The following is a 57,671-nucleotide window of genomic DNA, read 5'->3' as shown; positions in this document are numbered from 1 at the left end:
ACGCCCGGACACCGCTTCATTCCATGCTTTATACAATTCGTCCTCATGCAGGACAAGCCACGCGGCCACCAGTTTGTATTGCTTGGCGGGAAGGGAGCCGGCCAACAGCTCGCCATCGATGCCGATAGAGGCTTTGAAGTCACCGTAGTACACATGGACGTGAGGCTTGTGATGTTCGCTTTCATCTTGGTACATCATGCGAACGATGATTCCGAAGAATCTGCTCAGCTCCGGCATGCCCGCCTCCATTCCGACTTGAGAAAACCCTATTTCGAGTATATATTCCCGCGGCAGAATTACCATCGTAAGCAATCGGCAAGCATACAGTCATGGTCGCGCGATAGATTCAAGTCAACAGCAGCCTTCCACGCCTCCTTACAGTGCGCAACCCGGAAGGCTCTTCTCATATTTCCGGAGCAAATGCCACAGCGCAACCTCTCGCGCCGACAATTGTTTGCAACATAAACAAGGGCCTTGGAATCACTGGAATCCAAGGCCCTCAGCTCTACCCGACAATCACTACTTCGACACGTTGAACTTGAACTCGACGATGTCGCCATCCTGCATCACGTAGTCGCGGCCCTCCTGACGGAGCTTGCCTTCCTCCTTGATCTTGACCATCGAGCCTTCGGCGGCCACGAAGTCGTCGTAGGAGACGATGTCGGCCTTGATGAAGCCCTTCTCGAAGTCGGTGTGGATCACGCCGGCGGCCTGCGGTGCGGTCCAGCCCTTGTGAATCTGCCAGGCGCGCACTTCCTTCTCGCCCGCAGTCAGGAAGGTCTGCAGGCCGAGGATGTCGAAGCCCACGCGGGCCAGCTGGTCTAGACCGGACTCCTTGAGTCCCGCGTCGGCGAGCATCTCGCGGGCATCGGCCTCATCGAGCTCGGTGAGGTCGGCCTCGAACTGGGCGTTGAGGAACACGGCCGGCGCCGGGGCCACGGACGCGGCGAGCTTGGACTGCAGCTCCTTGTTCTGCAGCTCGTTGTCGTCCACGTTGAACACGTAGATGAACGGCTTGGCGGTCATCAGGTGCAGGTCGTAGACGGAGTCCTTGTCGAAACGGCCCTCGCGCGCGGCCTTGTCCAGCGTTTCGCCGGCCTCGAGGATCTCCTTGGCCTTCTTGACCGCGTCCAGATACGCCGGCTCGATCTTCTTGCCGCGAAGATCCTTCTCGAGCTTCGGCAGCGCGTTCTCGATGGTCTGCAAATCGGCCAGAATCAGCTCAGTGTTGATGGTGTCGATGTCGTCGGCCGGATCGACCTTGCCGTTGACGTGCACGATGTCGTCGTCCACGAAGGCGCGCACGACCTCGCAGATCGCGTCGGCCTCACGGATGTTGGCCAGGAACTTGTTGCCCAGACCCTCGCCCTCGGAGGCGCCCTTGACGATGCCGGCGATATCCACGAAGGTCACCGTGGCGGGCACAATCTTCTCCGTGTGCACCAGCTCGGCGAGCACGGGCAGACGCTTGTCCGGCAGCGGCACGATGCCGGTGTTCGGCTCGATGGTGGCGAACGGGTAGTTCTCGGCGAGCACGTTGTTGCGGGTCAGTGCGTTGAACATGGTGGACTTGCCGACGTTCGGCAGTCCGACGATTCCAATAGTAAGAGACATGGCTTCCAGTCTAAGGGGCAAAGCGACAAGCGCCCTCCCGCGCGAAACACCCGCGCGCCTCGCGGAAAACTCCCGCACGGAACACCCCGCGAGAAACGTCCGGCCGCGCACAATCGCATAATATGGACATCCGCCTCTTCGGAGTATCTGATAGCCGGGTATAAGCGCCACTCATATCACGCCATGACACCACGGCATCGCCCCGCCCACCGTCGGCATCGCCTGGCCGCGCGCAATCCATTGCAACCATTGGGATTCAACGCCCGGCAACGGGCCTCGGGCGCTACGCCGCGGCCGCCGACCGGCTCATGGAACCGCTCGAACAGGCTCCCGCCGACGAGCCGTCGTCGGCTTCTTCGTACAAAGGACCGGCCCCACACCCGTTATCCTTAAGCGTTAGTTAGCAAACCGAGGCCGCCCTGCACGGCCTGCGACGGGCCGGCGAGACCCATCGCGGACCCATGGTCCGTCACGCCCCACCCGGACCGCCTAGTCTGGGCGGCACCGCGCGGGCGGAACGCACGGCACGCACAGAACGCACGGCACGCATGGGTTCGCATGCGCACATGCAGACATGAGAGAGACATGAACCAAGTACTACAACCAAAGCAATCACGAGAGGAGGGCAGACCGTGAGCTGGCAGATCATGCAGTCCGCGCTCCCGCTGTTCGAGCGCGCGTTCGTGCTCACGCTCAAGCTGTCCGCCATCAGCGTGGTGCTGGCCACCGCGCTGGGACTGGTGCTGGCCTTGCTGCGCGAGTACCGCACGCCCGTGCTCGCGCAGATCAGCACCGTGTTCCAAGAGCTGTTCCGCAACACCCCGCTGCTCATCCAGCTGTTCTTCCTGTACTACGGCCTGCCCTCCGTGGGCATCATGTGGAGCGCCCAGACCTGCGCGATCGTGGGCATGTCCATCTTCGGCGCGGCCTACATGTCCGGCGCGTTCGAGGGCGGCTTCAGCGGCATCCCGCGCGTGCAGAAGGAATCGGCGCGCGCGCTGGGTCTCGCCCCGCTGCAGATGATCCGGCACGTCACGTTGCCGCAGGGACTGACGCGCAGCGTGCCGGCGGTGGCCGCGAACATCATCTTCATGGTCAAGGAAACCTCGGTGTTCACCGTGATTGCCGTGCCCGAGCTCACCAACACCGCGCGCGACCTGATCGGCATGTACTACCGCAGCGACGAATACCTGTTCATGCTGGTGGTGGCGTACGCAATCATCCTCATCCCGTTGTCCATCATCCTGACGCTGCTGGAAAGGAGGGTCCGTCGTGGTACTTTCGGCGATAACTGACGTGGCGCTCTCCCCCGCGTATCCCGCGTCCACCACGCTGGCTTCCGGCGCGAGCGTGCTGTTCACCGGCGACAACTTCACCCGTCTCCTGTCCGGCCTCGGCACTTCGGTGACGGTGGCCGGGCTGGCTCTGCTGGTCGGCATCCCGCTGGGCGTGGTGCTCGGCGCCCTGCGCATCCTGAAGAACCCTGTGCTGCGCGCCGCGCTGCGCCTCTACCTCGAGTTCTTCCGCATCGTGCCCACGCTGGTGCTGCTGTTCCTGTCCTACTACATCCTGCCGCGCGAACTCGGCGTGCAGGTGGACGGCGTCACGGTGGCCGTGGTGGCGTTCGGCCTGTGGGTGTCGGCCGAGATCAGCGACATCGTGCGCGGCGCCCTGATCTCCGTGTCCGATCATCAGGTGGACGCCGGTAAGGCCCTCGGCATGAACGGGCTGCAGTTGCTGTGGTACGTGCGCATCCCGCAGTCCATCAACCTCATGATTCCGGCCACCATCAACCTGGCCGCCCGCGTGATCATGACCACCTCCCTGCTGCTGCTCATCAGCGTGATCGACGTGATCACGGTGGGCCAGCAGATCATGGAGGCCAACCGCATGACCCATCCGGACGCCGCGTTCTGGGTGTACGGATTCATCTTCTTCCTGTATTTCATCATCTGCTGGCCGCTGGCGATGATCGCCAAGGCCCTCGAAAAGCGAGCCAAGGAGCGCAACAATGGCTGATTCCGCAGTCCTCAACCCGTCGGCCGCGCCGAATCCGGCGACAACCTCGGCGACGACGGCCGGCCACGGTTCCGGTGATTCCGCCATCTCCCCCGATGACGCGCCGCTGCTGTCCGTCCGTCATCTCAAGAAGTCCTACGGCACCCACGAGGTGCTCAAGGATGTGAGCTTCGATGTCAAGCGCGGTCAGGTGCTCGTGCTGCTCGGACCCTCCGGCTCCGGCAAGTCCACGCTCATCCGCTGCCTCAACGGCCTCGAGACCATCCAGGGCGGCGAGATCGTGTTCAAGGGGCGGACGGTGCCGGCCAACAACGAGCGCGCATGGCGCAAGCTGCGCACCGAGATCGGCATGGTGTTCCAGAGCTACGACCTGTTCCCGAACCTTACCGTGGCGAAGAACATCGAGCTCGGCCCCACCAAGGTGCAGAAGCGTCCGAAGGCCGAGGTGGACGAGCAGATGGACCGTCTGCTGGCCGACGTGCAGCTGAGCGAGTACAAGAACGCCTATCCGCGTGAGCTGTCGGGCGGCCAGAAGCAGCGCATCGCCATCGTGCGCGCGCTGGCGATGAACCCGGAGCTCATGCTGTTCGACGAGGTGACCGCCTCGCTCGACCCCGAGATGGTGCGCGAGGTGCTCGAGCTTATGCTGCGCCTGGCCAAGCGACACATGACCATGATCGTGGTGACGCACGAGATGGAGTTCGCACGCCGCGTGGCAGACACGGTGATGTTCCTGGAGAACGGCGTGATTCTCGAACGCCAGTCCGGCAACGAGTTCTTCACCCATCCCCAGACCGATCGTGCCCGGAACTTCCTGGAGAGCATGGCACCGGTGGGTGCCGAGCCGCAGGACTGATTGCACACTTTTCCTGAAACCAACCAACAACCATAACCACATAACCAAGAGGAGAGGAACTATCATGTTCAAGAATGCCAAGAGGATTGCGGCGGGTCTGCTCGCCGCGGCCACGCTGATCTCCGTGGCCGCCTGCGGCAACGGCCCGGACCCGGCGGCCGCCGGCGCATCCGGTTCGTCCAGCTCGTCCGGCTCGTCCCAGGAGGGCAAGACCGTCGATCAGATCAAGAAGGACGGCACCATCCGCATCGCCACCTTCGGCGACCTGCCGCCCTACGGCTACGTGAAGAACGACGGCACCCGCGCCGGCTACGACGTGGCCCTCGGCAACCAGATCGGCAAGGACCTCGGCGTCAAGGTCGAGTGGGTGCAGGTCAACGCCGACGGCCGTGTGGACTCCCTGAAGAGCGACAAGGTGGACCTCGTGCTCGCCAACTTCACCGTGACCGACGAGCGCAAGCAGGTCGTCGACTTCGCCGAGCCGTACATGAAGGTGTCCATCGGCGTGGTCTCCCCCGACAGCGCCAAGATTACCAGCGCCGACCAGCTCAAGGGCAAGCAGCTGGCCGTGACCAAGGGCACCACCGCCGAGACCTACTTCACCGAGAACTACCCCGACGTCGAGCTGCAGAAGTTCGATTCCAAGACCCAGCAGTTCCAGGCCTTCAAGGATGGCCGTGTGGCCGCCCTCGCCGACGACAACACCTACCTGTACGCCTGGGCCAAGGACAACCCGGGCTACACCGTGGGCGTCAAGACCCTCGGTGAGGAATCCACCATCGCCCCGGCCGTGAAGAAGGGTAACAAGGATCTGCTCGACTGGACCAACAAGGAGATCAAGCAGCTCAGCGCCGACGGCTTCTTCAAGAACGCCTACGAGACCGAGCTCGCCCCGAGCTTCACCTCCGACATCAAGCCCGAGGACGTGATCATCGAGTAGTCCTCGGCGGCCGGCACGCTTGATGCCAGTTGGCCGTGAACCGGAAGATGGTGTGTTCCCGTTGTGGGGACACACCCTTTTCGTGTACCTGCACTCCTTGTACCGTCCGGTTTGTGTCAGGAGTGAAGGCTTACTGACCATAATCGGACGCAAATCGGTCTGTTAGCGTCCGTTTATGGTCAGGACCAGCGGCTTCCTGACAGAATCCGGACGCTGAGTGGCCTATTTGCGTCCGGATTCTGTCAGAAGAAAGAGGATTCTGGTAGAAAACGGACGCAAAACCGCTCGTCAGCGGTCGGTTTCTACCAGAAGAGCACGACTCCTAGTAGAAAACGGCCGCTGAGACCCTGATTTGCGGCCGTTTTCTACTGGGAGCCGGTGGGTTCTGGTAGAAAACGGCCGCCACGGCCGCTGCCGCAGCAACGCGGAGGCGGGCAGCAATGACGGACTGCGGGCAGCGATGCGAAGGAAGGCAGGCAGCGGTGCAGGAGCACCGAGCACACAGCCGTGCGGAATGCGAACACAACCAACCGCGGTTGCGCCCATCCCCACTCACCATCACTTCGTGATGTCGTACAGCACCGGATTGCTCTGGAAGTCGAAGGCGACGTTCTTCAGATTCGGCGTCGAGACCGCGACAGTGTTCGTGTACCACAGCGGAATCGATGGCAGGTCCTCAAGCAGATACTCCTCACCCTCCTGATAGTGCTTGTTCGCCTCCTCGACGGACGACGAGGCGGCGGCCGCGTCCATCGCAGCGTCGAAGTCGGGGTTCTTGTAGTCGCTGGAGTTGCCGCCCTTGCCGTCGGCGGCCGCGGACGAATACAGCTGCACAAGGTAGTTCTCCGCGGACGGGTAGTCCGGCGCCCAGCCGCCGCGGTACATACCGCCGAGCTTGCGCTCATCCATAGCGGTGTAATAATCCTTGCTGGTCGGGAAGGCGTTGATCTTCACCTCGATGCCCAGCGTGTTCTTCAGCCCGTTGGCGATGGCCTGAATCCATTCCTTCACCGGCGCATCGGACGGATAGTCGATCTCCAGCTCGCCGCTCCACGGGCTGATCTCGTCGGCCTTGGCCCACAGGGCCTTCGCCTCGGCCGCGTCGTATTCGATGTTCGACTTGTTCTTCAGCGTGCTGCTGTATCCCGAAATCGGCGGGGCGATGAAGTCGGTCGCGGGCGTGGCGGTGCCGTGCAGGATCTTCTCGACGATGGTCTCGCGGTCGATGGCCTTGGAGATGGCCTGACGGCGCAGGCGGCCTTCCTCGTCATACGTGATGTGGTTGCTCTTGGCCGGGAACATCATGGCCACGAAGCTCGAGCCGGGCTCGTTGTACGCCTTGACCAGCTTGTTGTTCTGGAAGGAGCCGAGCGCCGTGGAGGGCAGCGTGGTCAGGATGTCAAGATTGCCGCTTTGCACATCCGCGTAGGCGCCGTTGGTATCGGTGTACATCTTGAAGGTAATGCCGTCGTTCTTGGCCTTGCGGGGACCCTCATAGTCGGGATTCTTGACGACTTTGAGACTCGTGCCGTGGGTCCACGACTCGAACTTGTATGGCCCGTTGCCGACGGGGTGCTCAGCGTAGGACTTCGGGTCCTTGTAGAAGGAATCAGGCAGCGGGAAGAACGCGTAGTACCCGAGTTTGAGCGGAAACACCGAATCCGGGCGGGACATGTGCACGATCAGCGTGGAATCGTCCTTGACCTCGAGGCCGGAAAGTTGCGCGTCACCGTCCACGCCGTCCTTCTGCAGGTCGTCATAGCCTTCGATGGTGGAGAAGAAAGAGGCGCCCAGCTGGCCGTTGGTCACGTTCGCCACGTAGCTCCACGCACGGGCGAAGGACTTCGCCGTCACGGCCGTGCCATCGGTGAACTTCCATCCGTCGTTCAGGGTGATGGTGAATTCGGTGGAATCGTCGTTGGCCTTAATCTCCTTGGCGACTTCGTTGCGGGTGCTGCCATCGGCGTTGTAGCTGACCAGTCCCGCATACAGCGTGTTGATGATCTGACCGGCGTTGCCGTCGAGTGTCTGCCCGGGAGTGAGAGGATTGGTGGGTTCCTTGCTGCCGACCGTGATGATCTGGCCCTGCTCGGATGATGTGCCGTTCTGCTTCGCGCCGCAACCGGCCAATCCCATGGCCAGTGCGCACACCGCCGCGATGGCCGCCGCGGCCCTCTTCATTGCATGCATATCAGATACCTCCTGCATTGTCGTCAAGTAGGGGAATCGCGAACGATTCCGTGGGGAGAAAACGGCGCGGAACCGTCATTGGGTCCGCATGGTAGGACCAGTGTATTACGGGTGACTGGTTTGTCTGATTATTGGGATGAAAGGAAAAAGTGGCTCCCCTCAAAGAGGGGAGCCTTCGCGGCACAGCCGCTCACCTCACCTACGGACAGTCCACCGGACTGTCCGCCTCACGGTTCGGCCCTCAAAGAGGGGAGCCTTCGCGGCACAGCCGCTCACCTCACCTACAGACAGTCCACCGGACTGCCCGCCTCACGGTTCGGCCCTCAAAGAGGTCACTCGGCACAGGCGGCCTCGTGATCGAGGAAGCTCTGGAGGTAGTCCTCGGGGCCGTGGGCGGCGAGCCACGCCTCGATCTCGTCAGGCGTGCGGGCGAACGTGGTCATGAGCACGGTACGGCCGTTCTCGTCGACCCGCAGGTCGTCCTCGATGCGTGCGCCGATGCCGCGGTATTCCTCGGGCACCAGCTCGTCGGCGGCGTCGAAGTACAGTCCCGGCTCGAGCGTGAACACCATGCCGGGCTTGAGCGGCGCGTCCGGATAGAACTCGTTGCGCGAACGGTAGGCGTCGTGGCAGTCGAGGCCGAGGTGGTGACCGGTGCCGTGGTACAGCCAGCGCTGGTACTGATGGCCGTCGGGCTTCAGGGCTTCCTCGGCGCTGACCGGCAGGATGCCGAGCTTCTCGAGCGAGTGCGCGATGGAGACCATCACCGCATCCATCATGTCGTGGTAGACGGCGCCCGGTTTGTTGGCGGCCTCGATGGCCGCGTCGGCCGAGTCGAGCACAGCCTGGTAGATCTCACGCTGGGCCTTGGAGAACTTGCCGTTCACCGGGAACGTGCGCGTGATGTCGGCGCTGTACAGCGAATCGAGTTCGATGCCCGCGTCGAGCAGGAACAGCTCACCGTCCTTGAGCGCGTGGTCGTTGGCGTGGTAGTCGAGGATGGTGGCGCGCGGGCCGGAGGCGGCGTTCGTCTCGAAGGAGATGTAGTTGCCCTCGTATCGGCAGGAGTGGGTGAACGTGGCCTCAAGCAGACGCTCGCCGCGCTTGACCTGACGGGCGATGGGCAGGATGTCCGCCACTCGGTCGAAACCGCGCTGCGTGGCCTCGACGGCCTTCTGGATCTCGGCCACCTCACGCGGCGTCTTGATGATGCGGCATTCGTCCTCGCTCTGCTCGAGCACGGCGTCCACACCTCGGTTGGCCGCGGCGTCGCCCAATCCGGACTCCTCGCGCACCTTGTCCACCAAGGCGTCGATGCTCGGGTCGTAGCCGCGCAGCACGCGGATGTGGATGCCGTCCGGGCCGGCTCCGGCGCGCAGGGCGTCTTCAAGCTCGGTGCGATCCTTGATGTCGAGGCCGGTCATGATGTGGAAGTCCTCGGGCATCGGGCGCGGGCCCACCCAGAACTCGCCATGCTTGGAGTCGGAGAAGAAGCGCGGGTTGGAGCGGTCGATGGCCGGCTCCAGATAGATCGTGGCATGGTATCCGGCGGTGCCGTCCTCGTTGAGCACGGGGTCGATGACCAGCGCGGAGTCCGCCTCGAGGTCGCGGCCGAGACCGGTCAGATGTGCGTACGCGGTGCCGGTGCGGAACAGGAAGTCGATGTCCCAGGTGCGATGGCGTACGGTGCCGGCCGGGATGACGAGGCGTTCGCCGGGCAGCTTGGAGACGAGTTCGGCGCGGTGCGTGGCGGCGTCATCGGCGAAGGGGCTGCGCGTGAAGACCTTCTTGTTCGGGTTCGCCCCCCAGTGCTTGAAGATGATGTCCTCGAAGCCCTTGCCCTTCAGCGGCAGGCCTCCCCCTCGGCGTCCGGCTTGCGGCTTGAGGTCGTTGTCGGCGGCCAAGGCGTTGAGGCGCGCAAGCGTTTCGGCGTCGTATTGCGGTTCGTTGCCCATGGATTATGTCCTTTCGGCGGTATCGTCCCCCGCGCTTCCGGTGCACTGGCGCATACGTGATGTGTGCGGCCGGTGCACCGGCACTTCCGGCAGGGGACCACTGCGATTCCGTTGTTCCTTTGATTCAGTTATGTTGCACGGTTTGTTGCCGCATGGATTGCGGGGAAGACTCTCCTCAGTCAGCTTCGCTGACAGCTCCCCTCAAAGAGAGGAGCCTTTCCATGGCTCGACCTCCAAAGAAGGAAGCCTTCGCGGCACAGCCCAGTATCAGTTGGCCAGGGATGGGTCGTAGCCGGTCAGGTCGGCGATGTAGCGGTCCGGGCTGTGCATGGCCATCCATGCCTCGATGCCTTCGGTGCTGCGCGGCACACCGTCGCTCAGGATCACAACCTCGCCGCTGTCGGTGACGAGCAGGTCGTCCTCAAGGCGCACGCCGATACCGCGGTACTCCTCGGGCACGAGCAGGTCGTTGTCGTGGAAGTACAGTCCGGGTTCCATCGTGAAGACCATGCCGGGCTTGAGTTCGGCGTCCGGATAGTATTCGTCGCGCGCATGCTGGGCGTCGTGGCAGTCGAGGCCGAGGTGGTGGCCTGTGCCGTGGTACAGCCAACGGCAGTGCTGCTGGCCGTCTGGCTTCAGGGATTCCTCGGCGCTGACCGGCAGGATGCCCATATCCTCCAACGAATGGGCCACGGATGCCATGGCCGCCGCCATGAGGTCGCGGTAGCGGGCACCCGGCTTGTTGGCGGCGGCGATGGCCGCGTTGGAGGCGTCAAGCACGGCCTGCGCCACGCGGCGCTGGGCCGGCGAATAGTGCCCGTTCACCGGCAGGGTGCGGGTCACGTCGGCCGCGTACAGGTACTGCGATTCGGCACCGGCGTCGAGCACCACCACGTCGCCGTCGGACACCGGATGATTGTTGATCATGTAGTGCAGGAACGTGGAGCGACGGCCGGAACCGACCACGGTCTCGAAGGAAACGTCGTTGCCCTCCATGCGGCAAGAGCCCGTGAACACACCTTCGATGAGTCGTTCACCACGTTTGACCTTGGGCGCGAGCGAGATGATGTCGGCGACGCGCTCGAAACCGCGTTCGGTGGCGCGGATGGCCTGACGAATCTGCTCGATTTCCGCCGGCGTCTTGATGATGCGCAGCTCGTCCTCGCGCTCCTCGAGCACCAGATCGAGCGGCAGGTTCGCGGTCTTACCGCCAAGTCCGGATTCCTCGCGCACCGCATCGACCAGCGCCTCGACCGCCGGATCAGCACCGCGGAACACGCGCACGCGCAGACCGTCGGCACCAGCGTTGCGGGCGACCGCCTCCTTGAGCTCCGCGATGTCACGGGTTTCGATGCCCGTCATCGTCTCGAAGTCGGCCAACGTGGGCGCGGGGCCCACCCAGAACTCGCCGTGCATGGCGTCCGCGTAGAAGCGCCTGTCGTCGTGTCCAATCGGCGGGGCGACGTACAGCGTGTCGCGGTGGCCCACGGCGCCGTCCTCGCGCACGACCGGGTCGATGACGAGCACCGGACCCGGCTCGATGTCGCCGCCGAGACCGGTCAGGTGCGCGAACGGCGTGCTGGCGCGGAAATTATAGGTCACGTCGTTGGTACGGAAGCGGATGGCGCCGGCCGGAATCACCAGCCGCTCCCCCGGCAGGCTCGCGGCGAAGTCGTCGCGATGCTTGGCGGCGTCATCGGCCAGCGGACTGCGACGCACCTCCTCACGGGGGCTTTCGCCCCAATGCTCGCCGATCTCGCTCTCGAAGCCCGCGCCCTTGATGCGCAGGCCGCCGGCCCGCTTCCCCCGTTCGGGTTCGGTCGCGTTACCTGCCGCGGCGGCCCGTAAAACCGACAACGTCTCGGCGCTGCTTTCCTGACTTGTCATATGGTGTCCCTTCTGCTTGTGATCAGGTCGGCCAAAGATTCGACCGACACGCTCTGTTACGTCCTAGACGCGGAATCGCGCGCACGACATGCCTTGATCTACTTGCCGGCGCCGCCCTTCGGCGTGCCGTCGATGTCGAACCGGTCGAGCCCGTGCGCCCACGGTTCGGGGAAATGGGTCTCGGGGTAGATTTCGGCCATGAACTCGTAGGCTTCCGGGTCATACCGCTTCAGCTCCTCGCGGGTGTTCACCGGGCCACGCACCTCCCAGGAGCCGTCCGGGCTCTCCTCCATCACGTCGAACCAGATGGTGGTGAGCGTGGCGAAGAACTCCTCGTGGTTGCTGATGGCGTAGGTGCCCGGCCACAGTCCGGCCTCCTTGCTTCGGCGATAGAGCTCGCCGAAGCGGCGGTACCGCTCTCCCCCGTGCGCGAACTTCAGGCCGATGAGGTGGATGCCGTGCGCGAACTCGTGGGCGAGGATTGATTCGTGGCGGTATTTGGTCGTGATCGGCCCGTCAAGCACGCGCAGCACGTTCGTCTCGGCGATGGATGCCGCGGGATTGCCCTCGCATGCGCCGTACCCGGCGACCGCGTAGGGCGCGACCTTGTATCCCATGCGGTGTTCGGGCACGTCGAAAGCGTCCTCGTGGGGTCCGTAGACGCTCAGGGTGACGCCGAAGTTGGTCATCACCTTGGCCTCCTCGGGCAGCTTGACCAGCAGGATATCGACCATCTCGCCCGCCTTGTCGCGGGCCTCCTGCGAGGCGTCGTTGCCGGATTTGATGAGGATGCCGGATGCGGTGCGCTGGAAATGCGTGTAGTACGGGTGGTACTGGGCACGGTAGGTCCTGCCGGTCACCGGCCTTCCGTCGGCGGCGGCCAGAGGCGCGCTGAAACCGATGGTGATGTCGTCGAAGTCCTTGACTCGCATCGGGCGGATGGGGCTCACGGTGGTGCGGCGAATCTCCTTCTGGTACAACGTGCCGCTCTGCCATTCCATGCTGTCGTCCCAGACGAACAGCGGCATCGGCGCCCCGCGGAAGTTGAGGTGGTAGACATCGATGCGGTCCGCGTTGACCATATCGGCAGGCCAGAGCACCTCAAGATGGTTCTCGTCGATCAGGGTGACGGAAATCGGTTCGATCTCATGGCCATCGTTCACAGGGCCATCGGATTCGTTACTGTCGGACACCGTTGTCCGCGCTGCTGTTGTGGTGTTCATGACGACTCCTTCGTACGTCAACCAGCCGTTGGCGGCTTCAAGGATGATGCTGAAAATAATAGGGCGGCCGGATGCGGGCCAAGGTGGAGAAGTTGACGTTCAGGTATAGACCTGTACGTACCTTGGCCGGCAACCGGCCGCCATGGGAACTACCGGCAAGCCGGTCGGCGGGTCTGTCTCAGGACCCGGCTCACTCGGCCCAGATGGCCGCCTGAATCTTGTTGCGGAACAGGAAGATCAACACGGAGACGGCGATCTCGAGGAGTGCGATGATCCAGAACATCGGCAGCTGCATATCGAGCGTCTGAAGCTTGCCGAAGATGATCAGCGAGATGGCGGTGCCGATGGCGGCGGACAGCGTGAAGCCCGTCTGCATCTGCGTCTCGTAGGACTTCGGAGCCGCGGCGGCGACCATCGATGCTGCGGCGACGCCATACGGGAAGCCACCGAGATTACTGACGACGTAGTAGATCAGCATGAAGATGACCGAGTACTTCGCGGTGCCCGGGAAGAGCACCACGGTCGGCACGATGAGCAGCAGGTTCGCAATGCCGGAGAAGACAAAACCGAACCACAGGCGGTCGATGGACTTCCACTTGGCACCAATCTTGGTGGCCCACAGCCAGCTGTAGAAGATGCCGGCAAGCAGACCAACGATGGCCACGAACGTGTTGAACGAACCAGGGGCGATCTCAATGCCGAAGAAGTTGCGGTCGATACGCTGGTCGAGGAACATGAGCAGCGTGGTGCCCTGCAGCTGGTAGTCCACGCCAATCACAATCTGCATCAGAATGATCGGAGTGACTGCGCCGAGACGACGACGCTCAGTGCCCTTGATACGCTTGGAACGCCAGATGACCACGAAGAAACCGATGGCGACCAGGAAGGTGAAGGAGCTGACGGTGCTGGCGAACGTGCCGATGGTGGCCTTGCCGGTACCGACCGCGATGCCGATCGCAGCAGCAAGAATCGCAACGACGGCGAGAGCGATCAGGCTGAACTTCTTCTTCTCGGCGTCGGACAGCGGGCGGGACGGCTTGGAACCGAGGGAGCCGAAGAACGCCTTGCCGGGCAGACCGATGGCGGCCGCATACAGGAAGGCGGCGATGGCACCGATGAGGAAGCCCCAGTGATAGTTGATGAGGCCCAGCTGCGCGGCAATCACCGGGGTGATGAAACCGGCGATGCTGTTCGCGATGGTGTGCATGGCGTAGGCACCATCACGACGGCTGTCCTTGCGATGGAACAGCAGGCCCGTCAGCGAGTAGTTCGACGCGCCCATGATCGGCAGGTTGATGAGAATCATGCCGACGATGGCGAACACACGGCCCTGGCTCAGCGAGAACGCCGGAAGGGCGAGAATCGCGCAGGACAGGCCCTTGACGATGTTGCCGATGACCAGCGCCTTGCGGGCACCGAACACACGGTCGGCAAGCCAAGAGCCGACGATGCCGAACATCGAATTGATGGCACCGGTCGCGGCGATCAGCTGGGCAGCCTCGCCCTGCGTGAAGCCCAGACCCTTGGTCCATGGCGTGTACAAATAGTAGATGAGGACCGCGAAGAACGCGCCCCAGCAGATCGAGTTGAAGAAGTTGCCGGCGGCCAGCGACGCGATGCCCTTCGGGTATCCGAAGAACGAGCGGTCGGCGCGTAGGTCGTTGAGTTCCTTCTCCTCGGCGGAAGTCACCTTCTCGCCGTCCTCGTCCACGATCAATGTCCCGTCGTCTTTGACGCTGTCAGTTGTTTTCTGATCGGACATTTCTTACCTCCTTGAAAGGATGGCTGTAAGCCTTGTCTTTTCACGCCGTTAAGAAAGCGTTAGCAATAACGTAAGGCAGAACGGGGGTACGGCACGGTGAACAAATATCGCATAAAGTGGATATTCCTTTGTCCGTCGGTGTTGCAATCCCGGCGTTACAGCGGTGATACACCCCGTTCCACGGCCGTTACGCAAGCATCCCAGTGATTCCCCCGTTTCATCCTTCGATAGCACCGACATCGGGGCCATGATAAACGAGTGACACCTATCGCAAATGTCCGTAAAACACAAAGGAAGCCCCTCCCGCATACGGCGGAAAGGGCTTCCTACAACAGGGAGACGAGAACGGGCTATGCCGCGATCAGTCGCCCATGATGGCGTCCTGGATCTTGTTGCGGAACAGGAAGACGCCTGCGGTGACCACCAGCTCAAAGATGGCGATGATCCAGAACAGCGGCAACTGCGCGTCCAGGGTCTTGAGCTGGCCGAAGATGATCAGCGAAATGGCGGTGCCGATGGCGGCGGACAGCGTGAAGCCCGTCTGCAGCTGTGCCTCGTAGGACTTCGGCGCGCCGGCGGCGACCAGAGACGTGGCCGCGACCCAGTATGGGAAGCCACCGAAGTTGCCGACCACGTAGTAGATGAGCAGCCAGATCACCGAGTACTTGGCGGTCTGCGGGAAGAGCACCACGGTCGGCACGATGAGCAGCAGGTTGGCCACGCCGGAGAAGCCGAAGCCGAAGCACATGCGGTCCACGGACTTCCATTCGCTGCCGAACTTGGTGGCCATGAGCCATGTGTAGAAGATGCCGGCGAGCAAGGCGAAGATGGACACGATGGTGTTGAACGAACCGGGGGCGATCTCGATGCCGAAGAAGTTGCGGTTGATGCGCTGGTCAAGGAACATCAGCAACGTCGTGCCCTGCAGCTGGTAGTCCACGCCGATGACGATCTGCATGATGATGATCGGGGACAACGCGCCCAGACGGCGGCGCTCCACGCCCTTAATACGCTTCGAACGCCAGATCACCGCGAAGAACACGATGGCGATCACGAAGGTGAACGAGCTGATGGTGGTGGCCAGCGTGCCGATGGAGGCCTTGCCGGCGCCCACGGCGATGGCGATGGCCGCCGCAATCACCGCGACGACGATGAGCGCGCCGAAGCCGTACTTCTTCTTTTCTGCCTCGCTCAGCGGGCGGGACGGCTTGGAACCGATCGAACCGAACACGCGCTTGCCCGGCAGACCGATGCAGGCGGCGATGATGAACGCGGCGATCGAACCGATGAGGAAGCCCCAGTGATAGTTGATAAGGCCCAGCTGCGCGGCGATGACCGGGGTGATGAAGCCGGCGATGTTGTTGGCGATGGTGAACATCGAGAACGCGCCGTCACGACGGCTGTCCTTGCGGTGGAACAGCAGGCCGGTCAACGCGGCGCTCGAGGCGCCCATGATCGGCAGGTTCATGAGGACCATGCCGACGATGGCGAACACACGGCCCTGGCTCAGGGAGAACGCCGGCAGGGCAAGCAGGCCACAGGAGATGCCCTTCATGATGTTGCCGATCACGATGGCCTTGCGCGCGCCGAACACACGATCGCCCAGCCACGAACCGACGATCGAGAACACCGAGTTGATGGCGGCCACGGAGGCGATGAGCTGGGCGGCCTCGCCCTGGGTGAAGCCCAGACCCTCCGTCCACGGCTTGTACAGGTAGAACAGCAGGACCGCGTTGTACGAGGCCCAGCAGATCGAGTTGAAAAAGTTGCTGGCGGTCAGCGGGGCGATGCCCTTCGGATAGCCGAGGAAGGAGTGGTCGTTGCGAATGTTCTCTAATTCCTGCTCTTCGGCCGTCGTCACCTTCTGTCCGTCTTCGTCGAGGACGATGCCTTCGGCGGCATCATCGGATTGTTTCGTTTCAGCCATTGCGTACCTCCTTGTATGAGGAGCCGGATATGCGGAATACATGCGTATTCGATTAATGGATGTGTAATTGCGCGAACCTCTGCGCTGGCTTCAACGGTAAACTGATGCTTTCCTAATACCGGGTACACTTTTCACGAAAAAAGTGGATATTCATGCGTACCGGGATGAACGAAACATTGCCGTTACATGAGGATTCGTCAACCCAGGTTCCGCGACGACCGCGACGATCGTCACACACCTCCCATTGCGCTTGTTCCGCACCGCGACACCGCGACACCGCCCGGCAGAGCCTTCCTCGGACCCCCGAAGATTTCTCCACCTAATCGCAGGAGTGGCGAGTGCGGGTGCGAATCGTTTCCCCATACACTGAGGGCAACGATTTGGCATGGATGCCACGGTTTCGCCCATACACCACCCCATGGCATCACAGCCCTTCACTCCAATCAAGGAGGGACCAAATGACCATCCAGTTCAACGAGCAGGCCAGGCAATTCCACCTGCGCAACGACTCCATCAGCTATGTGATGCGGGTGTTGCCGGGTGGCGAGCTCAGCCATGTGTACTTCGGCCCCAGGCTCACCGATGATGGCGACCTGGCGGATCTCAAGACCCCGCCGAGCCAAGGCCTGCTCACCCGCGACGCCGCGGACGCCTATTCCATCGAGGACGAGCATCTGGAGTATCCGGCCGCCGGCTCGGGCGACCTCAACCCGACCGCGCTGGCCATCACCGACACGCGTGGCTCTCATGTGATTCGTCCGCTCTACACCGGCTACACGATCACGGAGGGCAAGCCGGAGCTCGAGGGCCTGTCCTCCACCTACACCGAGGACGACGGCGAGGCGCAGACCCTCGCGATCACGCTTGAAGACGCCCGCCTCGGCATCGAGGTGACGCTGCTGTACACGCTGTTCGCCGACTTCCCGGCCATCGCCCGCAGCGTGAAGGTCACCAACACCGGCAAGGGGTACGGCAAGCCGGTCGATGTGGACGCCGCTTACAGCGCCGACCTCGACCTCACGGACAGCGATTGGGATCTCATCACCCTGACCGGCGAATGGGGACGCGAAGGCACGCCGACCCGCGCGCACCTGCGTCCCGGCCATCAGGGCGTGGCCAGTCTCAACGGCCACACCAGCCATCGCGCCAACCCGTTCCTCGTGCTCGCCCGTCCGGACGCGACCGAAACCCACGGCGCGGCGATCGGCGCCTCGCTGGTCTACAGCGGCAACTTCGATGCCGACGTGCATGTGGACAGCTACCTGCGCACACGCCTGCGCATCGGCATTAATCCGGAGCTGTTCCGCTGGCGTCTGGAGCCCGGCGAATCCCTGCAGCTGCCGGAGACCGTGCTCGCCTACTCCACCGACGGCCTTGGCGCCCTGAGCCGCACCTACCACAGGCTGTATCGCACGCGCATGGCCCGCGGCCCGTGGCGCGACCGTCGCCGCCCGATCGTGGTGAACACCTGGGAGGCCATCTACATGAAGATGGACGAGGACAAGCTCGTGGAACTGGCCGAAAGCGCCAAGGACCTCGGCATCGAGATGCTGGTGATCGACGACGGCTGGTTCGGCCACCGCAACTACGACGACACCTCGCTGGGCGACTGGTTCGCCAACCCGGCGAAGTTCCCGAACGGGCTCAAGCCGGTGAGCGAGCGCGTGCATGCGCTGGGCCTGAAGCTCGGCCTGTGGTTCGAGCCGGAGATGATCAGCCGCGACAGCGTGCTCTTCGAGACGCACCCCGACTGGGTGCTCGGCGACCCGGACGTGGAGCTGAGCGTGGGCCGTCACCAGTATCTGCTCGACCTGACCCGCCCGGAGGTCATCGACTATCTCGAGGACATCATGTCGAAGACCATCCGCGAGGGCGGCATCGACTACATCAAGTGGGACATGAACCGTCAGCTCTCCGAGGTGTACTCCCCCACGCTGCCGGCCGAACGCCAAGGCGAGGTGTACCACCGCTTCGTGCTCGGCTACTACGAGCTACTGCGTCGGCTCAACCGCGACTTCCCCGAAATGCTCATCGAATCGTGCTGCTCGGGCGGCGGCCGCATCGACCCGGGCGTGCTCGCCTACGCCCCGCAGGCGTGGACCTCCGACGACACGGACGCGATGGAACGCGTGAAGATCCAGTATGGCACCTCCTACGTCTATCCGCTGAGCATGATGAGCAACCACGTCTCCGCCGTGCCGAACGCACAGACCGGCCGCATCTCGCCGCTCAAGACCCGCGCGGACGTGGCCTACTTCGGCACGTTCGGCTACGAGCTCGACCCGCGCACGGTGACCGACGAGGCCGAGCGCGAGGCCATCCGCGAGCAGATCGCATTGGATAAGAAGTACGCCTCGCTGGTGGCCACCGGCGACTTCTACCGCCTCATCAGCCCGTTCGCGCTCGAGCCGGCGTTCGGCATGACGCACGCCGCATGGATGGTGGTCTCCCCCGACCGTCGCGAGGCGCTGGTGGGCTACTACCGCACACATGTTGGCGTGAACCTCATGCCGTTCCACTTGAAGCTCGCCGGGCTCGACCGCACCGCCAAGTACCAGGTCGAGGAGATCGGCTTCGACACGAATCCGTGACGTCCGCGCTATGGCGACGAGCTCGAGGAGGTGGGCCTGACGTTCATCGACGGCTCGTCCGGCGAATGGCGTTCGAAGATCCCCGGCGGCGACAACCTCTCCCGGCTCTTCCACCTCACCGCCCTGTAATCCCCTCTGAGGGGAGCTGTCCCGGTTCACCGTCCGCAACGCGAACCCGGTCGGTTGGCTCCCTTCTCTGAGGGGAGCTGTCGTCGCAGGCGACTGAGGGGAGCCAAGCCACCAACCACCAACACCCGTAACCATCCCATCAATCCAACCGAAAGGAACATCATGAGCGACACCGCACTCACCGACCAGCAGATCGTCGACACCGACGCGCAGCTGCTGTACATCGGCAACACCGGCACCGTCGAATTCGACCTGACCCTGCCCACCGAGGGCAAGAACGGCTCCACGGTCACCTGGGCCACCAGCGACGAGCGCTGGATCCAGACCGATGGCACCGTGCACATGCCCGAATACGGCCGTGGCGACCGCGACGTGACGCTGACCTCGACGCTCACCCACGGGGACGCGACCGCGACCCGCGAGTTCACCGTCAAGGTGCTCGAGCAGGCCAACAAGATCAAGGTCAAGGAGTTCTTCCCCATCGAACTCGACGTCAAGGCCGGCTCCACGTTCGAGCTGCCGATGTTCGCCGCCGTGCGCACCGACGACGACCGCCTGCTCTCCCAGCGCATCAACTGGGACGACGGCGTGGAGCACACCGCGGGCGAGCCCGGCGAGGAGTCGTTCCACGGCCTGATCGACGGCAGCACCATCGACGCGCACGCCACCGTGCATGTGCACACCGAGGACCCACAGGCCCCGGTGGACGCCACCGCCAAGGTCAACCCGGTGTCCATCAGCCACGTCCGTCTGACCGGCGACGGCTTCCTCGCCCGCAACCAGGCCCGCCGTCTGGAGTTCCTGCGTACCGTGGACGATGACCAGATGCTCGTCGAATTCCGTCGTGCCGCCGGCCTCGACACCAAGGGCGCACCGGACATGATCGGCTGGGACGCGCCGGACTCCCTGCTGCGCGGCCACACCACCGGACACTACCTCTCCGCGCTGGCCCTGGCCTATGCGGCCAGCGGCGACGAGACCATCAAGTCGAAGCTCGACTACGTGGTCGCCTCGCTTGCCGAAGTGCAGGACGCCTTCGAGGGCAAGGAGGGCATCCACCCCGGCTTCCTGTCCGCCTACTCCGAATTCCAGTTCGACAAGCTGCAGGAGTACGCTCCCTACCCGACCATCTGGGCGCCGTACTACACGCTGCACAAGATCCTCGCCGGCCTGATCGACGCCTACAACTACGCGGGCAACCAGACCGCACTCGACGTAGCCTCCAAGGTGGGCGACTGGACCTACGACCGCCTGTCCAAGCTGCCGCACGAGCAGCTGCAGAACATGTGGAGCATGTACATCGCCGGCGAGTTCGGCGGCATGAACGAATCGCTCGCCAACCTGTACGCCCTGACCCACGAGCCGAAGCATCTGGCCGCGGCCCGCCTGTTCGACAACGACCGCCTCATGGTGCCGATGCGCCAACATGTGGACTCGCTGGGCGGCATGCACGCCAACCAGCACATCCCACAGGTGATCGGCTCGGTCAAGCTGTTCGAGGCCACCGGCGTGCCGTACTACCTCGACCAGGCGAAGTTCTTCTACGACTCGGTGCTCGGCCACCACATCTACGCGCTGGGCGGCACCGGTCAGGGCGAGATGTTCCACCAGCCCGACGAGATCGGCAACCTGATCTTCGACAATACCGCGGAAAGCTGCGCCTCGTACAACATGCTCAAGCTCTCCGCCGAGCTGTACCGCTACTTCCCGGAGGACGCCAAGTTCGGCGACTACTACGAGCGCACCACGGTCAACCACATCGCGGCGTCCACCGACCAGGTGCCCGAGGGCGGCAGCCTGTACTTCTTCCAGACGCAGCCGGGTGGCCAGAAGAGCTTCGACGTGGAGAACAGCTGCTGCCACGGCACCGGTCTGGAATCGCACTTCTACTACGCGGAAGGCGCCTATTACACGGACGCCGACGCGCTGTACGTGCGCCTGTACCTCAACGGCACGCTGGACGACGAGGCCGCGAAGCTCACGGTGAGCGTGGAGGACGTCAAGCCCGAGCATGTGACCATCGACGTGGAGCATCTGGCCAAGAAGACGCTGCGCCTGCGCGTGCCGGGTTGGAGCGTGGACGGCAAGGTCGCGGTGAGCGTGAACGGCGAGGCCGTGGAGTCCATCGTGGTGGAGGCCGCCCGCACGGATTCCGGTGAGCTGGCGTTCGCCGCCGACGAGCTCGGCCTCGACACCTTCGACGGCGCGCGCATCGAGCTTGACTTCGAGCCGCACATGCATCTGTTCCCCACCCCGGACCGTCCGGAGCTGGCGGCCGTGGCCTGGGGCCCGTACGTGCTCGCCGCCCTGAGCGACGAGACCAAGTACCTGGACGTGCCGGTGGACGAGTCCGACCCGGACGCCGCGTTCGTGCGCGAACCCGGTACGCTCACCTTCACGCATCAGGCCACCGGCCTGAAGTTCGTGCCGCTTGAGCAGATCGAGTTCGAGCACTACCACGCCTACGTGCGCGTGAAGTGATTCGCCGCATCCGCCCTGCCGGTGTCTGCCCCTCTCAGGTGAGGGACAGACACCGAGCGAGTAATCCGGCGGATTGTCCGCAGGCGCATCGAACGGTTGTGCCACATCAGGCTCTCCTCTTCGGAGGAGAGCCGATTCCATATCGACGTCCGTAATCCGTCCGTAATCCGTAAAGGAGAACACCATGCAGATCATCAACGACGATGGCCGCTTCACGCTGACCGACCCCCATGGCACGGCCTGCCCGCTGACCCCGATCACTGTGGGAGCCGTGTGCGTCAAGGCGTCGGGCTCGCGCGTCACGACCGGAACCCTGACCGGCCAGCCCGATGCGCACGGCATTGGCGTGACGGTTGCCATCGACGGCGCGACGGACGATGTCTACGCCAGCCTCACGGTCACCGTGCGCAACGACGGTGATGCACCGGTCACGCTTGATGATCTGTATGTCGACTTCGGCGTCGCCCGTACGGCCTCGAACGCACACTTCCCCGTTGACCCCGCCTCCCGCAACTTAGTCGCCGGAGTCAACGCATCCGGTATTCACACGGCACACGACCCGTCATCCATCACCCATCTCGACGACCGGCCGACCCCGCTGGACTCCCCCGACGCCTTCCTGCTGCTGCCCTACGCCGGCCAGCGCGACTTCCGTCTGCTGGTCATGCCGTATGACACCACGCAGTTCGAGCTGGTGGAGCCGGTGAGCCCGTCCGCATACCGTTGCTATCTGCGTTCCGCAGGCCGGCGCGGCGCACCGGAATACTCGAATACACACTGGCATGAGCCGGCCCTTACGCTCACGCTCGCACCGGGCCGGGCCGAATCGTTCACCATACTGCTCACGTTTGCATCGAGCGAGAACGACATCGCGTCCTTCCTCGTGCGATTCGCGCAGACGCCGCGCGGTTTCGAGGACGGCGCGAACGGCATGGATTCGCTCTATCACTTCCTGCTGGACGACCCGAAATCCATCCACGCGAGCCACGACCTGACCAACGGCTACCAGTCGGCGGTCATCACGGACGGCCGCCTCGCCTCGCTGACCACGCCGGCCGGCGGTATCGAGGCCATCGATCCGGACATGGGCTTCGGCGATGTCACCATCACGTATGACAACGATCGCACGTTCTCGACGGCCGGCCTGAATGGCTATCTCGGCGCGGATGGCGACGCCGTGTTCCGCGACGGGCCGCTTCAGGCAACCTTGTCGTTCCGGCTGGACGGCCGCACGCTGCACGCGACGGTCTCGCTCGCCAACACGGGCGGCGAACCGCTGACCCTGACCGATGTGAGCATGGCCGTGCCGCTGAACAGCCGCATGGCGTGGGGCGTGGACGCCGCGCAGCGCATGATCCGCCACACACAGGTGGCCGGCGACAACTCGTTCATGCTGGCCACGCCCTCCGACGGCAAGCCGCCGTATCTGCTGGGCATCCCCGCGGACGGCGTGCGCTGGGAACTGTTCGATCTCGGCAAGCAGCAGACGCGCGACGACGAGACCCGTGAGGTGTACCGCATCCACATGCATGGCGACGCGGCGGCGGCCGAAGCCCGCACCCATGAGGGCGGGCGCTGGCGTCTGCCGACCAGCTCGCTGACCCTGGCGCCCGGCGAACGGCGTGCGTTCGGCCTCGACCTGCTCTGGGTGGGCGGATACGCCGAGGCGCGACGCGAACTGATCGCCCATGGCAAGCTTGATGTGCAGGTGGTGCCCGGCTATACGCTTCCGCGCGGCACCGAGGCGCTCATCAAGATCGACTCACGGTATGCGGACGTCACGCTCACCGCCGAGCATCCAGACGAGACCGCGATTCGGCTGGTCGAGGATTGCGCGATCGATGCGGGTTCGGGTGACGGGGCCGCAAGCCGTTACGCAGGCACAGGTGACCGTAACGGCACGGGCGACGACGGGAATCGCCACGGACGTCACGGCGTGTTCCGCCGCATCTACGGCGTGCGGCTCGACCGGCTCGGCGAGAACCTGCTGACGTTGCGTTACGGCGACGGCCGCGCTGGCTATCTGGAGCTGTTCGCCACGTTGCCGGTCGGCGAGCTCATCGATTCGCGTGCCGATTATCTGCGACGCTGCCAGGCCGACGCACCGGACAAGTGGTATGACGGCCTGCTGCAGGAGCGCAACACGAAGACCGGCGCGCTGCTCAACCCGGACAACTACGACGAGATCAAGGGCTGGCGCATCTACGAGGTCACCTGCGACGACCCGGGCCTTGCCAAGCCGGCGTTCCTCGCGGCGAAGAACGCCGAGCACCCGGTCGAGGACGAGGTGCGGGCGCTCGACCGGTATCTCGGCTCGTTCGTGTGGGGCGGGCTGCAACGCACCGATGAGGAGGAGTGGCCGTACGGCGTCTACGGCGTGCCGGACTGGAGGAACCTGCGCGACCATCGCGGGCTCAACGGCAACGAGCAGCTGCATATCGGACGTCTGTGGGACTACCCGCATGTGGCGCTCACCTGGTTCATGATGTACCGGATCGCCGTGCGCAAACCGGAATGGACCGCACTGCCGGCACGCGAATACCTCAAACGCGCGTGGGGCACGTTCACGGCGATGTACCGGTATCCGGACGAGGTCGGCTACGACTACGAGTCGAAACTGGACAATACGTCGCCGTACAAGACCGGCTACTACAACGAGCTGGTCATCGCCGACGTGATCGATGCGCTGCGCGCCGAGTGCGAGCCGGTACACGCCGCCCAGCTGGAGGCGTACTGGAACCACAAGGCCGACTTCCTCATCCGGCAGGCCAAGGACCTGTTCGGCTCCGAATACGCCTTCGATACCACCGGGTTCGAGACCACGCAGGCCGTGGTGGACTGGGGGCGCGGCCATGCGATGCGCGTGTGGAACACGGACGGACGGTCCGCGACCTCGTACCGCGCCGGCGACGTGGAGCGGTTCGACCGCTACCAGCGCGCCTGCAACATCGCCTGCCGAGGATGGCTGGAGAACGGCTATTACGTCACCGGTTCCGACATCCGCAACGACACGATGCAGTACACGTTGAGTTACATGTCGCAGATGGGCGGCTGGTCGCTGCTGCAGGACGCCTTGTACGCGGACGGTTCGCCGTTCGGGCTGCTGCGGCTCGCCTCGGCGTCGCTGCTGAGCTCGTGGGCACTAATCAACGCCGGCGATAAGGAGAGCGGGTACGGATACTGGTTCCCGGGCGCCGAGAACCAAGGCGCCTCCAGCGGCGGGTTCGAGCCGCTCCCCTACGCCACCACCTGGCTCGGCCAGCCCGCTGACCGTGGTTATTGGATCTACGGCTGCGAGACCGATCTCGGCTATTGCGGCTACTTGCGCGGCGCCGCAACGGTCGTGGCCGACGACCCGGATTTCGGGCGCGTGGTATACGGCGGCACGCAGTCGGATGATGATCAGGCCGGCATCAATGTGACGCGCGACGGCGACGGCACCCGAATCACAGGCACGGATGCCACCGGTATCCCGACCACTGCTTCCAGCGGTCTCATGACGCGCGGCGTCGTCGGCACCCGAATCACCCACATCACGCCCACCGACGGTGTGAACCGGCGGTTCCATCTCATCCGGTCCGCCGCCGACCGCATCCATGTGATGCTCGACGGCGCCCGGTACGCCAGTGCGACCATCGAGGAATGCGAATCCGGCCGGACCATCATCTCCCTCGACGTCACCGACGCGATTGACGGCCGCGCCACCCTGCGCGCCTTCACCCACAACGACGCCGTTCTGACCATCGGCCGTCACTGCGGGCGCGACCTCACCATCCCCGTGTCCGACGGACCGGTCTCCATCAGCCTCGGCTGAGACCGGCGGCCGAATATGAGAATTGTACTCTCTCTCCTATACTGAAAGGAGCAAATGCATAGCCACTTGACGAAGTGAGAATCAATGGACGGCGTTCCGGCATTGTTGTTTGTCATTGGCCTAGTTGCGGCAATTGCGATATCGGTCGTTTTGCTTCGGCTGTCAGGCAACCGGCTCGCAATCAATCTTGGTCTGTATGCGACAGCTCTGGCATTGCAGGCTGTAGCGTTACTGCTGGTCCCGTCGATGTCGTTCGTCTATCTGCGCGGCGCGATAGACATCGATGTGGCCGATTTCTATGCTTCTCCGATGGCCGCGCTTTTCCCTCTCGCAGCAATCGTCGCGTTCGCCGTGGCTGACGGAATCATGGTGGTCAAACGCTTCTGGAAGGCCTGATTGGTAGCGACGGTATGAAACGGCTGGCAGGACTGCGAATGGTCCTGCCAGCCGTTTCGTATTGCGACGCGATGCCCGTGTGCTACACACACCTGCCGTGCCGTCGAATCAGCGTCGTCACGCCTTGGTGATCTCGAAGAACGTGGGCACGCCCTTCCAGTTGGGCTCCACGTTCTTCACGTTCTTGCCGAAGACCGCATTCGCGTTCTGGTTGTACAACGGAATCTGCGGCAGATCGTTGAGCAGAATCTCCTCGGCCTGCTGGTACAGCGAGTTCGCCTTGTCCACGTCCGAGGCCTGCGCGGCCTGATCGAGCAGTGCATCGAACTCGGGGTTCTTGTAGTCACCGTCGTTCGAGCCCTTACCGTCCGCGGCACCGGACGAGAAGATCGGCGTCAGGTAGTTCTCGATGGACGGGTAGTCGGCCTGCCAGCCGGCGCGGAACGCGCCCTTGATCTTGCGGTCGGTCACGGCCTCGTGGAACTCGTTGCCGGTGGGCATCGGGGCGGTGGCGGCGTCGATGCCCAGCGTGTTCTTGATCTCGTTGATCACAGCATCGTAGATGGGCTTCATGTCGCCGTCGGTGCTGAACGCGATGGTGAACTTGCCGCTCCACGGGTTGATCTCATCGGCCTGCTTCCACAGCTCCTTGGCCTTGTCCGGGTTGTATTCGAGGTTCTCGTTGCCCTTGAGGCTGTCGGAGTAGCCGGAGATCGGCGGGGCGGAGAAGTCCTTGACCGGCGTGGCGGTGCCGGCGAGCAGCTTGTCGCACAGCATCTTGCGGTCGATAGACATCGAGATGGCCTGACGGCGCAGCACGCCCTCCTCGCCGGTGAAGTGCTCAAGCGTGGACGGAATCGTGAACGTGGCGATGCCGGAGCTCGGCTTGCTGTAGGCGTTGAGACGAGAATCCTTCTGGAAGGTCTTAACGGCCGAGGGCGGGATGGTGGCGGAGACGTCCAGGTTGCCGCCCTGCACATCGGCGTATGAGGAGCTGTTCGACGTGTAGATCTTGAAGGTCAGGCCGTTGTTCTTCGGCTTGAAGTTGCCCCGGTAGTCGGGGTTCTTCACCAGCTCGATGCTCTGGCCGTGCTCCCACGACTTGAACTTGTACGGGCCGTTGCCCACCGGGTTGTTGCCGAACTTCTCCGGGTCCTTGTAGAAGGATTCGGGCACCGGGTAGTAGCCGGAATAACCGAGGATCACCGGGAACACCGAGTTGGGGGCGTTGAGCTCCACGCTGAAGTGCGTGTCGTCGGTGACGTGCAGGCCGGACAGCTGCTCATCACCCTTGAGCTTGGAGGTGTCTTGCAAATCGTCGTAACCCTTGATCATTGAGAAGAAGCTGGCACACAGCTGGCCGTTCTTGGCGTTGGCCGTGTAGCTCCACGCCTTGGTGAAGCTTTCGGAGGTGACCGGCGTGCCGTCGGTGAACTTCCACCCCGACTTCAGCACGATGTCGAACTTGGTGTTGTCCGCATTCGGCGTGATGGACTCGGCCACCTCGTTGACCGCGGTGCCGTCCGGCTTGAAGCCGATCAGTCCGGAGAAGAGCATGTCGTTAACGTTGCCGCCGGCTGCCTCATAGGTGTTACCGGGGACGAGCGGCTTCTGCGGTTCGACCGTGGAGATGGTGATGATGTTGTCGCCCGCGCCGCCACTTGCGGACGCGCCGCCATTGGAGCCCGTGCCGCAGCCGGCGAGCAGCATGGTGACGGACAGCATGGCCGCCGAGACCATGGCTATGCGCTTATGCCTGATAATCATGGGAGTCTTCCTTCCTGTTCCTCGGCGGGGCGTCGCGGCCAGCTCTTCTCATCGGTCGCGCAGAGGTCTGACAACACCATGTGCGAGATCCCGAAAGCCGGACCGCGCTCCACCTTTGGTCAGGGAGTATAGGTTCGCGATTGTTACGCAATCGGCCCACTTTCATTGCCGATGGCCATTTCCAGCCGATTCCAGAAGAGAACTCCACTCCACCTCAGAAAAATCCACCAACCGTAGGTGTCTTCTCCCGTGAGTTCCCCGTGGGTTCTTCAGCGTCCGGATTCTGTCAGAAGTGAGGGACTCCTGACCATAATCGGACGCAAAACCGCCTCTTGGCGTCCGTTAATGGTCAGAACCAGCGGATTCCTGACAGAATCCGGACGCTAAGAAGCCTGATTGCGGCCGTTTTCCGTCAGAAGCGACGTGTTACTGACAGAAAACGGACGCTTACTCACTCCTCAGCGGCTGGTTTCTACCAGAAGAGATGCGCTTCCAGTAGAAAACGGACGCTTACTCGCTCTTCAGTGGCTGTTTTCTACTGAAAGAGCATGACTCTCGGTAGAAAACGGACGCTCACCGGCTCCTCAGCGGCCGGTTTCTACTGGAAACGGCTGCCTTCTGGTAGGAAACGGCCGCTGCGGAGATCGAATAGGCCTAGGCGACCGAGCAAATCGGAGACGGGGAAGAGACGGGATAAACGGCACCAACCAAATCAGCGAGGCACCGACCAGGTTGGCCGTCACCGTGCAAACAGACCGGTGCCGGCCAGCCCAACCTACGCAGCCACGAAAGGCACCGTGAGGCGGATGGAATCGAGGTCCACGGTGAAATCGGAGAGCGGCACGGCAGCGAGGCGCTTCGAGTTGTTGTAGATGGCGAGCGCGAGGCGGTGGCCGGCGCGCACGGTCCAGTCGGTGGGCAGCAGGTCGAAGCCAATCTCATACCATTCGTCCACGGCCGTGGGCGTGAACTCGCTGAACGAATCCTTGTGCGCGGTGGCGATCCAGCCGCGGGTGACCATGTTCTGCATCTCGTGGGACTTACGCGGCACGCACACCACGTACGACGCCTTGTCGTCATCGGTGTAGCCTCCCACCGGCGGACGCTTTTCGGTGAGCTCCACGAGGGCGTGGATGTCCTCGCTCACCTGCACGTAGTTGCCTTCGCCGTATTCGATGAGCGAGGCGCACAGGTTGGTGTCGGGCGCGGACGCCTTGACGCGCAGGCTGATGTGCGGGGTGCCGGAGATATGCCAGTCGCGCTCCAACGGCTCGCCGACGTACAGCAGGCGGTCGTCGTGTGCCTTGGCGGATTCGGCAAGGCGCGTGAGCTCCGGAATGCGCGCGCCCTTGATGACTGCGACGTGTGCGGGCTCGTCGGGATCCGCCGGCACCGACGCCGACGCCACGTCCGCCAAGACCTCATCAGCCGCCACGCCAGTCACGCCCGACGCCGCCACGCCAGTCAAAGCCGACGCAGCCGACGACGTAGCCTCGTCCCCGGCACCATCCAATGCGCCCAGCGCGTCCAACGTGTCCAGCGCACCCAGCCGCGCGTCCTCGCCGCCGGCCACGCCGAACGTGTGGTCGGTCGCACCCGGCACGGGCCAGCTCGGGTACTCGTGCCAGTTGCCGTCCGGGTCCTCGATGGAGGCCTCGGGCTCGTCCATGATGCCGTTGTCGATGCCCTTGAGCCAGTAGTCGAACCAACGCTCCAACGTCGTGAGCCATGCGTCGTGGCGCACGTCGAACGGGTCGTCATGTGCGTACTGATGCAGCCAGATCTTGCGGGGCACGCCGTACTCCCCCAGCGCCTTCCAGTAGGTGCCCACCTGGTTCATCATCACGTTGAGGTCGTTGACGCCGTGCACGATGAACACGCTCGCCTTGTACCGGTCCACATGCGAGCGATAGTCGCGCTCGGCCCAGAACTCGTTGTAGCTGCGGTGCTTCTTGTCCGAGCCGTCGTGCAGGCGCTGCCAGCCGCCCTTGGTGTTGAACCGCTGGAGACGGCCTTCGGCGGGCGATTGCAGGCTGGCGGCGAAGTTGTCCGGCTCCCACCAGCCGCCGTCCGCATCGTCGCCGTTGAGCAGCGTGCCCTGCGGATGGTACCAGTCGTACTGGCTGGAGATCGCGGAGATCGGCACGATGGTCCTAAGCCCGTCGATGCCGGTGGCGGCCATGCCGTTGGGCACCGAGCCGTCGTAGGACTTGCCGATCGCGCCGACCAGACCGGACGCCCAGTCGGCCTTCACCTCGTTGTCCGGCGTGCGGCGGTCGCGGGTCAGGTATCCCTTGGCACGTCCGTTGAGCCAGTCGACCACCGCGTTGGCGGAGGCCACGTCCTTCGGGCCGCCGATGTCGCAGAATCCCTCGGACAGCGACGTGCCGGACGTGCTCAGCAGGATGACCGCGTAGCCGCGAGGCACGAAGTAGTTGTCGAAGAAGAAGGTGAACTGCTTGAGCGGGCTGTTCCACTTGTCCTCCGGGTGCGCGTACTCGATCATCTCGCCGTGACGCGGGTAGAGCGAGTAGTACGGGCTCGGGTCCATGATGGCCGGGATCTTTTCGACGCCGTCCAGTTCGCGCGGGCGGATGATGTCCGCGCGCACCAGATCGTTGCGTCCATCAGCATCGCCGTCGAACGGCAGTTCGATGTAGACGAACTCGCGAATCGCGTTTTCGTAGGAGTACTGTTCATCGGTCATATTCGGTTCCCCTCTTACCTGATGTTTGCCTGATTCACGGGATTTCCCGTCAAAATACCCACGCGGGAATCGCGAATATGTGCAGGAACCCCTGTTTTAGGTGGAAGATTCTTCCCGATTCGGGTAATAGGGGTACGAGTGGGGTGATTACCGGGCTTTCCGCTCCCCTCAGTCGGCTATGCTGACGGCTCCCCTGAGAGAGGGGAGTCGAAGCGAGGGGAGCCGAAGTATAAGCCCTCAGCACTCGACCACGTTGACGGCGAGCCCGCCCTGGGAGGTCTCCTTGTACTTGGCCATCATGTCCTCGCCGGTGTCCTTCATGGTCTTGATGGCCTGGTCGAGGGTGACGATGTGCGAGCCGTCACCGAGCATGGCCATGCGCACCGCGTTGATGGCGGTGTTGGCTGCCATGGCGTTGCGTTCGATGCAGGGAATCTGCACGAGTCCGCTCACCGGGTCGCAGGTCAGGCCCAGATTGTGTTCGATGCCGATCTCGGCCGCGTTCTCCACCTGCGCCACAGTGCCACCCATCACCGCGCACAGGCCGGCGGCGGCCATCGAACAGGCCGAGCCAACCTCGCCCTGGCAGCCGACCTCGGCGCCGGAGATGGAGGCGTTGCGCTTGAACAGGTATCCGATGGCACCGGCGGTGAGCAGGAACGTCACGATGCCGTCCTCGTCGGCCGAATCCACGAAATGCCAGTAGTATTCCAGCACAGCCGGGATGATGCCGGCCGACCCGTTGGTCGGCGCGGTGACGATGCGGCCGCCGCCCGCGTTCTCCTCGGAGACGGCCAGCGCGAACAGGTCCACCCATGCGGCGTCCGAGGATTCGAGCACCGCATCCACCCGGCGGCGACGGTTGAGCAGGTCGCTGTTGGAGGCGAGCCGGGAGTACATCTTCGGCGCGCGGCGCGGCACGTCAAGACCGCCCGGCAACGTCTTCATCTCACTCGTACAGCCATTGGTCACACACTCGCGCATCACCTGCCACACGCGCAGAAGATCGGCGCGCACCTGCTCGGCCGGCCGCATCGCAATCTCGTTGGCCCACACCACGTCGGCGATGGGCATGTGCTCGCGCTTGCAGATCTCGAGCAGTTCGTCGCCCGAGGTGAAATCGTAGGGCACCTGCGGGCCGAAGTCGGTGGCGGACTCGTCCTCGTCGGCGAACGCGGTGCCCTCCGGCGGACGGTCGTGGATGCCGATCATGAGGTCGTCCGGGTGGCCTTTGCGGATGAAGCCACCGCCGATCGAATACCAGACCTGCTCGTCAACGAGGTTGCCGGCGGCGTCGAACGCCTGGAACCGCATGCCGTTGGGGTGCGCGGCCATGCGCTGCCACAGTTCGAACGCCACGTCGTGCTCGTAGTCGAAGTCGATCTCGTGCGTGCCGTCGAGCATGAGCTTTCCGGTGCGTTCGCACTCCTGCTTGATGGTGAGTACATGGTGGGTGTCCACGGTGGCGGGCAGGTTGCCCTCAAGACCTGCAACGGTGGCGCGGTCGGTGCCGTGGCCCATGCCGGTCAGCGCGAGCGAGCCGTACAGGGTGCTGCGCACGCGGGCCACGCGCTCGAGCAGGCCGCCGTCCTTCAGCGACTCCGCGAAGGCGTGGGCCGCGCACATCGGGCCCACCGTATGCGAGGAGCTTGGCCCCACGCCGATCTTGAACATGTCGAGAATGCTGAACATCAGTACTCCTTTCCCATCGGATTGCCTTGACTAGCTTTAATTCCTGAATCGCCGCACATCACAGCGGGCGCCGTACTCCAGACCGCGTCCGTACGCGGCGCACCGGGCCGGCGACCGACCGCCTCGTATGCACCCAGCCGCCCGCACACCTCGCCCGCGACCCACGCGTCCGCACCTCTCGCCCGCTACTCCTCGATGGCGTGCAGGTGGAAGATGCGCGAGAGGTTGTCGCCGAGCGGCACCCGCGGATGCAGCTGGCTGTTCGACCCGTCGGTCATCGCCAGTCCCACCCGCTGTAGCTCGTCGCCGTAGCGCGGCCGGCGCTCCACGTCGAAGCCGATCTCATCGACCGCGTACCGCACGCTCTCATCAAGCCCGGTGAGCCGCAGATACCGCACCGGCACGTTGACGCCCACACGGTTGCGGTAGTACCCGGCCAGCGCCTCGCGCCGGTTGCGCGAGACCACGATCCACGCCACATCCGTCGGCGAGGAGGCCGTGCGGGAGCGGAACGGGTCGAGCAGCCGGTAGAAGTCGCCGCAGCGTATAAGTTCCGCATATTCCTTGGCCAGCGCGATCTGCCCGCGGATTGTACGCCGCTCCTCCTCGGTGCAGGCGCGCGGGTCGAGCTCGTAGCCGAACACGCCGAACAGGGCCACGTCGCCCCGGGTCTTGAGCGACGCCGACCGGCCGGTCTGCGCGTTGGGCACCGGGGTGATGTGGTTCGACATCACCCCGAGCGGGTAGGCGAGCGATGTGCCGTACTGGATTTTGACGCGTTCCATGGCGTCGGTGCAGTCGGAGATCCAGTACTGCGGGCAGTATGCGAGCACGGCCGGGTCGAGACGTCCGCCGCCGCCCGCGCTGGCCTCGATGAGCAGTTCGGGGAACCGTTCGAGCAGTCGGGACAGCAGGTCGTAGTAGCCGAGCACGTACCGGTGGTAGATCTCGCCCTGCCGGTCGGCGGGCCACGCGGCGGAGAACACCTCGGAGAGTGAACGGTTCATGTTCCATTTGATGTAGTCCACGTCGTTGTCCGCGATCACCGCCGACATTGTGTCGAGGATGTGGTCGCGCACCTCGTCGCGCGTCAGGTCGAGCACGTACTGGTGACGTCCGATGCTCAGCTCGCGCGTGGCGTCGCCGAGCGCCCAGTCAGGGTGGGCCCGGTACAGGTCGGAATCGGGGTTGACCATCTCCGGCTCGAACCACAGGCCGAACTTGAGGCCGAGCCCGTGGATGTGGTCGGCCACGGGCTTGAGCCCGCGCGGGAACTTGTCCGTGTCCGGCGTCCAGTCGCCGATGGACGAATCGTCCCAGTCGCGGTGGCCGAACCAGCCGTCGTCCACCACGACCAGTTCCATGCCGAGATCCGCGGCTTGGTCGGCGAGCTCCATCACGCTTCGCTCGTCCACATGCATGTACAGCGCCTCGTAGGTGTTGAGCGCCACGGGGCTGCGCCGGTCGCGCCACGGGCCGCGCGCCATGCGGGTGCGCAGCAGCGTGTGGAAGGTCTGGCTCAGCGCGCTCAGTCCGTGGTCGGAATACGCGACGATCGCCTCCGGGGTCTGGAAGGACTCCCCCGGCCCTAGCCGCCAGCGGAACAGCTCGTGGTTGATGCCGGCGCGCAGGCGCACGCCGTTGAACGAACTGACGGTCGCCTCGATGTTGAAGTTGCCGCTGTAGGCCAGACTCATGCCGATCGCCTCGCCGTGCAGCTCGTCGGTGCTGGGACGGGCGAGCATCACGAACGGGTTGGCGTGCTGGCTGCTGCGTCCGTCGAGGCTGGAAACGCGCTGTCCGCCGACGCGCAGCGGCACGCGGGTCGCTTCGCATTCGCGCGACCACGCGTTGGTGAGCGTGAGCATGTCCCACTCCGCGTCCGGCAGGTCCAGCGAGCAGCTGTATGCCGATTCGATGGCAAGCCGATGGGCTCCCACGTTCTCCAGACGCACACTGCGGGTAATCACCGGCAGGTCCTCGTAGATCGAGTACCGGAGCACGACCTGCAATCCCAGCGCATCGTCGCGCAGGATGATCTCCAGCGTCTGCGCCTCGCCCGTATCCTCGACGTAGGTGGATGGCATCCCTTGGATGGCCGGCTTGCCGTTGACGATCGTGTGTCCGGCATAGGTGAGCCGGGCGACGTGCGAGCCGCGCTCGTCGCACACGGTCAGCGCGCACGGGCGCAGGTCGCCCGACCCGGTCACCGGGTATTCCTGTCTGATCTGTTCGAGCGACAGCAGTCCGCGGTCATCGCTGACGGCGAGCATGTCACGGAACAGAATCTCCTGCAGGTCGGTCAGCGGACCGTCGTCCCTGAGTCGCGCGCCGAAGTACAGATGATTGAGCTCGCCGCCCTCCAGCACGCGCAATACGTAGCTGACGTATCGGTTGCGCAGATGGAACTGTCGCGAGGGTTCCAGAAAGGCAATCGTCATGGCCTGCCGCCTTTCGCTGGTCTGATGATCGGTCGTGTGGATGACTCCACGGATGATGTTGCACTCAGCATATTGCGTACGATGGCATCGCGCGCCGGGCAACCGTTCGATTCGGTGGAGAAAACTGCGGCATGATCCGCGCCGCCGCAGCCTTCTCCGGCCGAACCTGACGACCGTCCCGTCTCAGGCGTCCGATCGCAGTCGCCCACCCGCCTACGTAGCCGTACCACCATACTCATATACGCACATATACGCCGTCGATGTGAACGACCGTATGCAGGCGCGTAAACCGGGTGAACGAAGAAAAACACACCTTATTCGAAGAAAAGGAGAGTCCACGCCTCTGCCGGCATCCACTACGATATTGATGGGATATTGGGCCCGAGGCCCGCCGGACGAACGAACAGGGGGTGCAGCCATGCCGACGATCATCGCCGATCTGCCGGCGGCCGAGGTCTCGTTCGAATCGACCGGCCAGTTCATCGGCACGCCGGGATGGATCCACGAGCGCCGCACCCTGGACAGCTTCGAGCTGATCTTCGTCAAGCGCGGCATCCTGCCGTTGCGCGTGGGAGGCGAGGACCTGCGCGTGGGCGGCAAGGACATCCTCATCATCCCCCCCGCAGACCCCGCATGAGGGCAACGGATACCTCACCGATACGCTTGAGTTCTTCTGGGTGCATTTCCGTATCCGCCACTGGCGTCGGTCGAACGCGACGGGCGGCATGGGCACGTCCTCCGCCTACAACGACCATTCGCTGGTGCTGCCGTTGTCCAGCTCGCAGATGGACACCGACCGGCTGACGATCATGTTCAACCAGTTGCTCGACATCTATCAGATGAGCTATCCGGAGCCGAGCTCGTACTGCGACTACTTCACCACATGCCTGCTCTACGAGGTGGCCTCGCTCACCGGGCGGGCGGCCGCGGCGAACAGCGAACAGCGTGAACGCCATGCGCTGCAGAAGGTGCATGAGTGGATTCGCATCAACGCCTTCGAGGACATTTCGGTCAATCAGATCGCCGATCAGTTCAACTACTCCCCCAGCTACCTGTCAACCATCTACAAGCAGCATTTCGGCGTGAGCATCACCACGCAGATCTCGAAGATCCGCATCGAACGCGCCGAGGAGCTGCTGCTGTCCACCTCGATGAGCGTGCAACAGGTGGCGGAGGCCAGCGGCTACAACGACGCGAAGTATTTCATGCGCGTCTTCAAGCAGCACACCGGGCTCACCCCCACCCGCTACCGCACGAGCTTCACGATGCGCCATTACAACAACGCGTGAATCGGCCGGCGCTGTGGAGCCATGAATCCCCCATGACGAATCATGGCCATGGCGTTCCATGACGATTCATGTCTCCACAGCGCCGGCCGATTCCCGACCAATCGCACTATGATTGTGGCTCCCCGGCCAAGCCGAGGAGCCACGGAACAGCCGGGCGAGTCGCGAGGATCAAGCCGGCACTTCCCGCCCGGCGGCGTCACATCACGCGCATCACGCGTTCCGGTCGGTGTCGACCTGGGCGGTGATGACCTTGCCGAGCTTCTTGGTGAAGAGCAGCACGATCAGGCCCACGAGAATCGTGATGCCGCCGATGGCCGCGAAGTACACAGCCTCGGAGCCCTCGTGGTAGAAGTTCACGGAGATCGCGTTGAGCGCGGCGCCGGTGGACTGGGAGATCGACCACACGGTCATCATCTGCGTGGAGAAGGCCAGCGGGGCCACCAGCGAGGCGGCGGAGTAGCCGGACGGCGAGGTGATGGCCTCACCGAGCATGATGAACACGTAGAAGACGAGCAGCCACATCGGGCTCACCTTCACGCCGGCCGGGTAGAGCACGAACGGGATGGCCATGAACAGCGGGCCGGCGCCCCACAGCATCGTACCGAAGCCCATCTTGGTGACGACGGTGGGCTGGTGGTCGCCGAGGCGGGTCCACAGCGCGGTGACGATGATGCCGAACGCGACGGCGAGGATGGCGGACCAGGTCTGGAAGGCGGCCGGGGTGATGGTCATGCCGAACAGGTTGCGATCCACGGTGGTGTCGGCGTAGGTGGCCAGGATCGAGGTGGACTGGGTCCACACCCACATCGCGAACACGTTGCACACGTACAGCGGGATGATGGCGCTGAGTCTCTTGGCCTCCGGACGGGTGGTCTTCTTGCTCATGAGGATGTAGGCGAGGTAGACGATCGGGATGAAGATCGCGCAGGTGCTGATCGTGGTGGCGAAGGAGCCGATGCTCACGATCTTGGCGCCGAGCAGGATGCCGATGAGGGCCACGACCACGACGATGCCGGCGATCATCTTGACGGTGAAGCTGGTGCGCTTGGCCGGGGCGACCGGGTCGTCCGGCTGGTCGCCGATGGGCCCGAAGAACTTCTTCTCGGTGAGCAGGTAGAACGCGGCGCCGAGCACAGCGAAGACGGCGCACAGCGCGAAGGCCGGGTAGTAGCCGGTGGCGAGGGCGATGGTACCGGTGATGAGCGGGGCCACGCCGCCGACGTTGTTGATGATGTAGAGCATGGAGAACGCACCGTCACGACGCTTGTCCTGCTTGTCGTACATCTTGCCGGCAAGCGTCTCGACGCTGCGTCCGGTGATCATGGCGGAGACGCACAGGAGGATCTGGTTGGCCGCGTAGCCGACCACGCCGAGGAACGGCAGAGCGAGCACCACATACGCCAAGCAGGTGGTGATTCGGCCGAACCTCAGGGCGCGGCGCGGGCCGAGCACGCGGTCGGCCATGTAGGAGCCGACCAGGCCGCACAGGAGGGCCGCGGTGGAGTACAGCGAGATGAGCTGCGAGGCCTCGGCCTGCGTGAAGCCCAGGCCTTCGGGGGCCGGCTTGTACAGGAAGTAGATGAGCACCGCGTTCATGCCGCCGTAGGCGAAGCCGTTGCACAGGTTCATGAAGCTCAGGGTGCCCACTGCACTCGGATATCCGAGGAACTGGGTGCCGTGGCGCAGCTTTTCGGCCAGATCGTGGCCCTTGTTCGATGCAGTCTCCTGAGACTGCGGTGTCGGTTGGTTCATTGTTTCCCTTTCTTCAGGGCCGCCCGGCCGAAGTGGGCGGGCGGCGTTTTGCGGTCTCCCCCACGCCACTATGCGCGGGAGAGATGTTCATTGACGGATGGACGGATTGATACGGATAAGGCGGATGGACGGATGGACGGATGGCCCGTCTTGGGTCGGGCCGCCTGTCGAGGCTCCCACCTGCCGCGACTCATCGTGCGGTGATCTCGAACAGGCGCGACTGGTAGTCGCCCTGATAGATCCATGTGGTCCACGGGCCGAAGCCGGAGTCGGACACGTCGAAGCCGTGGTGCATGAGCTCGTCGCCGTAGAACGTCTCGCCATCCACCTGCGGCATGCGGTAGGCGGTGTCGCGCACCTCGTACTCGCGCTCCGGGTCGAGTCCGGCGAGGCGGAGCGAACGGTAGCCCTCGTTGACCGGCTGGTGGGCGCGGTAGTAGCCCACCAGCGCACGGGAGCGGTTCGGGGAGACCACCATCCACGCGGTCTCGGCCCCCTCCTGCAGGCCGACCGGGTTCGTGCCGAACGGGCTGATGAGGCGATAGAACGTGCCGTGCGCGATGAGGTCGTAATGGTCCTTGAAGAACCGGATCTGCGCGCGGATCTCCTCCTGCTCCTCCGGAGGAATCTTGTTGACGTCAAGCTCGTAGCCGAACGTGCCGAAGTAGGCCACGTCCGCGCGGGTCTTGAGCGGCGTCCTGCGGAACACCTGATGGTTCGGCACGGCGGAGACGTGGCTGCCCATGCTGGAGATCGGGTAGCCGAACGAGGTGCCGTACTGGATCTTCAGACGCTCGATCGCGTCGGAGTCGTCGGAGATCCAGCCCTGCGGCGCGTAGTAGAGCATGCCGGCGTCGAAACGGCCGCCGCCCGAGGCGCAGGATTCGAACAGCACCTCCGGGAACTTGGAGGTCAGCCGCTCATAGAGCGCGTATACGCCGAGGATCTGGCGGTGGTAGACCTCGCCTTGGAACTCGGCCGGACGACCCTGCGAGAACACGTCGGTCATCGAACGGTTCATATCCCACTTGACGTAGCTGACGAGTCCGGTGCCGAGGATCTTCTCCATCTGCTCGGCGATGTAGTCCACCACCTCGGGCTTGGTGAAGTCGAGCTCGAACTGGTTGCGGCCGTGCAGCGGCTCGCGGTCCGGCACGCGGATCATCCAGTCGGGGTGGGACTCGTAGAGCCTGGAGTCCTTGCTGATCATCTCGGGCTCGAACCACAGGCCGAACTTCATGCCGAGCGCGGTGATGCGACGAGCCAGCCCCTCCACGCCGTTCGGCAGCTTCTTCGGGTCGGCGAACCAGTCGCCCAGCGAGCTTTCGTCGTTGTCGCGGTGGCCGAACCAGCCGTCGTCGAGCACGAACAGGTCCACGCCGAGCTCGTGCGCCTTGGCGGCGATGCCGTACACCTTGTCCTCATCGAAGCGCATGTACGTGCTTTCCCAGCTGTTGATGAGCACCGGGCGCGGGCGGTCGCGCCAGTAGCCGCGGGCCAACCGGGTGCGGTACAGCTCGTGGTAGGCCTGGCTCATGTGGTTGAGGCCGTCGGCGCTGTATACGATGACCGCCTCGGGCGTCTGGAACGTCGCACCCGGTTCAAGCCGCCATGCGAAGCCCTCGGGGTGGATGCCCATCATCACGCGGGTGACGTGGTAGTTATCCACTTCGACCTGACCGAGGAAGTTGCCGCTGTAGACCAGGCTCACGCCGAAGCACTCGCCGGCGGTTTCGGTGGTCTCCGGGCGCTTGAAGATGAGGAACGGGTTGAACTGGTGCGAGCTGTGGCCGCGCAGGCTGTAGATGGACTGCACGCCGGTTTTGAGCGGGCGTTCGTCCAGATGGCGTTCGCGTCCCCATGCGCCGGTGAAGTCGAGCATGTTCCAACGCGCGTCCGGCAGGTCGATGTTGGCGCTCATCGCCGCGTCAAGCACAAGCTCCCGCTCGCCGTGGTTCACAAAGCGCGCGTTGCGGGCCAGCACCGGACGGTCGGCGTACAGCGTGTAGGACAGCTCCAGCTCGGCCTTGGTGACCTCGTCGGCGAGCGTGATGGTCAGCGTCTCGGCCTCGGCGTCGTCCTCGACGTAGGTGGCGGGCAGCCCCTCGAGCTTCGGCTTGCCCGGCGTGACGACGTGCGAGACGTACTTGAAGTCGGCGTAGCGGCTGCCGTCCGGGTTGACCACCGTGGCGGCCATATTGCGCAGGTCGCCGTTGCCGGTGACCGGGTATTCCTGCTTGGTGTCCTCCAGCGAGAAGCTCTGGTCGCCCTCGTAGACGCACGGGTCCATGTCGCGGCGCTCGTTGACCTGCATATGGGTGAAGTTCTCGCGGTCCTTCAGCGGCGCACCGAAGTACAGTTGCCCGATCTGACCGTTGCGCAGCACGTCGATGATGTAGGAGAAGTACCGGTTGTGGATGTGGAAGACCTTGGTGTTCTCGTGATACACGATGGGCATGAGCGCGACCCTCCTGTTCAGACTCTTCGCTTTCCGACGGTGCCTCGACGCATCGCCGCTGGCTTCCAACGATACGGCCGGCATGCGGCCCAATTGATGGACGAATCCGGTGGTCGGGTGGATTCTCATTCGCTGTTTACCCGCCGGTATACGGAACTTCACCGAGGTGGACAAAACCATCGAGTTCCCCGATTCCCCGCCGATATGCCGCCATTGGTAACGTGGCGCGCGACGCCGGGCCGGTAGCATGGGGCGCATGGCCGCTCCGTCGCGGTCTCCACCAAGCAAGGGGGAACATATGCCGGGAACCAATCTGACCCAGGACGAAGCGAAAGAGCGCAGGCACGCCATCGTCGGCACGCCGGACTACCGCGTATCACTGGACGTGACCCGCGGACCGGACACGTTCGCGTCCGTCACGACGATCGACTTCGACGCAATCGCCGGAGCGTCCACGTTTCTGGACCTGACCGCCGAACAGGTCGAATCGATCACGCTGAACGACGAAGCTCTGCCGGTAGAGCACGTCTACGCGGACTCGCGTATCACGCTGTCCGGCCTGGCGGCGCACAACACCGTGGAGGTCAGGGCGCTGGGCCGGTATTCGAAGACCGGCGAGGGCCTGCAACGCAGCGTGGACCCCGCGGACGGCAACGTGTACCTGTACACGCAGTTCGAGGTGCCGGACGCGCGCCGCGTCTACGCCGTGTTCGACCAGCCGGACATCAAGGCCACATTCACCTTCGACCTCAAGGCGCCCGCATCGTGGATCGCCCTGTCGAACACGCCCGTCGTCGCCAACGAGGACGTGCCCGACACGCTCACCGGACCCGGCACGCTGAGCGACAGGCCGGCCGAGCCGGTCCGGCACTGGCGGTTCAAGACCACGCCGGTCATGTCCTCGTACCTGACCGCGCTGGCCATCGGTCCATACGCCGAATGGCATACGGACTACGAGAACCCCGACGGCCGGACCATCGCACTGGGCCTGTACTGCCGGCAGACGCTCGCCGACGCGCTGGCCAAGGACACGGATTACCTGTTCGACATCACCAAGGCCGGCATGACGTTCTACGCCGAGCAGTGGGGCGTGCCGTACCCATATGAGAAGTACGACCAGGCGCTGGTGCCCGAATACAATTCCGGCGCGATGGAGAACATCGGACTGGTCATCATGCACGACCAGTATGCCTTCACCTCCAAGGTGGCGGGCAATGTGGCCGAACGCCGCGTGCTCAACGTGCTGCACGAGCTCGCCCATATGTGGTTCGGCGACTACGTGACCATGAAGTGGTGGAACGACCTGTGGCTCAACGAATCCTTCGCCACGTTCATGGGGTATCTGGCATGCGTGGAGCGCACCGAATGGAAGGACGCCTGGGCCACGTTCTGCTCGTGCGAGAAGTACGGCGCGCTGGACATCGACCAGCGGCCCACCACGCATCCGGTGGTCGCGCCGATCAACGATCTCAACGACACGTACGTCAACTTCGACAGCATCACCTACGCCAAGGGCGCGTCCGTGCTGAAGCAGATGGTGTACTACGTGGGCCGCGAGGCGTTCTTCAGGGGCATCCACGAGTACCTGACCGACCGCGCCTACGGCAACGCCACGCTGAACGACCTGCTCGATGCGCTGGAGAAGGCCAGCGGCCGGCCGATGCGCGTCTGGGCGGAGCGATGGCTGGAGCATCCGGGGATGAACACGATCGCGGCGTCCGTGACCGCCACCGGGGATTCCAATGATTCCAGTGATTCCCAGGATTCCGGGGCGCACGGCAAGATCGCCGAACTGACGCTGACGCAGACCGCACTCGAGCAATACCCGGTACTGCGCCCGCACCGTCTCGCGGTGGGCTTCTACAATCTGGACGAGGCCACCGGCGAGGTGCGCCGCACCGAACGCTTCGAGCTGGACGTGGACGGCGAGGCCACCACGGTCGCCGAAGCCGCGGGCCGTCCGCTGCCCGACGTCATCCTCATCAACGACGACGACCTGACCTATACCAAGGTGAGGCTGGACCCGCGTTCGGCGAGCTTCGCCGCCGACAACCTGTACCGGTTCGCCGACCCGTTGGCCCGCGCCGTGCTCTGGCAGACGTTCTGGTCGATGACCCGAGACGGCGACTTCCCCGCCGAACGGTTCATCGACCTGTCGCTCAAGGCGCTGGCCACCGAACACCAGCCCGCCACCTTCACCTACAGCATGCGCGAGATGCAGATCACCGCGCAGCATTACGTGCCGCTGGAACGTCGTGCGGCCGTGCTCGCACACATCTCCGAGGAACTGTGGAAGCTCATCGGCGCCGCCAAGCCCGGTTCGGACCAGCAGTTCCAGCTGGTCACCGCGTATCTGACCAAGTATGCGGCGGATGACGCGTTCGAGGCGCACGCGCGAGGCCTGCTGGACGGCTCGGTGACGTTCGAGGGCCTTGCCATCGACAACGGCATGCGGTGGACGATCCTGCGCGCGCTCGCCTCGCGCGGATTCCTCACCGAGGACGACATCGACCACGAGCTGGCCGCGAACGACACCTCGGGCAACCGCGAGCAGGCGTTGGCCGCGAAATGCTCGATTCCCGACCCCGACGTCAAGCGCCGGTACTGGGACCTCATGTTGCACGACGAGTCGCTGTCACACACGCAGTTGTGGGAGATGGCACCCGCGTTCAACACGAATGTGGGCCGTGCCGACCTCTACGAGCCGTATGCCGCCGCGTACTTCGAGCAGGCGGAGTGGATTTGGACGAATCGATCCTTCCATGTGGCGGACGTGCTGCTGCGTTTCCTCTATCCGGAGCACGCGCCCGCCGAGACGCTGGTGGCTTTGGGAGACGCCTGGCTCGCCGCGCATCCGGCAGGCAAAGTCGATGACGCCCTGCGCCGTCTGGTGATCGACGCCGTGGACGGCTCCCGCCGCGCCGCCAAGGTCGAGGCCGCCAACCGGTAGCTGCTTGGCGTGACAGGGTGTTGATGGGCACCGACGCCATTATCAGTGTCCATCATCACCCTGTCACGCCGCTGTGGTCACCGTGTCATTGTTCGATGGCGTCCACGGCGTTGATCACTGTGCCGCGGAAGCCGTCCTTCTCGAGCTGGGCGACGCCGCGGATCGTGGTGCCGCCGGGCGAGCAGACGGCGTCCTTCATTGCGCCGGGGTGCGTGCCGGTGGCCATGTACAGCGCGCCCACGCCTTCGACCATCTTCGCGGCGAGGCGGTAGGCGGCCGCGCGCTGCAGGCCGTACTTGACGCCGGCGTCGCCCAGCGCCTCGATATACATGTCGGTGAACGCGGGCGCGCATCCGGCGATACACATCGCGATGTTCATGTGCGCGGTGTCCACGCGTTCGATGAGGCTGATCGGCGCGAACAGTTCCTCGAAGGCCGCGGTCTGCTCGCGGGTGAGCGTGTTCGTGGCCTCGGTCACCAGCACGCCCTTGCCGACCGCCATCGGGGTGTTCGGAATCGTGCACTGGATGTGGATGGCGGGCGCGTCGCCAGCGGCGGCCTTACCGGTCTCCCCTGCATCGCCTGCGCCCTCGCCACCGAACAACTCCTGGTACTTCGCCAGATCCCAGCCGGCGGCGATGGACACCACGAACTTGTCCGGCTTGGCGAGCTCGCGGACCAGCGGCCCAACCACGCTCTCGATCTGGTACGGCTTGATGGCCACGATGACCACGTCGGCCGCCACGGCCACCTCCACCGGATTGTGCAACGGCCGTACGCCGAGCGTGGCGGCGTTCTTCTCGAGCTTGTCGTAATGGGCCGCGCAGGCCACGATCTGGTGGCCGCGCACCACGCCGGCATCCACAAGCCCTTGCGCGATGGCCTGTGCCATGTTGCCGTATCCGATGAAACCGATGGTGAGATTGCTGGACATATGCTTCCTTCCCGGGCCCCGATACCGCCCTGCAACGCAGTTGAATCGCAGATCCGCATCATCCAACGAACCGGAAACGAATCGAAACCGAACCGGAACCCGCCTCTCCCGGCTCCCATAGGGAAACCGTCGGCCGGTTCCGGCTCGATGCGGACCGCGCGACTATCAACTATCAGCTTTACATGCCGAGTGTAAACGCAAATGCTCCGTCTCATCGGCGGGGTTCCACATCGGCCCCTGCCGTCGGGACGGAGACGGAGCAGCGCGCCCGGCGCCTACAGCCGGATCACACGCAGACCGTACGGCTCGATGTCGAACAGGCCGGCGATGCGGCTGCCGTCGAACACCGACGTACCGGACAGACGCTCGGGCAGGTTGACGGTCTGCGTCTCAGGGCCGTTGTTGAGCACGAACACGAGTCGGCGGCCGTCATCGTAGTCACGCACGCGCACCTCCACATCATGCGGTGTCTCTATCGTCTCCAGCGCGGCATCGCGTACAAGCACGTCCGCGAACCAGTCCATTCCGTTCTCGTCCAGATGGGTGCCCACGTAGTAGGCCTTGCCGGAGCCCACCGTGTTGACGGTGACCGCGGCAGTACCGGCGTAGAAGTCGGTGGTGTATGTGGCGAGCACGTTCGAGGTGACGGGATGGATGAGCTCGGCCACGATGCTGCCGGTCACGTCGCCGCCATTCTCGAGATGCACTCCCACCGGGCGCTCGGGCGGCAGCGCGTCGAGCTCCTCGCCCCACGACCCAACGAGCTCGCGGAAGGCGCCGGGATAGCCTCCGAGAATCACCTGATCGTTCTCGTCGGCGATGCCGGACATCGTGGTGGCCACGAACCGTCCTCCGCTGCGCACATAGGATTCGATTGCATCAGGCACGCCGGGCTTGACCATGAGCAGAGCCGGGGCGAGCACTACCCGGTACTTCGCGAGCTGATCGGACGGTGTGGTGCTGGGGATGATGTCAACCTGGATGTTGCGACGGTAGAGAGCCGCGTAATAGTGATGGATCTGATCGACGTACTTGAGCAGGACCGACGGGCCGGACGAGTAGTACATCGCCCAGTAGCTCTCCCAGTCGAACATGATGGCCGCCTGCGATTCGACGTGGCCACCCATGTATTCCTTGCCATATTCCTTGAGTTCCGCGCCGAGCTGGCTCACCTCGCGGAAGACGCGCGTGTTCTCGGTGTCGGCGTGGCTGATCACCGCGCCGTGGAACCGCTCGGTGCCGCCGATCGAACGACGCAGCTGGAAGAACTGCACGGTGTCGGCGCCGTGGGCGACGGCCTGATAGCTCATCACGCGCATCTGGCCAGGACGCTTAAGCGAGTTGTACGGCTGCCAGTTCTGCTGGCTCGGCGTCTGCTCCATGAGCATGAACGGCTTGCCGCCGCCCACGCCGCGCATGAGGTCGTGGCGCATGGCCACTGCGGAAGCCGGGAAATCGTAGCGCGGGTAGCTGTCCCAGCTGACCACATCCAGTTCCTTGCCCAGCTGGAAGTAGTCGATATCCATGAACACGCTCATCAAGTTGGTGGTGATTGGCGTGGTCTTGTCGAACTCGCGGATCGCCGCCCGCTCGTCGGTGAAGCAGCGGGTGATGGAGGTGCTCATGAACCGACGGTAGTCGATGGCCGCGCAGGACAGTGTGGCGCAACCGGGCTCCCATTCGTCGCTCAGCGCGTTGGGGACCACGATATCGTCCCAGTCATAGATCGTGTGGCCCCAGAAGTGCGTGTACCACGCCTTGTTCAGCGCTTCGATGGTGCCGTACTTGGACTTGAGCCATTCAATCCACGCGTCGCGGCAGTTGTCGCAGTAGCAGTACGCGCCATACTCGTTGGACACATGCCATGCCACCAAACCGGGCGTGTCCGCATATCGTTCGGCAAGCTTGCCAGCCAGACGCGGCGCGTACGTCTTGAACGTCGGCGAGTTCGGGCAGGGGTTGTGCCGGTCGCCGAACTTGTGGCGACGGCCTTCGAAGTCGGTGTACATCACGTCCGGGTGACGTCTGGCCATCCACGCGGGAATCGCGGCAGTGGAGGTTGCCAGGACGATACCGAAGTGATGGTCCACCAGCAGCTTCACAATCCTGTCGAGCGTGGAGAAGTCGTACTCGTCCTCGCTGGGCTGCAGCTGCGCCCACGAGAACACGTTGATCGTGGCCTCGTTGATGCCGGCGTCCTCCAGCATCCTGATGTCCTTGATCCATACGGATTCGTCCCACTGCTCGGGGTTCCAGTCGCCGCCGTAGTAGAAGCGGTCGAACATCGGCTGTGCCATCATTGGCTCCTTTTCGTGGTCGGTTACGACAATCCGCTCTATTTTTCGCGGATCTACAGCAAATACGAGGGCGTCTCCCCCTCCCGCCAGCGCGAGATGGGCGGGCAACCGTTCGCCGTCACCACTATGCCCAATCCGTGACGTCAGGGCTGCTGGCTGACTGACGGCGTCAGCCTGTGGCACTCCCCATCCCCACAAGGGACGAGGGAAGCCACAGGCTGAACCGACCCAAAGCCACAAATCAGCTACAAGTCAGTCTCAGAACAGCGCCTCGAGGTCGCCGCGGTTGAGGGCCTCCTCGAAGAGACGCTGGAAGACGTGGCCGCTGTGCACGCCGTCATGCTCGTACTCGTTGGTCACCCAAGCGTGCGAGTTGCCGAGGTTCTTGAGCGTCTTGAGCTGCAGCGTGGAGTCCACGTACATGTCGTCGTAGTAGACGGCGGCCTGCAGCGGCACCTCGTTACGTGCCAGCTGGTCGAGATCGTAGATCTTGTCCCAGTGACCGTCCTCCATGAGGATGTCCATGGCGTTGCGGAACGGGATGAGCGCGCCGCCCTCCTCGAACATCCACGGGAACGACGCCTCGCCGGTGAACAGCAGCGGACGGTGCGAGGGGTCGAACTCGGGGTGCTTGTCACGCTCGCGCTGGGCCGCCCAGCGAATCGGTTCGCATTCGCCGTTCGCGTAGATGAACTCCTGAAGCGTCCAGTACAGAGGCTTGTTGTAAGTCTGCGTGGAGGTGAGCACGCCCATCAGGAAGCCGTCCGTGAGATAGGAGCTGCGACTTGCGGAACCGTCGCCGTTCACGAACGCGGTGTCCAGCAGCCAATGCAGTCGTTCGAAGCTGGGCTTCATGCCGAAGTCGCTGCCCAGCAGCTGCAGGCGGTGGATGGACAGCGGATCGCCGTTGGGCAGGTGCACGTCGGACGCCGTGAGGATGTCGGCGATGGCGGCCACGCGCTCCACGTCCTGCGGGTAACGCTCGTAGAACTGGCGGTTCTTCTCGATCATGCGCGGGAAGGTGTGCGAGTACACCGCGTCGGCGTCGGCCGCCACGTACGGGATGCCGCCCGTGGTGAACGAGGCCAGCAGGCCCTGCGGGTAGAGCGACAGGTACGCGAGCGTGAGGAACCCGCCGTAGCTCTGGCCCAGCGACACCCACTTCCTGCCGTGGAATTCGGTCAGTCGCAGGTGTTCGAAGTCGCGCACGATCGAGCCGGCGAGGAAGCGCTTGAGGTAGGCAGCCTGGTCGTGCGGATCGGAGAACCGCGCCATCGTGTGCGAATCGACGGGCGTGGACCGGCCGGTGCCGCGCTGGTCGGGCAGCACGATGCGGAACTGCTTGACCGCATCCTTGACCCAGATTTCGCTCTGCAGGCTCGTCAGGCGCGGGCCGGCGCCGCCGGGGCCGCCCTGCAGGAAGACGAGCAGCGGCAGGTCGTCATGCACATGCTCGGGCGCCGTGACCACGCGGTAGAAGAGTTTGAGGGTTTCGCCGTCGAATCCCTGACCCGGCTCGTGGCCGGACCAGTCAAGCGGCACGTCGATGGAGTGGTCCTCGATGGCGAGGCCCGGGACATAGTATTTGCTCAGCAACGTCATACAGGCAACTGTAACCCGTCCGGTCGTCCGAAAATCCAGCTGCGAGAATGCCCGCGCGTTCGGCACGCGCGGCGTCAGTACGGCTGATTCGGGAGCCGACGCGGCATGGAGAATCCGCGGCCGCCGCCGACCCCCGGAGGAATCTCGTAGGCCGCCCGGAAACCGCCGTCGCCGAAGCGTCCGGGCGGCAAATATCAGGCCCATCACCAAGTCCTAGTCCTTCCCTTCAAGCCTTCCACCAGCCCGCCGCAGCCCCCAACGCAAACCCAACCGGCCCACGGAATCAGCCCTACGGCCGATGCCGTACGGCCCGCGCGCGAGTTAGCCTAAAGGGTATGGATACTGCGGATTGGACCGGTCGACTTCGGCGGCGTCTCGCCCGCGCCCGCACATGGCTGAGGGGCGAGCGGGGCCGGATGTTCACGTTCGACGCGGTGCTGGCACTGATCTTCGTCGGACTGTCTATCGCGTCGACCGTCGGCTCCAGGGATTCCTACAATCCCGGACTGCTGTTCCAATACCCAAACGCGGTGATGGTGGCGTGGGGGCTGCCGGCCGTTGTGCCGCTGGCGCTGCGCCGCATCCGGCCGGAGCCGGCGGCATGGTGGTATGTGGGTCTGACCGCGTCCCACCTGCTGTTCGGTCCGGGCACAATCGACAGCGATCCCCTGTCGCTGCTCATGCTGTATTCCGTGTTGGTGTACGGCACGGCCGGCCATGCATGGCGGTTCGTGACGGCGGCGATGGTGATGGCCTTGCTGACCGCTGGCGTCTGGGCGGTGACGTTCAACGTGACCCCGTTGTTCGACGTGTTGGCGAATGGCACGTATGCCGACTGGACCGCGCAACTGTCCGGCGACACATGCCCCGGCGTCGCGGGCACATTGAGCCCGTCCACCGGCACATGCGGCGCCCGGATGCTGCAGGATGCCGGCATACTGGCGGTCCTAATCGGCGTCAGCATGCTGAGCATCAGCGTGATGGCGCTCTGGCAGCGGGCACGCCGGGCCACCGTAAACGCCATGCGCGAGCGCAACGCCTCCATCATGGCGCGTGAGGCCGAGGAGACGCGCATCGCCGCCCTGGCCGAACGCGCGCGCATCGCCCGCGATATGCATGACGTGGTGGCCCACACGCTGTCCACAATCATCGTGCAGTCGGACGGCGGCCGGTATGCGGGGGCCCGGGACCTCGCCCTCGCCCGCAGGACCATGGCCACAATCCGCCATGAGGCCGAACGGGCCCAGCACGACATGCGGCGCCTGTTCTCGGTGTTCGGCCCGAACGGCGCGGGCGGCGCCAGCGGGTACGCGGACATCCCCTCGCTGTTCGACGGGTCCATTCCCGTCGAACGTCGCGTCACCGGGGTGGCGCATGCGGCGCGCCTGTCCGCCAAGGCCGACGAGGCGGTGTTCCGTCTGGTGCAGGAGTCGCTGACCAACACCCGCAAGCACGCCGGGCCGGGCGCAAGGGTCACCATCGATGAGATCTGGTCGGATGATGCATTGTCCATCACCATTGCGGACAACGGACGCGGCGGCACCTCCACACAGGACGGGCACAGGCCCGGTTACGGATTAATCGGCATGCACGAACGCATCGAAGCCGTGGGCGGCAGCGTCACAGCCGGGCCTAGGCCGAACGGCGGGTTCATCGTGGCGGCCACGATTCCGCTGGTGCCTGTTCCGGGCGAGGCGGACGGCCATACTGCCATGCCAGCCGTGCCCCGAGCGGATGACGCCGCCACACCCCAAGCCTCCGGCACCGGTCATCGGGCCAACGGCGAATCCATGTCCTCCCCCATGGCGGCCATCCCCGCCGCCGGCAACTTGGGACCGAGCCGTGACGGCAAGAGCATCCCCTCGGACGGCATGGCTGCGGACGCGGGCACCAGGAGGGCCAGCATGACGGAACTTCCCTCGGGCAATCCCCCGGCCGGAAGCGCATCAGGCATCGCCTCCCCCGCGTCATCCGCTTCCCCGACCCCGATCCTTTCCCACATGAAGATCCATCTGCCGCAGCCGTTGTACAGACTGGCGCGTTGGCTGCGAGCCAAGCCGATCGATCAGGGCGACAACCACGAACTGAACTGGGTGGCATGGCTGGCGCGTTGGACCGAACGCCATTATCTGTTCATGGACACGATGGGCGCAGTGTTGCTCATGCTGCTCTTCTACAAGCCCACGTTCAGGGACCTCCAATGGCAGACCGGATACGGCGTGGTGCTCCCCCATGTGGCGACCGCCCTGCTGACCATCGTGCTGCTGGCCCCGCTGGCATTCCGCCGCAGGTTCCCGGAGGCCAGCGCGCTGGCCGTCGCGGTGCTGGCGTTCCTGCAATTGCTGTTCCTGCCATCGGTGCTTCCGCTCAACATCTTCGCGCTGGTATCCGTGTATTCGGCGGTGCTGTACGGCCGCGAACGGGCGTGGCGCTGGGTGAGCGTGGCGCTGGTCATCGATTCGTGGGCTTTCGGCATCAGGACGACGTCCGGCCAGGATGGCATCGGTTCGCTGATGAGACTCGCCCTGTCGCCCGTATACACCGTGATGGATTGGGTGGCCGTGGTATTGGGCGGTCTGCTGCTGGGAGGCATGGTGATGCTCGCCGGCTTCGGCTGCATCGCCGCCGCCCGTTGGGCCCGTTCGCGAGGCTCGAACGCGCTGGTGCTGCAGCAGCGCGAGGAGGCGTTGCGCGCGGAGCAGGAACGACAGAAGGTGCTGGCCGCGAATCTGGAGCGGGAGCGCATCAGTGCCGCCATGCAGGCCGAGGTGGCGGCCACGCTGGAGTCGGTGATCGTTCAGACGGATGCGGGTTTGGCGATGCTGGACGGCCCTGCCGAGCCGAGCGGCGAACAGGTTGCGGCGGCGTTCGCGGCGATCGGGTCGCGCGGCCGGTCGGCGCTCGCCCATATGCGTCAGCTACTCGCGGTGTTGCGCGAGACCGGTTTCAGCGACGCGGCGCACGAGGGCATGGCGCCCGAGATGCGGCTCGCACCGGCCGCCTCGCTGGACAGCCAGCTGCGCGATCGGGCTCGAGGATAAGCGGCCACAGGAATGTAGGTCCTGCCGCTGACCCATTTGCCGCCAATCCTCGCGTGACAACCGGTGTATTCCCCGACCTTGCCGTTGGCGAGTTTCTTGCTTATCTAGTGGTCCGTCTCACAAATAATTGAGCACTGTATCTCCTGCCTCTTCCCCAGTCAGCTTCGCTGCCAGCTCCTCGTCAGAGGGGGGCCAACACCACTCAGACAATTACGAGATAGACCACTAGTATCCTGCGCCAAAAATTCGTTGATTAATTCACTACCCCTCAGATCCGCTTCGCGGGCCAGCTCCCTAACAAGGGGAGCTAATAATATATTCAACGAATTTCTGACGCGGCATACTAGTATTTAATCAGGTAGATGGCTTCGGACTTCCTTGTTCGCGGCATCGAGTCTCCGTTCTGCAACATTCCGCAACATCCGGTTGCCCGTTACCTAACTATTGAGTACCCGCTAAGCGCCTGTTATCCTTGGAACACCGCCGTTTTGGGCTGCCATCCAGGTGACGTCACACCAAATGGTTGTCGTACGCGAAGACCACGGCTTGGACGCGGTCGCGGGCGTTGATCTTGGCGAGGATGTGGGCCACATGGGTCTTGACCGTGGGCAGGGAGATGAACAGCCTGTCCGCAATCTCCTGATTGCTCAGACCGTGGGCGACCTCGACGAGCACCTCGCGTTCGCGGTCGGTGAGCAGGTCCAGCTCCGGGTCGGTGTAGCACGGCTGGTTCGAGACGCGGCCGGTCGCAACATGACCGGCGCCGATGCCACCGTTGACGTCGTTGCCTTCCCCGATGCCGACGGCGGCACCGGCATTCGGCACGCCACCCAACGAACCATGCTGCGCATAGCCGTCCTGCATCATCTTCTCGATGAGGCGTTTCGTGGCGGACGGCGCGATGATCGCATTGCCCTGGAACACCGTCCGAATCGAATTGAGCAGGGTCTCCGGCTCGGTGTCCTTGAGCAGGAACCCGGAGGCACCGGCGTCGATCGCGGCCATCACGTACTCGTCCAGATCGAAGGTGGTGAGGATGATGACGCGAATCGGCCGCACGCCCGAAGCCAGCGCGGTGATCCGACGCGTGGCCTCGATGCCGTCCACGCCGGGCATGCGCACGTCCATGAGCACCACGTCCGGCCGCAGCGATTCGGCTGATGCGACCGCTTGGGCGCCGTCGGACGCCTGACCGACCACAGCCATGTCCGGCTGCGAGCCGATGACCATGGCGAAGCCGGCGCGCACCAGCTCCTGATCGTCTGCGATGACCACGCGGATGCCGTCGTTCCCGTTGCTCTCGTTCATGCTTCCACTGTATGCGATTTACCGCCGTCTTTCAGGGATTCACCACCCTGATTGTTCCCTGAATGGGGATGTTCTCACCCGTCGATTGGCCATTTCACGGCTATCTGCGTTACGAGGGGCTGGCCTGCATTCGAATCGCAAACATAACCGGCATCGTCGCGGCATTCCCATCGGGATTCGCCGGACCGACCAGCCCCTCGTAACGCAAATACCACCCGATTCGGCCCCATTCGAGCGGGATATCCACGATATCTGCGTTGCAAGGGGTACTTTCACCGTTTTCCGGAGACCTATCTGCCTTGCAAGGGGTACCCAACTGTCCATATGCCAAGTACAAACGCTGCAACGACGGCGTTGATATCCTTCATATCACCCATCAGGTACCCCTTGCAAAGCAGTTGCCTCTCTGCAAACCATCCCAAGTACCCCTCACAACGCAGATATCCATGTCAAACACGAACCAGCCGACGTTGTATCCACTCACCCCGCTTGTGCCCACGACGGAAGTTCGTTGATTATATTTCTGGCTTCCTTTGCCAAGGGAGCTGGCTCACGAAGCGGGACTGAGGGGTGGTCAATTCGTCAACGAACTGCTGACGCATGACGCTAGACGCGTTTCACCGCCTTGCGCAGCAGCCATGCGCTTGCCGCGGCGACGGCGACACCGACCGGGATCACGTAGGCGGCATATCTCACACCGTTCAGCATCCATGTGGTCGGTATGACGGCGTACAGGATCGGTGAGCCCGGGAACATGCCGGAACCGACTGGAAGGCCGACGACGATGAAGAAGATGACGGCGCTCCAGGCGGCGAGGTCGCTCGTCCACAGTCGCAGGACGAAGCATGCGAGGGAAAGCACGACGGCGGCGAACGCCATCATCAGGGCCGCATGCAGGGACAGCGGCTCATTGACGACGAATCCGATGGCAAGCCCGTACAGCAGGGTCAGGCAGACGTTGATTACGACGCCGAGCGATAGCGATTTCAAGCTGAAGCGGAGCAGGAGCCGATCGTGGATGCTGAAGGCACGATACGAGGAGGGCACCCGCGCATGGGGGAAGATGAGGCCGGCCGTGGCGATGGGAAGCATGACCGACAACGCCGACTGAGCCACCGCGATCGTGTTCCCGTAACGCAGGAAGAGCAACGGCAGAACCAACGCGGCCATGAAGGCGAGCGTCGACCAGCGAATCAACGCCACGCGCTCGATATATAATAGGTGCTTCATTTTCTTTCCGCTCCTTTGCAACGGAACCGGCTCAGCAGAACATAGACGACAATGAGCGCCACGATCGGGACGAGCATCACGGGATCGCCGGGCGACCGACTTCCCGTCGCCCCCGGCGCGGCCATGGTGCCGTTCAGGTTCAATCCGACGGCCCGCAGGGCATTCGCAACGTAGGGTGCCGCATAGTCAGGAAGGTCGCCCGGCAATAGGATCCACACATAGAAAAGGATGCCAGAGACGATTCCGGCAGCCGCGGGATTGACGGCGATCTCAATGATCGAGTAGACCAGCGCGATCAGCAGGCTTTGCAATACGACGAAGCACAGGACCACGGCCAGATGCGGGTGCATTGCGGCGCCCGTCAGGATCATGATGGCATCGAAGCCCAGGACGCTCAGCAGGTTCACGGCAATCAGGACCAGCGCCCGAAATACGGTTCTGAGCGAGCATGGAGTCCACGCGAAGTACACCTGGCGGGGCAGGCCCCCATAGTGCGCCTTCGTGATCCTGGCATCGCACGCATAGAGCAGTGCCAGACAGATCAGTGGCTGGGTGCCGGTGAAGAAGAAGCTGTACCCTCCGGCGATTGGGGTTCCGTTCGCCGCGCTTGAAATCCACGAGCCCATCAGGAGGGACGCTACGGATCCGAGCACCGCGGCGAGGAAATACCATGCGCTCCAGTAATAGGCAATCAACGCGCGAACAGGAGAAATAGCGCTCAACTTTACCTCCCCTGATATAGATCCGCGAGGTTCACCCCGGTCAGATCCGAGACCTGCACGGCCCGACCATGACGAATCAGAATGCACTCGTCCGGAACCCCCTGAATCTCATGGAGCAGATGCGTGGAAATCACCACGCAGTTCCCCGCATCCCGATAGGCGCGCAGTGTTTCGGACAGGGAGATCATGCCGTCGGCATCCAAACCGTTCTGCGGCTCGTCAAGGAACAGAAACCTCGGACGAGACAGCAGGGCAAGACACAGCTCCAGACGCTCCTTCATGCCCGTCGAATAGTCCTTCGCCTTCCGCCCCTGCGCCGCGCGGTCGATGCCCACGCCGTCCAACGCCGACTCCGGATCCACATCCACACCCCAGAACGCCGAGGCCACCCGGACGTTCTGTCTGCCGCTCAGGTAGGGAAAATAACTTGGATGGTCTATCGCCGCGGACATCTCATTGATATTCGTCTGGGTGTAGGTGACGCTCCCGCTCACGGGCTTTATCCGCCCGAGCAACGTCTTCATCAACGTGGTCTTTCCCGCGCCATTCGGCCCGAGCAGACAGATGATTCTGCCCGTCCTCAACTGCAGATTGATGTCACTGACGATCGGGGAACCCTTGTACCCCACCGAAAGATTGGTTGCTGATATAACTGGCATGACTCACCTTTCAAGAAAGCTGTCTTGGAGGCACAGGCCAAAGGCACCCTACCTAAGTCCGCGCGTCGCAACGACACCGCTGACTATCTGTATCTCTGTATTACGCAATCACGATTCGACTGCTTGGATGGGTGGGTTGTCATCTCAAGATGACAACCTCCAGGTCGGTCGTATTGGCTCGACTCATTTCGGCCAGAATCTCTACAGGCCGATCCGTCAAACGGGCAGTCCGGCGGACTGCCCGTAGGCGAAGTGAGCGTGCCGCGAAGGCCGCCTGTGGAGGCGACGGCAGAAGTCCTAGGCTTCAGCCAGAGCCTCCACGGGAGGCACCTTGACGGCCCGGCGGGCCGGAGCGACGCTGGCAAGCAGGGCGGCGAGCGCGGCGACGCCCAGTACCAGTCCGTTGGTGGCCCAGTCGAACGGCAGCGCCACGGTGGCGTACAGGCTGAACACCATGTAGGAGCCGAGCCAACCGAACAGCGTGCCCAGTGCCACACCCGCCACGCCGGAGACGAGCGAGAGCAGCAGCGCCTCGGCCGCGAGTGAGCGCCGCAACTGCCCGCGCGTCATGCCGATGGCGCGCAGCGTGGCGGATTCGCGGGTTCGCTCGATCACGGAGAGCGACAGCGTGTTCGCCACACCGACCAGCGCGATGAGCACGGCCACGGCGATCAATCCCACCAGCAGGGCCATCATGCTGTCAATCGTGGTCTCCCACATCGAGCGTTCGGCCACCGGCCCGGACACGCTCACCCCCGGGGAGGCCGAGAACGCCTGCTGCACATTGGTGAGCACGTCGTTCATCGTGATGCCGGCAGCATCCGTATCCACACGCATGAGCAGCATGTGGCCGGCGGTTTCGAGGTCGCCATCGGTGAAATGCTCTGCGTTGACGAACGCCACCGCGCCGTAGTCGGAGGAGACACGGCGGTAGTCGGCCTGCTGAGGCTTGAGGGCGATCGGCTTGCGGCTGGCGGCATCGGTCTCGACGCCGGCCGGATTTTCCCGGAAGACGACAGACCCGTCGAAGCCGACCTTCTTGCCATCCATGGCGTTGATCGTCGGCAGTAGCACGTCGCCCGGCCCAATCGAAACACCGCTCAGATCGGCCTTCATCACCTTCGCGAGCGCGGCGGCGTCCTTGATGCCGACAAGCATCACGGACAGCTCCTTGCCGTCCTTCGTGGTGACGTACCGCACGGTGGTGGGCGCGTAGAGGGAGGCGGCCATGCCCTTGGCCTCGGCGGCGTCCGTGGCCTGCTTGTCGGTCATATCGTTGCCGGCGGCGATCATGTCCACGCTGTAGCGCTGGTCCAAGGCCACTTCCATGGTCTGCTTGCCGCTGGCGGCGCCGGTGGCGATGGTGGACACGAGCGTGACGCCGATGAGTAGCGCGGCTCCGGTGGCCGCCACGCGACGCGGGTTCTTCTGGATGTTTGCATTGGCGATTCTCGCGCTGGGGCCTGCCAACGAGACGGCCGATCCCACGCCGCGCATGAGCAGCGGCAGCCAGAACGCGGCGGACAGCACCAGTCCCAAGAAGATCAGCGCGCATCCGGCGATGGCCATAAGCAGGACTACCGCGTACCGCTCGATCAGCGCGTCATGTCCGACGAGCGACTCGTGCATCTGCCATGCGGCGAACACGGCGAGTGCCGCGCCGGCAGCCACAAGGATGCCCGAGCAGACGGCCCGCATCACTCCTGCCCGGCGCGTATCGGTCAGTTCGATGGGGCGCAGCGCCTCGAGCGGTGTCACGGCGGTGGCGGCACGCGCGGAGCCGAGCGAGGCGAGCACGGTCATCACCACGCCGAACGCGATGGGCACCACGAACGCCTGCCAGCTCAGGATCAGCCGGGCCCTTAGCTCGTCGCCGCCCATGAGTCCCGAGGCACACAGGCCGGCGATGAGGCCGATACCCAGCGCCACGCCGAGTAGTGAGGCGACCAATCCGAGCACGCCGGCCTCGAGCAGCACGGAGGCATACAGCTGTCCCTTCTGGGCGCCGATCGTGCGCAGCAGCGCCAGGGTACGACGGCGTTGCGCCACCAGCACCTGGAACGTGTTGGCGATCACCAGCGCGGCCACAACCATGGCCAGGATGCCGAAGCTCAGGAGGAACACGGTGGTGATGCTGAGCCCGCCGTCCGCGTCGAGATTCTGCAACGCATCCTTGTCGATGTCCGCACGGCTCATGACGACGTAGTATTCCGGCATCAGCTTGGCAACGCGTTCGGCGGTGGCCTGCGCCTTGGCATCACCATCCCTGCCCGCTCCAGCGCCGGCGAGGTCGAGGTAGAGCGTATTGGCGGTGACGTCGTTGAATTCCGCCGCGCCGGACATGGTGGCCAGCACGTTGTTCGACAGGACGGACGCACCGCCGTAATAGGAGTACGCGCCGTTCGGATCGTCGGTCAGGCCGGTCACGCGTACCGTCATGGCGGAGCTGTTGGCGCCGCTACCAGTCGTGGCCCCGCCAGCCGTCGAAAACTCACCGGCAGAGGCACCAGCACCAGCGGCATTCCCCTCGATCGCCGCCTGAGCGGCCAGGGAATTCACCGTGACCGTATCGCCCACGCTCACACCGAGCTGCTCGGCGACGGACCGAGGCAGGGCGATTTCGTCGTTGTCGATCGGTTGGTTGCCGTCCGAAACGGTGACCGGCAGCAGCGAGAGGCTCTTCGCGGTGCCGATGGCGATGCCGGTGACGTGACGGTCGCCCTTGGCGACGGTCAATCTGGGCACGGTCACATCGACGCGCACGTCCTCGACCCCGTCGATGGTGCGCAGCCGGTCAAGCTGGAAGTCGGCGACGGTAGTGGCGTACGCTTTGCTCTGCTCGTCTTCGGTGGCGTTCTTCAACGCTTCGGAGTCGGGCGTCACCACATAGTTCGCCCCACCGTATAGCGCGGTCTGCTGATGGACGAGCGCATCGCCCATCGTGTTCGAGAACAGGAACGTGGCGGCGATGAACGCGGTGCCGATCAGAATGGCGATGCCGGCGGGAATGAGCATCCGGCCGTTCTTGCGCATGAGTT

The 57,671-nt window shown here is 64.1% G+C and carries 34 protein-coding genes (2 of these 34 cut by a window edge); 12 read left to right on the top strand and 22 right to left on the bottom strand.

Annotation, left to right across the window (positions count from 1 at the left end; translation table 11 throughout):
• Together BG22_RS00465 and ychF are read right to left on the bottom strand one after the other, a co-directional pair.
• Positions 1-237: the 5' portion of a DUF4160 domain-containing protein gene (locus tag BG22_RS00465; RefSeq protein ID WP_094668249.1), read on the bottom strand. It extends 30 nt beyond the left edge of the window; the window shows 237 of its 267 coding nt (coding positions 1-237); it begins with the start codon at positions 235-237; its stop codon lies off the left edge, out of view.
• A gap of 282 nt (positions 238-519) precedes the next feature.
• Positions 520-1,614, bottom strand: coding sequence for a redox-regulated ATPase YchF (ychF, locus tag BG22_RS00460; RefSeq protein WP_094668248.1), 1,095 nt, complete (start codon positions 1,612-1,614; stop codon positions 520-522).
• Between the two features lie 632 nt (positions 1,615-2,246).
• On the opposite strand from ychF, the gene BG22_RS00455 reads away from it, so the two are divergent.
• The 4 genes from BG22_RS00455 (at position 2,247) to BG22_RS00440 (ending at position 5,429) form a co-directional block, all read left to right on the top strand.
• Entirely contained in the window at positions 2,247-2,909 is a 663-nt protein-coding gene (locus BG22_RS00455) for an amino acid ABC transporter permease (RefSeq protein ID WP_140492067.1), read from the top strand.
• Positions 2,887-3,633 carry an amino acid ABC transporter permease gene (locus BG22_RS00450; RefSeq protein ID WP_258186134.1) on the top strand — a complete coding sequence of 249 codons (747 nt, stop codon included), beginning with the start codon at positions 2,887-2,889 and terminating at the stop codon, positions 3,631-3,633. The genes BG22_RS00455 and BG22_RS00450 overlap by 23 nt, the downstream gene beginning before the upstream one ends.
• Positions 3,634-3,718: 85 nt before the next feature.
• A complete protein-coding gene (locus BG22_RS00445) occupies positions 3,719-4,489 on the top strand; it encodes an amino acid ABC transporter ATP-binding protein (protein WP_140492110.1) in 771 nt (256 codons plus the stop codon).
• Between the two features lie 64 nt (positions 4,490-4,553).
• Entirely contained in the window at positions 4,554-5,429 is an 876-nt protein-coding gene (locus BG22_RS00440; protein ID WP_094668246.1) for a transporter substrate-binding domain-containing protein, read from the top strand.
• A gap of 558 nt (positions 5,430-5,987) precedes the next feature.
• Here the strand turns inward: BG22_RS00440 and BG22_RS00435 are convergent.
• The 6 genes from BG22_RS00435 to BG22_RS00410 all read right to left on the bottom strand — a co-directional run bounded on the left by BG22_RS00435 (position 5,988) and on the right by BG22_RS00410 (position 16,373).
• Positions 5,988-7,610, bottom strand: a complete 1,623-nt coding sequence (locus BG22_RS00435; RefSeq protein ID WP_140492107.1) for an ABC transporter substrate-binding protein — start codon at positions 7,608-7,610, stop codon at positions 5,988-5,990.
• A 341-nt stretch (positions 7,611-7,951) separates the two neighbouring features.
• The gene (locus tag BG22_RS00430) at positions 7,952-9,574 is read right to left on the bottom strand and encodes an aminopeptidase P N-terminal domain-containing protein (protein WP_140492064.1); all 1,623 of its coding nucleotides are present in this window, start codon (positions 9,572-9,574) and stop codon (positions 7,952-7,954) included.
• A 267-nt stretch (positions 9,575-9,841) separates the two neighbouring features.
• Positions 9,842-11,461, bottom strand: coding sequence for an aminopeptidase P family protein (locus BG22_RS00425; RefSeq protein WP_140492060.1), 1,620 nt, complete (start codon positions 11,459-11,461; stop codon positions 9,842-9,844).
• A gap of 98 nt (positions 11,462-11,559) precedes the next feature.
• Positions 11,560-12,684 (bottom strand): hypothetical protein, encoded by a 1,125-nt coding sequence (locus tag BG22_RS00420; protein WP_140492056.1) that lies wholly within the window; start codon positions 12,682-12,684, stop codon positions 11,560-11,562.
• Between the two features lie 190 nt (positions 12,685-12,874).
• Positions 12,875-14,446 (bottom strand): oligopeptide:H+ symporter, encoded by a 1,572-nt coding sequence (locus tag BG22_RS00415; RefSeq protein ID WP_140492053.1) that lies wholly within the window; start codon positions 14,444-14,446, stop codon positions 12,875-12,877.
• A gap of 361 nt (positions 14,447-14,807) precedes the next feature.
• Complete coding sequence (locus BG22_RS00410) at positions 14,808-16,373, bottom strand: oligopeptide:H+ symporter (RefSeq protein ID WP_181163312.1); 1,566 nt, start codon at positions 16,371-16,373, stop codon at positions 14,808-14,810.
• 458 nt (positions 16,374-16,831) lie between these two features.
• On the opposite strand from BG22_RS00410, the gene BG22_RS00405 reads away from it, so the two are divergent.
• The 4 genes from BG22_RS00405 to BG22_RS00390 all read left to right on the top strand — a co-directional run bounded on the left by BG22_RS00405 (position 16,832) and on the right by BG22_RS00390 (position 25,784).
• The gene (locus BG22_RS00405; protein WP_219846917.1) at positions 16,832-18,964 is read left to right on the top strand and encodes an alpha-galactosidase; all 2,133 of its coding nucleotides are present in this window, start codon (positions 16,832-16,834) and stop codon (positions 18,962-18,964) included.
• 291 nt (positions 18,965-19,255) lie between these two features.
• Entirely contained in the window at positions 19,256-21,574 is a 2,319-nt protein-coding gene (locus tag BG22_RS00400; protein WP_140492045.1) for a beta-L-arabinofuranosidase domain-containing protein, read from the top strand.
• Between the two features lie 184 nt (positions 21,575-21,758).
• On the top strand, positions 21,759-25,388 hold the full coding sequence (locus tag BG22_RS00395; RefSeq protein WP_140492042.1) for a DUF5695 domain-containing protein: 3,630 nt from the start codon (positions 21,759-21,761) through the stop codon (positions 25,386-25,388).
• Between the two features lie 84 nt (positions 25,389-25,472).
• On the top strand, positions 25,473-25,784 hold the full coding sequence (locus tag BG22_RS00390) for a hypothetical protein (protein ID WP_140492039.1): 312 nt from the start codon (positions 25,473-25,475) through the stop codon (positions 25,782-25,784).
• A 117-nt stretch (positions 25,785-25,901) separates the two neighbouring features.
• On the opposite strand, the gene BG22_RS00385 is transcribed toward BG22_RS00390, so the two are convergent.
• From BG22_RS00385 to BG22_RS00370, 4 genes are all read right to left on the bottom strand, one after another.
• Positions 25,902-27,551, bottom strand: a complete 1,650-nt coding sequence (locus BG22_RS00385; RefSeq protein ID WP_140492036.1) for an ABC transporter substrate-binding protein — start codon at positions 27,549-27,551, stop codon at positions 25,902-25,904.
• Between the two features lie 775 nt (positions 27,552-28,326).
• Positions 28,327-30,258 (bottom strand): CocE/NonD family hydrolase, encoded by a 1,932-nt coding sequence (locus BG22_RS00380; RefSeq protein WP_140492033.1) that lies wholly within the window; start codon positions 30,256-30,258, stop codon positions 28,327-28,329.
• Positions 30,259-30,495: 237 nt separating this feature from the next.
• The gene (locus tag BG22_RS00375; RefSeq protein ID WP_140492030.1) at positions 30,496-31,950 is read right to left on the bottom strand and encodes an L-serine ammonia-lyase; all 1,455 of its coding nucleotides are present in this window, start codon (positions 31,948-31,950) and stop codon (positions 30,496-30,498) included.
• A 185-nt stretch (positions 31,951-32,135) separates the two neighbouring features.
• Positions 32,136-34,391, bottom strand: a complete 2,256-nt coding sequence (locus BG22_RS00370; RefSeq protein ID WP_140492028.1) for an alpha-galactosidase — start codon at positions 34,389-34,391, stop codon at positions 32,136-32,138.
• 418 nt (positions 34,392-34,809) lie between these two features.
• Here BG22_RS00370 and BG22_RS00365 point away from each other — a divergent pair, with 418 nt between their 5' ends.
• Together BG22_RS00365 and BG22_RS00360 are read left to right on the top strand one after the other, a co-directional pair.
• Positions 34,810-35,028, top strand: a complete 219-nt coding sequence (locus BG22_RS00365; protein ID WP_140492025.1) for an AraC family ligand binding domain-containing protein — start codon at positions 34,810-34,812, stop codon at positions 35,026-35,028.
• A 40-nt stretch (positions 35,029-35,068) separates the two neighbouring features.
• Positions 35,069-35,680 (top strand): helix-turn-helix transcriptional regulator, encoded by a 612-nt coding sequence (locus BG22_RS00360; RefSeq protein WP_140492021.1) that lies wholly within the window; start codon positions 35,069-35,071, stop codon positions 35,678-35,680.
• A gap of 210 nt (positions 35,681-35,890) precedes the next feature.
• Here the strand turns inward: BG22_RS00360 and BG22_RS00355 are convergent, their stop codons facing one another.
• Both BG22_RS00355 and BG22_RS00350 read right to left on the bottom strand, forming a co-directional pair.
• Positions 35,891-37,432 carry a peptide MFS transporter gene (locus BG22_RS00355; protein WP_140492018.1) on the bottom strand — a complete coding sequence of 514 codons (1,542 nt, stop codon included), beginning with the start codon at positions 37,430-37,432 and terminating at the stop codon, positions 35,891-35,893.
• Positions 37,433-37,622: 190 nt separating this feature from the next.
• A complete protein-coding gene (locus BG22_RS00350; RefSeq protein WP_140492016.1) occupies positions 37,623-39,890 on the bottom strand; it encodes an alpha-galactosidase in 2,268 nt (755 codons plus the stop codon).
• Positions 39,891-40,188: 298 nt separating this feature from the next.
• On the opposite strand from BG22_RS00350, the gene pepN reads away from it, so the two are divergent.
• A complete protein-coding gene (pepN, locus tag BG22_RS00345; protein ID WP_140492013.1) occupies positions 40,189-42,840 on the top strand; it encodes an aminopeptidase N in 2,652 nt (883 codons plus the stop codon).
• A gap of 85 nt (positions 42,841-42,925) precedes the next feature.
• On the opposite strand, the gene proC is transcribed toward pepN, so the two are convergent.
• The 3 genes from proC to BG22_RS00330 form a co-directional block, all read right to left on the bottom strand.
• Positions 42,926-43,774 carry a pyrroline-5-carboxylate reductase gene (gene proC / locus BG22_RS00340; protein WP_140492010.1) on the bottom strand — a complete coding sequence of 283 codons (849 nt, stop codon included), beginning with the start codon at positions 43,772-43,774 and terminating at the stop codon, positions 42,926-42,928.
• Positions 43,775-44,049: 275 nt separating this feature from the next.
• A complete protein-coding gene (locus tag BG22_RS00335; RefSeq protein ID WP_140492007.1) occupies positions 44,050-46,074 on the bottom strand; it encodes a beta-galactosidase in 2,025 nt (674 codons plus the stop codon).
• A gap of 255 nt (positions 46,075-46,329) precedes the next feature.
• The gene (locus BG22_RS00330) at positions 46,330-47,673 is read right to left on the bottom strand and encodes an alpha/beta fold hydrolase (protein ID WP_140492004.1); all 1,344 of its coding nucleotides are present in this window, start codon (positions 47,671-47,673) and stop codon (positions 46,330-46,332) included.
• Between the two features lie 335 nt (positions 47,674-48,008).
• Between BG22_RS00330 and BG22_RS11020 the strand changes: the two genes are divergently transcribed.
• Complete coding sequence (locus BG22_RS11020) at positions 48,009-50,714, top strand: histidine kinase (RefSeq protein WP_258186133.1); 2,706 nt, start codon at positions 48,009-48,011, stop codon at positions 50,712-50,714.
• Positions 50,715-51,224: 510 nt separating this feature from the next.
• Here the strand turns inward: BG22_RS11020 and BG22_RS00320 are convergent.
• From BG22_RS00320 to BG22_RS00300, 5 genes are all read right to left on the bottom strand, one after another.
• Positions 51,225-52,022, bottom strand: coding sequence for a response regulator transcription factor (locus BG22_RS00320; RefSeq protein WP_140492001.1), 798 nt, complete (start codon positions 52,020-52,022; stop codon positions 51,225-51,227).
• Between the two features lie 606 nt (positions 52,023-52,628).
• Positions 52,629-53,252, bottom strand: a complete 624-nt coding sequence (locus BG22_RS00315; RefSeq protein WP_140491998.1) for a cytochrome C oxidase subunit IV — start codon at positions 53,250-53,252, stop codon at positions 52,629-52,631.
• Positions 53,249-53,974, bottom strand: a complete 726-nt coding sequence (locus tag BG22_RS00310) for a hypothetical protein (protein WP_140491995.1) — start codon at positions 53,972-53,974, stop codon at positions 53,249-53,251. Before BG22_RS00310 ends, BG22_RS00315 begins: the two co-directional genes overlap by 4 nt.
• Before the next feature lie 2 nt (positions 53,975-53,976).
• Entirely contained in the window at positions 53,977-54,633 is a 657-nt protein-coding gene (locus BG22_RS00305; RefSeq protein ID WP_140491992.1) for an ABC transporter ATP-binding protein, read from the bottom strand.
• Between the two features lie 297 nt (positions 54,634-54,930).
• Positions 54,931-57,671, bottom strand: the 3' portion of a protein-coding gene (locus BG22_RS00300) for an ABC transporter permease (RefSeq protein WP_140491989.1). 19 nt of this gene lie beyond the right edge of the window; the window shows 2,741 of its 2,760 coding nt (coding positions 20-2,760); the start codon falls outside the window, past its right edge; its stop codon occupies positions 54,931-54,933.

Source organism: Bifidobacterium sp. UTBIF-78 (assembly GCF_006408945.1).
Classification (GTDB): Bacteria; Actinomycetota; Actinomycetes; order Actinomycetales; family Bifidobacteriaceae; genus Bifidobacterium; species Bifidobacterium myosotis.
The sequence above is the reverse complement of the archived record's forward strand: the minus strand, read 5'-3'. Positions and strand labels throughout refer to the sequence as shown.

What these genes read in the sequence shown, in the direction of transcription:
- ychF (WP_094668248.1), bottom strand. Translation starts at nt 1,614, where the DNA reads ATGTCTCTTACTATTGGAATCGTCGGACTGCCGAACGTCGGCAAGTCC.
- BG22_RS00440 (WP_094668246.1), top strand. Translation starts at nt 4,554, where the DNA reads ATGTTCAAGAATGCCAAGAGGATTGCGGCGGGTCTGCTCGCCGCGGCC.
- BG22_RS00435 (WP_140492107.1), bottom strand. Translation starts at nt 7,610, where the DNA reads ATGAAGAGGGCCGCGGCGGCCATCGCGGCGGTGTGCGCACTGGCCATG.
- BG22_RS00430 (WP_140492064.1), bottom strand. Translation starts at nt 9,574, where the DNA reads ATGGGCAACGAACCGCAATACGACGCCGAAACGCTTGCGCGCCTCAAC.
- BG22_RS00425 (WP_140492060.1), bottom strand. Translation starts at nt 11,461, where the DNA reads ATGACAAGTCAGGAAAGCAGCGCCGAGACGTTGTCGGTTTTACGGGCC.
- BG22_RS00420 (WP_140492056.1), bottom strand. Translation starts at nt 12,684, where the DNA reads ATGAACACCACAACAGCAGCGCGGACAACGGTGTCCGACAGTAACGAA.
- BG22_RS00415 (WP_140492053.1), bottom strand. Translation starts at nt 14,446, where the DNA reads ATGTCCGATCAGAAAACAACTGACAGCGTCAAAGACGACGGGACATTG.
- BG22_RS00410 (WP_181163312.1), bottom strand. Translation starts at nt 16,373, where the DNA reads ATGGCTGAAACGAAACAATCCGATGATGCCGCCGAAGGCATCGTCCTC.
- BG22_RS00405 (WP_219846917.1), top strand. Translation starts at nt 16,832, where the DNA reads ATGACCATCCAGTTCAACGAGCAGGCCAGGCAATTCCACCTGCGCAAC.
- BG22_RS00400 (WP_140492045.1), top strand. Translation starts at nt 19,256, where the DNA reads ATGAGCGACACCGCACTCACCGACCAGCAGATCGTCGACACCGACGCG.
- BG22_RS00395 (WP_140492042.1), top strand. Translation starts at nt 21,759, where the DNA reads ATGCAGATCATCAACGACGATGGCCGCTTCACGCTGACCGACCCCCAT.
- BG22_RS00390 (WP_140492039.1), top strand. Translation starts at nt 25,473, where the DNA reads ATGGACGGCGTTCCGGCATTGTTGTTTGTCATTGGCCTAGTTGCGGCA.
- BG22_RS00385 (WP_140492036.1), bottom strand. Translation starts at nt 27,551, where the DNA reads ATGATTATCAGGCATAAGCGCATAGCCATGGTCTCGGCGGCCATGCTG.
- BG22_RS00380 (WP_140492033.1), bottom strand. Translation starts at nt 30,258, where the DNA reads ATGACCGATGAACAGTACTCCTACGAAAACGCGATTCGCGAGTTCGTC.
- BG22_RS00375 (WP_140492030.1), bottom strand. Translation starts at nt 31,950, where the DNA reads ATGTTCAGCATTCTCGACATGTTCAAGATCGGCGTGGGGCCAAGCTCC.
- BG22_RS00370 (WP_140492028.1), bottom strand. Translation starts at nt 34,391, where the DNA reads ATGACGATTGCCTTTCTGGAACCCTCGCGACAGTTCCATCTGCGCAAC.
- BG22_RS00365 (WP_140492025.1), top strand. Translation starts at nt 34,810, where the DNA reads ATGCCGACGATCATCGCCGATCTGCCGGCGGCCGAGGTCTCGTTCGAA.
- BG22_RS00355 (WP_140492018.1), bottom strand. Translation starts at nt 37,432, where the DNA reads ATGAACCAACCGACACCGCAGTCTCAGGAGACTGCATCGAACAAGGGC.
- BG22_RS00350 (WP_140492016.1), bottom strand. Translation starts at nt 39,890, where the DNA reads ATGCCCATCGTGTATCACGAGAACACCAAGGTCTTCCACATCCACAAC.
- pepN (WP_140492013.1), top strand. Translation starts at nt 40,189, where the DNA reads ATGCCGGGAACCAATCTGACCCAGGACGAAGCGAAAGAGCGCAGGCAC.
- proC (WP_140492010.1), bottom strand. Translation starts at nt 43,774, where the DNA reads ATGTCCAGCAATCTCACCATCGGTTTCATCGGATACGGCAACATGGCA.
- BG22_RS00335 (WP_140492007.1), bottom strand. Translation starts at nt 46,074, where the DNA reads ATGATGGCACAGCCGATGTTCGACCGCTTCTACTACGGCGGCGACTGG.
- BG22_RS00330 (WP_140492004.1), bottom strand. Translation starts at nt 47,673, where the DNA reads ATGACGTTGCTGAGCAAATACTATGTCCCGGGCCTCGCCATCGAGGAC.
- BG22_RS11020 (WP_258186133.1), top strand. Translation starts at nt 48,009, where the DNA reads ATGGATACTGCGGATTGGACCGGTCGACTTCGGCGGCGTCTCGCCCGC.
- BG22_RS00320 (WP_140492001.1), bottom strand. Translation starts at nt 52,022, where the DNA reads ATGAACGAGAGCAACGGGAACGACGGCATCCGCGTGGTCATCGCAGAC.
- BG22_RS00315 (WP_140491998.1), bottom strand. Translation starts at nt 53,252, where the DNA reads ATGAAGCACCTATTATATATCGAGCGCGTGGCGTTGATTCGCTGGTCG.
- BG22_RS00305 (WP_140491992.1), bottom strand. Translation starts at nt 54,633, where the DNA reads ATGCCAGTTATATCAGCAACCAATCTTTCGGTGGGGTACAAGGGTTCC.